Consider the following 55,701-nt stretch of genomic DNA (forward strand, 5'->3'; position numbering starts at 1 on the left):
TGCCGATCATGATACGGCGCTTGACTTCCTGGCCGAAGCCGGCGGCACGTGTCTTCTCATACATGTCGACGATGTCCTTACCGTCGACGCGTAGACCATAGCGAACACCGTCATAACGGGCGAGGTTCGAAGAAGCCTCAGCGGGTGCCACGATATAATAGGCCGGCAGCGCATATTTGGTGTGCGGCAGCGAGATGTTGACGATTTCGGCGCCGGCATCCTTCAACCAGGCAATGCCCTGCTGCCAGATGGCCTCGATCTCGTCCGGCATGCCGTCGACGCGATATTCGTTGGGAATACCGATCTTCATGCCCTTCAGCGACTGGCCGATGGCAGCTTCGTAATCCGGAACCGGCAGATCAACCGAGGTCGTATCCTTGGCATCGACGCTTGCCATCGATTTCAGCAGGATTGCTGCGTCGCGAACGTCGCGGGCAATCGGGCCGGCCTGATCGAGCGAGGAAGCGAAGGCAACCGTGCCCCAGCGCGAGCAGCGACCGTAAGTAGGTTTGATGCCGACGGTCCCGGTAAATGCTGCAGGCTGGCGGATCGAGCCGCCAGTATCGGTCGCGGTGGCGCCGGCGCAGAGATGGGCGGCAACGGCTGCAGCCGAACCGCCGGAAGAACCGCCAGGTACCAGCTGCTGGTTCGAGCCAGCGGCACGCCAGGGGTTGATGACAGCGCCATAATGCGAGGTCTCGTTAGAGGAGCCCATCGCAAACTCGTCCATGTTCAGCTTGCCGAGCATGACGGCGCCGTCGTCCCAGAGGTTCTGGGTCACGGTCGATTCGTAGCGCGGCTCGAAACCATCGAGAATATGGCTGCAGGCCTGGGTATGCACGCCGACTGTTGCGAACAGGTCCTTGATGCCCAGCGGAATGCCTTCGAGATCGCCTGCCTTGCCAGCCGCGATGCGCTCGTCGGAATTCTTCGCCATGACGCGCGCAAGGTCCGGCGTGACCTTGATGTAGGCGTTGAGCTGGCCATTGGCCGCGTCGATCGCCGAAATATAGGCTTCGGTCAATTCGGTTGCGGTGATTTCCTTGGCGCGCAGCTTTTGGCGGGCTTCGGCAATGGTCAGGCTGGTAAGTTCGCTCATCGTGTTTTCGCTTCAGATCTGGAAATGGCAACAGGGGTCGGAAAGAGGCGGTCAAAGCCTTATTCGACGACTTTCGGCACCAGGAAGAAATTGTGGTCGCTCACGGGGGCATTGGCAACGATATCGGCAGCCTTGTTGCCGTCATCGACGACATCGGCGCGCTTCTTCATTTCCATCGGCGTCACCGAGGTCATGGCCTCGACGCCTTCGACATTTACCTCGGAAAGCTGCTCGACAAAGCCGAGGATGCCATTCAATTCACCGACCATGCGATTTGCCTCTTCTTCCGAGACGGCAATGCGGGCAAGGCGCGCGACGCGCTTAACGGTGGCGAGATCGACGGACATGGCATACTCCGGATAGGAATTTTCCTATCGCTATAAAGACCATGTCCGTCCTGTGCAACGGGTTTGCCTTTTCGGCAGCGCAGAATTCCTCCCCTCAAATCGACCTGGATTCGAGGAGTTGCGCATCAGAGCAGCAGGCTTTCGCCGGGCTTCGGCGCCTTTACTTGCGTCTTCGATGCTTCCATGCCGGCTATGAACTTTTCCGGCGTCTGGTCGATAATCGGGAAAGTTCCGTAGTGGCAGGGAACAGCGGTCTTGAAGTTGAAGTAGCGCTGGCAGGCAAGAGCCGCCACCGCGCCGCCCATGGTGAAGCGGTCGCCGACCGGCACGATACCGATATCCGGCTGATGCAGTTCGTCGATCAGCGCCATGTCGGAGAAGATATCTGTATCGCCCATATGGAAAAGGCTCGGTTCATCGTCGAAATGCAGCATCAGGCCGTTCGCGTTGCCGAGCGAATGAGAGACTCCATCCTCCGTCATCTGAGCGGAGGAATGCAGCGCATTGGTGAAGGTCGCGGTAAAGCTGTCGAGCGAGACCGTGCCGCCGGTATTGCCCATTTCCAGCTTCCCGACACCCTTGGTGCCGAGCCAGGAAGCGAGATCGGCGTTGGCGAGAACGACGGCGCCGGTCTCTTTGGCGATCAGCACCGTATCACCGAGATGATCGCCATGGCCATGAGTAAGCAGGATATGGGTGATGCCGTTGGTCACATCCTTGATGTCCTGACCGGCAAAGGACGAATTATGGGTCAGGAAGGGATCGATCAGGATTTTGGCGGCTTTTGTCTCGATACGGAAAGCAGAATGGCCGAGCCAGGTGATCTTCATGAAAGTCTCCTTTATTACGTGATGCAAAAGACGATTTCGGGGTCGGACTGGTTTAAAGCAGTCCCGGTCGGAAACCGCTTCGCACTTTTTCTGGAATTGCTCTAAGGACATAGCCGATATGGCCGCAAAGAAAAGCGGCAGGAACTTCAATTTCTTTTGACGGGATGACACGGTAATGACGGTGCTGACGATCGAGGAACTGGCCGGAACGCTCGGCCCCGGACAGGCAATCGCCGGCCTCGATCTCGGCACGAAGACCATCGGGCTTGCCATGTCCGATCTCGGGCGCCGCTTCGCGACACCGCGTCCGGTCATCAGACGCGAGAAATTCGCAATCGATGCCGAGACCCTGCTGGCCTTCGCCGCGAAAGAGAAGGTCGCGGCCTTCGTGATCGGCCTGCCCATGAACATGGATGGATCAGCGGGGCCGCGAGTGCAGGCCACGCGCGCCTTCGTGCGTAACATGGAGCAGAAGACCGCTCTTCCCTTTGTCTATTGGGATGAGCGGCTATCGACGGTCGCGGCAGAACGGGCCCTGCTGGAAATGGATGTTTCGCGGGCAAAACGCGCCGAACGTATCGATTCGGCGGCTGCGAGCTTCATTCTTCAAGGAGCGCTCGACAGGCTTTCCTTGCTGGCGAGATCGGCGGACGACACCGAGGCGTGACGTGCCTTCCACCATGCCGAAATCCGATGGCGTTTGCGGAAGCCCATGATGGCGAAGACGACGAGGCTGTCGACGGCGATGGCGCGGGCAACCAGTGGCGGAATTTCCTCCGGCGGCAGGCCGAGCACCTTGCCGTAAACCTGGAAGGTCAGGTCGTGGACCTGCCGCGTCAGCATGAAGATGCCGAAGTTCAGATCGTAATAGGAAAGCCAATACCAGCCCGCCAGGAAGACGATCGGACCGGCCCAGAAGATCAGAAACCACTTCATGCGGCCTCTCCTTCGTGCTTGCGCAGGACCGGCATATCAAGAGAAACGAGCCAGACCGACGATGCCATGATGCAGAGAACGAGCGCGGGCACGGCAATATCCAGCGCCAGCACAGCGAAAAACATCATCGCCGCGACAAGCAACGCGGTTCTGGCGATTTTGGTTCCCATGGCTGAACTCGGGTCCACACTCGTTACATTTCTACTGAGGACCACACTGGCCGGTTACCCCTGACCACGCAATGTAAACCATTTGTTAAGGTTAACAGGCAGACGCCGGCTGTGGATTGTTCAGCCGTAAACGCCGCGCACCAACCGCTTCAACGCACCTGCCGCCTTCTCCCAGTCCTTGCCGTTCTTCAGGACCAGACCGGCGCATTGCCCGCCGGCTGCGGCGGCGAGCACGAGATGCTGTATAGAAGCGAAGATCAGCGCGTTGACGGCGGCGGTATCGACGCCCTTCGGCGGCGTCAGCGAACCACGCATGCGATCGAGCCACTGGCCCAGCGCCTTCGAACGCGCTTCTGAAAGACGCTTGACCTGTTCGGTATTTTCGGACACCTCCCAGGCGACGATGCGGCGCATCAGCGGATCGTCGCGGAGCGCTTGCAGGAAAAGCAGCGACAGGCGCTCCATGAGATCACCATAGGTCAAGAGGAACATGCCGCCGGTATCTTCGGGGATGCGGTCCTTGACCCAGTTGCCGAGATCGGTGCCTATCGCGTCTACGAGACCATCAAGACCACCGTAATAGCGGTAGATGAGCTGCTTGTCACAGCCGGCGCGGCGTGCAACGGCATTGATGCCGAAATTCTGGAAACCCTCTTCGGCCAGCAGGTTCTTGGCGGCCTTCAGGATGGCACGTTCCGTGGCGCTTCTGTCACGGATACGCTTTTCGGGCTCAGCGGCATTCGTCTGTTCGAGTGCGGCCACGGCAGTTTCATTCAGCATTCGGTCAACCCCGGTCTGTCACCAATCGGTGAGTACCAGTGGAATTTTCCGCCTACAATCCTATCTAATTGAGAAGACTGTGGATATTGATGGTACACTACTGTGCTGACGCTGGCCGGGGGCCTGGCGGCATTATTCATCCGGTATAGTGCGCCCGAGAAATCTTACCCATGCGGTTGATCGCGATGGACGAACCCGGCGTAGCTGCATTATGAAAAGAGACGACAATTTCTGCTAAGGCCTTGCTATGGTAAATTATATCGAAGCCGCAATCGCGCCACCGAAAAATACCGGCGCCATCAGGCTTTATGGAACTGAAGCATTCGAGGGGATGCGCAACGCGTGCCAATTGACCGCACGTTGCCTCGATGCGCTCGCCGATGTCGTCAAGCCCGGCCTCGCAACCAATGAAATCGACCGCTTCGTTTTCGAATTCGGCATGGATCATGGCGCCTATCCGGCAACGCTGAACTATCGCGGCTACACGAAGTCCACGTGTACTTCGATCAACCACGTCGTCTGTCACGGCATTCCCGATGACAAGCCGCTGCGCGAAGGTGATATCGTCAACATCGATGTGACCTTCGTCGTCGATGGCTGGCATGGGGATTCGAGCCGGATGTATCCGGTCGGGCAGATCAAGCGTGCTGCCGAACGTCTGCTGGAAGTGACCTATGAATCGCTGATGCGCGGGATCGCCGCAGTCCACCCTGGCGCACGCACCGGTGCGATCGGCGAAGCGATCCAGACCTATGCTGAAGCCGAGCGTTGCTCGGTCGTGCGCGATTTCTGCGGCCATGGTGTCGGCCGCCTCTTCCACGATTCGCCGAATATCCTGCATTACGGCCGCGCCAATGAAGGGCCGGAAATGCGCGAAGGCATGATCTTTACCATCGAGCCGATGATCAATCTCGGGCGGCCGCATGTGAAGGTGCTGGCAGACGGCTGGACCGCCGTGACGCGCGACCGCTCGCTTTCGGCGCAGTACGAACACACGGTCGGCGTCACTGCGAACGGTTGCGAGATCTTTACGCTTTCGCCTGCCGGTCTCGACCGGCCCGGCCTGCCGCCGCTCAACAGGTGACATCATCAATGGCGAAAGGCCCCGTTCCGCAGACCGGCGATGATGAATTGCCTTTGAACGTGGATGAGGATGTCGTCATCGACGAACGGGCATTTTTCGCAAAACCCGCCATCGGCAAGAAGAGCGCCCTGCCCGCGCAGCCTGCGAAGGAAGAGCATTATCACGGCCACCGCGAGAGGCTGCGCAGCCGCTTTCGCGAACACGGTGATGCGGCGCTTGCCGATTACGAAATCCTCGAACTCCTGCTTTTCCGACTGATCCCGCGCCGGGACACGAAACCGATCGCCAAGGCACTGATCGAGCGCTTCGGCTCGCTATCGGGTGTGTTCGGCGCACCGATAGCACTGCTGCAGGAAGTAAAGGGCGTCGGAGAGACCGTGGCGCTCGACCTGAAGCTGATCTCAACAATCGCCCACCGTACATTGAAGAGCGAGCTCAAGGGCAAGGAGGTGCTTTCTTCCTGGTCGTCGGTCATCCAATATTGTCATGCGGCCATGGCGCATGAAGCGCGCGAGCAGTTCCGTATTCTCTTCCTCGACAAGCGCAACGCACTGATTGCAGATGAGGTGCAGGGGCGCGGAACGGTAGACCATACACCTGTCTATCCGCGCGAGGTGGTGAAGCGGGCACTCGAGCTTTCGGCGACGGCGCTGATTCTGGTTCATAATCACCCGTCGGGTGATCCGACGCCGTCGCGCGCCGATATCGACATGACGAAGACGATCATCGACACGGCCGCGCCTCTGGGCATCGCCATTCACGATCACATTATCATCGGCAAGAACGGCCACGTCAGCTTCAGGGCGCTGCGGCTGCTCTCGTAAGACACGTTGCGAGGACCGCGTGCACTGTCACCGAGTTTGCCCCAGCTTCATCCGGAGAGGCTGAATTCAAGCTACCACTGCCAAACCCGGCGCAGCGCGCAAGCGGGCTATGTCGCGCGCCGGTGGTTCTCCAAAATGGCGGCGATATTCGCGACTGAACTGCGACGGGCTTTCGTAACCCACGTGGAAGGCGGCAGTCGTGACGTCGAAGTCCTGAACCAGCATAAGGCTGCGCGCGTCCTGCAGCCTGAGTTGCTTTTGGAATTGCAGCGGCGTCATCGCCGTCACGGCACGAAAATGTTCATGCAGGCTCGACGGACTCATGCCTGTTTCGGCGGCAAGCCGCTCGATGCTGAACCGTTTCCGGAAGTTCTGTTGGATCCAGGCGATGGCGCGGCCGACTTGGGCCACCCGGCCCTGGCCGGATGTGATGTGGCGCATTCTGGCGCCATCCGGGCCAGCGAGCAGATGATAGAGAATTTCTTGCTCGGCTAGCGGCCCGAGCACAGGCAGCGCTGCTGGATTGTCGAGCAGACGCAGCAGGCGTAGCACCGCGTCGAGCAGATCGGTGCCGGCGTCGGACACCGTCTTGCCTATGGGCGGGGATGGCGCCCCCCGCGGCGGCGGCACGCGCAACGCCAACTCCCCAGCATGACCGGATCGAAATCGAGATACAGGCACAGATATGGCTTGTCTGGAGTCGCCTCGATCACATGGCCTATCGCCGGCAGGTCGTGGGTCACGATCCCATAGCGCCCCGGTGAATAACTGAAGACGCGGTCGCCTAGCGTGACCTGCTTGTGCCCCTGCACGACGAGGCACAGTTGCGGCCTGTAAACATTCGGCATCGGCATCGTAACCGTGGAGGATCGAACAAGCGTCACGCGTTCGATGGGTGTGGCGTGGAAGCCATCCTTCGAGACGTGCCGGACAATTGCGGCCGCGATTTCTGTGAGCTTTTCCATGAATAGGACCATCGCACGCGCGTGGCAGGACGGCAATGCAAACCGCGGCTTCTGGAGGATTGGGCAGGAATTCTGGCGCATCAGGCTAACGGCTCGGCGTCGCCGCGCACCACAATGTCAGCGGCGCCTGGGTCACAGCAAACCGGGTAGCAGAACAAGTATGGAGCGAACATGACATCGGATAGTCTGAAGACCCCCACGGTTGCGCTAGGCACCTGGGCCTGGGGCGACAGCGGCGAGACTGGCGACGGCTACTTTGGCAGCAACCTCACGCAGGCTGGCCTGCAGGAGCTCGCGGACAAGGCACATGCGGCCGGGTTTACCTTGTGGGATACCGCCCTCGTGTACGGCATGGGCCGTTCAGAAACCGTACTCGGAGACCTACTGAAGCGCTATGCCCGCAGGGACTACCAGCTCTCCACGAAGTTCAACCCGCGGATCGCGGGAACCGGCGACGATCCGGTGGCGGACATGCTGGAACAGAGTCTGGCCAACCTCGGCACCGATTACATCGACCTTTACTGGATTCACAATCCAGCGGATGTGCCGCGGTGGACGCCGCACCTGATTCCGTTGCTGAAGAGCGGGAAGGTCAAACATGTCGGCGTCTCGAATCACAATCTGAGCGAAATCAAGCTCGCCGACCGGATCCTGGGCGAAGCCGGATTCCGGGTCGAAGCCATCCAGAACCACTATAGCCTTCTCTACCGCAGCTCTGAGCAGGCCGGAATCCTGGATTACTGCCGCAACCGCGGCATTCCGTTCTTCGCCTATATGGTGCTGGAACAAGGCGCGCTGACCGGCAAGTATAGCACCGAGAACCCGCTGCCGGAAGGCAGCAGCCGAGGGAAGATTTACAATGGAATGCTGGCTCAGTTGAAGGCCCTGACGGATAAACTCACTTCGATCGGCGAGAGCCAGGGTGCAGCAGCACCCGATGTCGCGACTGCATGGGCCATCGCCAAGGGCACGACGCCGATCATCGGCGTCACTAAGCCCCATCATGTCGATGGTATGGTCCGAGCCATCAGCATTACGCTCACCAGCGACGACATCGCGGAACTGGAAGCTCTTGCTGATGCCGCAAACGTGAATACGCGCGGCTTATGGGAGCAAGAGATGCAAGTCTAAGCCTCGACCGCCGCTCTCGGCAGGTGCGGATCTGGCCGCTTCCCGTGGGAAGCTGCCCGGCCGCTATTTCAGGTCATCGGTTTCCGCAACAGCAAGACAGCACGGTCTTTGCGTCTCTAAAGTAAGCAAGACGCTGCCGCAGTGGCGTATCCACCGATCCATGCTCATATTATCATCGGCAAAAACGGACAGGCGAGCCTCAGAAGGCTGCATCTGATATAAGAATCCGGCTAAGGCTTGAAAAAGCCATTTTTGGCGTTCTCCAAACTGGATCACAGTCAACCTCGTGGGGCAATTATGGGCTTTTCTCCGGGTCGTTTATACAGGCCAACTCTGCGAGGGCTGATGCGGCTGACGCTTCTGCTGCTGGCTGTGACCGGTGTCTATCTCGCCTATCTGCAGCTTTCCACCAATGTGCATGCAGTCGTCGAAGGCCAGGTTTATCGCTCGGCCCAGCCCTCTCCTGCCAAGCTTGGCGAATTGGTCAAGGAATATGGCATCAAGTCCGTATTGAACCTGCGCGGTGACAGCAGCGGCAAGGCCTGGTACGACGATGAAGTTGCGGCAGCCAAGGGGCTCAATGTCCAGCATATCGATTTCCGCATGTCGGCCACGAAAGAGCTCAGCGTCGAGGAAGGTCGCCAGCTCATGGCGATCATGGCGGCTGCGCCGAAGCCGCTGCTCATTCATTGCAAGGCTGGCGCGGACCGGACGGGCCTCGCTTCAGCCATTTATGTTGCCGGCGTTGCCAAGGGTGGCGAGATGGCAGCGGAATCGCAGATTTCGCTGACCTACGGTCATCTGTCGCTCTTCTTTATCGGCGCCTATGCAATGGACGAGACCTTCGAAAGACTTGAGCCACTATTCGGCTTTTCGAACTCGTAAACGTCATCGGAGTACAAACTGTAACATTGACCGGCTACCGATGAACGCGCGACATTTCGCGTCGCAAATGATTCCAATTCCAACTCGGGGCTAAAGGATGTTCCAGTACGATCTCGTGGTAGTGGGCAGCGGCCCGGCAGGGCGCCGTGGCGCAATCCAGGCTGCAAAACTCGGCAAGAAAGTGCTGGTCATCGAGGCGGGAAAACGCGTCGGCGGCGTGTCCGTCCACACCGGCACGATCCCTTCGAAAACGCTACGAGAGACTGCGCTCAATCTTTCCGGTTGGCGCGAGCGCGGCTTCTACGGCCGCAGCTACCGGGTGAAGCAGGAAATCAGCGCCGAAGACCTGCGCCGCCGTCTGCTGATCACGCTTGATCATGAAGTCGAAGTGCTTGAACATCAGTTCGCCCGCAACCGCGTCCAGCACGTCCGCGGCAAGGCAAGTTTCATCGACGCCAATACGCTGCAAGTGATCAAGGACGACGGTGAAACGATGACGGTGAGCGGCGCCAGCATTCTGCTTGCCGTCGGCACGAAGCCCTTCCGGCCGGATTACATACCTTTCGACAACAGGACCGTGCTCGACAGCGACGAATTGCTCGATATCGAGGACCTGCCGCGCACGATGGTCGTCATCGGCGCCGGCGTCATCGGGATCGAATATGCAACGATCTTTTCGGCTCTGGATACGGCCGTGACTGTGATCGATCCCAAGTCGACCATGCTCGACTTCATCGACAAGGAAATCGTCGAGGATTTCACCTATCAGCTGCGCGACCGCAACATGAAGCTGCTCCTCGGTACGAAAGCCGAAAAGGTGGAGCGGCTCGAGAACGGCAAGGTCCAGCTGACGCTCGATAATGGCCGTCATCTCGTGACCGACATGGTGCTTTTTGCCGCCGGCCGTATGGGCGCTACCGATACGCTGAACCTCCAGGCGGTCGGCATCGAAGCCGACAGCCGTGGACGCCTGAAGGTCAATCCTGAGACTTTCCAGACCTCGGTTCCGAACATCTATGCCGCCGGCGATGTTGTCGGCTTCCCGAGCCTTGCCTCGACCTCGATGGAGCAGGGCCGGATTGCCGCCCGCGTCGCCATCGGCGCGGTTGCGAAGGAGCCCCAGAAATATTTCCCTTACGGTATCTACGCCGTGCCGGAAATTTCCACCTGCGGTCTGACGGAAGAGGAAATGAAAGAGCGCGGCATCCCCTATGAATGCGGCATTGCCCGTTTCCGGGAGACATCGCGCGGCCACATCATGGGCCTCGACACGGGTCTGCTGAAGCTGATCTTCTCCCTGAAGACGCGCCGCCTTCTCGGCGTGCACATCGTCGGCGAAGGCGCCACCGAGCTCGTACATATCGGCCAGGCCGTGCTGAACCTGAAGGGCACCGTCGAATATTTCGTCGAGAATACCTTCAACTACCCGACGCTCGCCGAAGCCTACAAGATTGCCGGCCTCGACGCGTGGAACCGCATGGGCGACATAAAATCTGAACTCTGAGAGAGCAAGAGCTTACCCTCGCCCCTCGGCTTACACACATTAAATTCCTGATATATAATATTTATTAGAAAACAGTGGATCTTTTGGCCAACTGTTGTGTGTGCCTGTGCCAACTACCTATATCCTATGCCAAAAGATATTGGTAAGCTCCGGCTACCCGCACCCCGGCTTCGTTCTATTGCGTTTTCGTTATTGCCTTCCCAAGTATGGGTGCACGCCTTTCGACAGTCGATGTCTTTGACCGGTCTGCGGTACCGCGGGTACACAGCCCACAACGAAAGATAGATATTTTGCCCGATATTTCAGCGGCTGCTCGCAGGCGGTTCCAGCTCATCCTGATAAAGCCGTCGCACTATGACGACGACGGCTATGTGATCCGCTGGTGGCGGGCGATGATTCCCTCCAATTCGCTGGCAGCCATTTATGGGATTGCCGCCGACTGTGCCGAACGGCAAATTCTTGGCGCCGATACCGCGATCGACATCACAGTCATCGACGAGACCAATACACGCATCGATTTTGAGGCGCTGCTCTCCCGGTTCAAGCGCCATGGCGACTTCGGGATGGTTGCGCTCGTCGGCGTTCAATCCAACCAGTATCCCCGCGCGCTCGATATCGCCCGGCCGTTCCGCGATGCCGGACTGCCTGTCTCGATGGGTGGCTTTCATATCTCGGGATGCCTGTCGATGCTCGACGGCGATGCGATCGGCCTCGAGGAATGCCGCAAGATGGGGGTTTCGATGTTTGCCGGCGAGGCCGAAGGACGGCTGGAGCTCGTGCTGCGCGATGCGGCCGCCGGTGAATTGAAACCGCTTTATAATTTCATGAACGATCTTCCGGGGATCGGCGGCACGCCGGTGCCTTTCCTGCCGAAGGACAATATCCAGCGCACGCTCGGCCTCAGCACCAGTTTCGACGCGGGCCGTGGCTGTCCTTATCAATGCTCCTTCTGCACGATCATCAACGTACAGGGCCGCAAATCCCGTTTCCGCTCGGCCGACGACGTCGAGAAGCTGGTGCGCATGAACTGGGCGCAGGGCATCCATAAGTTCTTCATCACCGACGATAATTTCGCCCGCAACAAGGATTGGGAAGCGATCTTCGATCGGTTGATCGAGCTTCGGGAAAGGGACGGCATTCCGCTCGGTCTGATGATCCAGGTGGATACGCTTTGCCACAAGATCCCGAACTTCATCGAAAAATCGAAGCGTGCCGGCGTCACTCGTGTTTTCATTGGCCTCGAAAACGTCAATCCGGACAATCTGACCGCTGCCAAGAAAAATCAGAACAAGATCACCGAATACCGCAAGATGCTACTGGCCTGGAAGGCGCAGGGTATCATGACGCTCGCCGGCTACATTCTTGGCTTCCCGGCCGACACCCCGCAATCGATCCGCCGCGACATCAGGATCATTCAGGAAGAACTACCGCTCGATGTCATCGAATTCTTCGTTCTGACACCCCTTCCCGGCTCGGAAGACCATCAGGTTCTCTGGAAAAAGGGTGTCGAGATGGACCCCGATCTCAATATCTACGATGTCGAGCATGTCTGCACTGCCCATCCGAAGATGAGCAAGCAGGAGTGGGAAGACATCTATCAGGAGGCCTGGTCGCTCTATTACTCGCCTGACCATATGAAGACACTGCTGCGCCGCGGCGCGGCAACCGGCATCAGGCTGAGCAGCCTCGTCAAAGTCCTGGTCTCGTTTGCGACCACTGTGCCGCTTGAAAACGTTCATCCGCTACAGAGCGGCCTTCTGCGCCTGAAGCATCCTTCGGAGCGGCGCCCGGGCCTGAAGCGCGAGCACCCGCTGCTGTTCTGGCCGCGATTTACCTTCGACACGATCCGCAAGCACGTCTCGCTCGCCGGCACGATTATCAATCTCAGCGTTTCGGCCTTCCTGATTGCGCGCAAAACCGATGCCAAGACCTACGCAGACAAGGCCCTGACGCCGGTTGGTGACGATGATGAGGACGTTCTCGACCTCTTCACCAAGACCGCCGGCGGCACTGCTGCCGTCAGCCACATCAAGAAAGTTGCCGAACTGACTCACGCTCACAAAGCCATCTGACCGGTAGATCGCCTGCCTGGTTTCAAAGGGTCAACAAAAAAGCCCTGCCGCAAGCGGCAGGGCTTTTTGATCTCAATCCGGAAGAGCCGATTATTCGGCGCTGTCTTCGGAAGCCTTCTTCTTCGGAGCGGCCTTCTTCTTCGGTGCAGCTTCTTCGCCTTCAGCAGCGTCTGCAGAAGATTCAGCCTTGGCAGCCTTCTTCTTCGGAGCGGCCTTCTTGGTGGCAGCCTTTTCAGAAGCTTCGCCTTCTTCATCGGCGAGCAGTTCTTCCTTCGTCACCTTCTTGTCGGTGACGTCGATTTCGGTCAGCAGGTGGTCGATGACCTTTTCTTCGAAGATCGGAGCGCGGATCGAAGCGGCGGCACCCGGCTGGCTGCGGAAGAACTCGAGGATCTGCTTTTCCTGGCCCGGGTACTGGCGCAGCTGCTCATAAATCGCGCGCTGCATTTCGTCTTCGGAAACTTCGACGCCAGCCTTTTCGCCGATTTCGGAGAGAACGAGGCCGAGACGCACGCGGCGCTCGGCGAGCTTCTGGTACTCTTCGCGAGCCTGCTCTTCGGTCGTGTCCTCATCTTCGAAGGTCTTGCCGGACTGGGCGAGGTCGTTGCTGACCTGGCTCCAGATGCCGTTATATTCGGCTTCGACGAGCTTGGACGGGGTTTCGAACTTGTACATCTCGTCGAGCTGGTCGAGGATCTGGCGCTTCAGCTTCTGGCGCGTCAGCGAACCGTACTGGGATTCGATCTGGCCGCGGACGATTTCCTTCAAACGGTCGGCAGATTCGAGGCCGAGCTTCTTGGCGAGTTCGTCGTTGATCTCGACGTCAGCCGGAGCAGCAACTTCCTTGACGGTGACATCGAAGGTGGCTTCCTTGCCGGCGAGGTTTTTGGCCGGGTAGTCGGCCGGGAAAGTTACGGTGATGGTTTTCTCGTCGCCCGCCTTGACGCCGACGAGCTGGTCTTCGAAGCCCGGGATGAAGCGGCCGGAGCCTAGAACCAGTTCGGCGTCCTGATCGGTGCCGCCGTCGAAGGCAACGCCATCGACCTTGCCGACATAATCCATCTTAACGCGGTCGCCGTTGGCAGCCTTGCCCTTTTTTTCGGCGTAGTCGCGGGCGCTTTCAGCGACCTTCAGAACCTGCTCGTTAACTTCGTCGTCGGAGATATCGACGACTTCACGCGTGACCTTGATGCCCTTGTTGGACTTCAGTTCGATCGGCGGGAGAACTTCATAGGACAGGGTGAATTCGAAATCCTGCTGGGCAGCGAGGATCTTTTCCGCCTCGTCCTTGTCTTCCGTCATGTTGATTTCCGGCTGAGTAGCCGACTTTTCGCCACGGCTGGACAGGATCTGGGTCGGTTGGTCGCGAACGATCTCGTTGACGAGATCGGCCATGAGGGACTTGCCGTAGACCTTCTTGAGGTGAGCGGCCGGAACCTTGCCCGGACGGAAGCCGTTGATGCGAACCTTGTCCTTTACGTCGGCGAGGCGCTCGTTCAGCTTGCTTTCCATGTCCTTGGCCGGGATAACGACCTTGATTTCGCGCTTCAGCCCTTCAGCGAGCGTTTCGATAACCTGCATGTCTTCCTACCTTCATTTCCGTGGCGGCCGTGCCCAGACGCCGTTCGTTTCGGTGAGCACGACGCCGGCCAACTGCCGCGCGTGGCTTTTTCTCAATTCCTGTTCGTTCCGTTCGAGACGGAACCGCACTCGCTTTCCGGGTATCCGGGACAACTAAGTTCCAGTCCTCCCGCCCTGCAAGGCAGCTTGGTGCGGGTAGAGAGACTTGAACTCCCACGCCTTGCGGCACCAGAACCTAAATCTGGCGTGTCTACCAATTTCACCATACCCGCGTTCCCAAAACCGCATGCATATGCCTGCGCATGAGGCCTTCCGGAGCGCGGCGTCTCTATATCACCCGATTTAGAACAGGCAAAGGAAAAATGAACAGTAAATGACAGGGATTTGCGGGCTAAAGCGCGCCCTTCCCATCACCCGCCTCGCCTCTCAGTAGAGCGGCTCTTCATAGGCCGGCTTACCGTCCACCATCAGGCTGCGGATCTGTGCAGTACCTGACGATGAAACGCTGACGGTAATCGAAACGGTGCCATCATTGCGGGCCTCCTCCAGCGGCTTGCCCTCGCCCTCCGGTACGTAATAGCGCTCGATTCCGTATTCGACGCGTATGGTTTCCCCGTTGTTGGGACCGTAGCTGTAGAAAGGCAGGCTGCGCAGAACGACCGTCTCTGCTGCTGCCGGCAATTCCTTGAACGACGATTCGACGATACCCCAGAAGCCGTCCGGCTGGCGTTTGAGGCGAACCCACAGGGTCTGCTCGCCCGCGTCCGCCGGAATACCGCCTGTCACTGTCGAAACCGGCACAGAGGATATGTCGTAGTTCAGCACCACATAGTCGCCGCGCAGGAAATCACGCGGATCCACAGGCGCCGTCTTGAGCTGCACCTCGGTACCATTTGCCAAGATCGACGCGCGGCTCTGGATGCTGTAACCAAGGATAAGCGTCTGCAAGCCGGCGACGAGGATCGCAGCGACAATATAGAAGCGACCGCCTTGTGGTCTTGCGAAGGTAAAACTCATGCGCGTTCCTCCACGCGGCCCGATGCAAAGCGTTTTTCAAGGCGGATGACGACCCAGGCGACGGCCGCGACCACAAGGCCCGAGAACAGGAAGAGGCTAGACGTGCCCAAAATTGTGCCGACCGTCACCGAGGCCAGATACAGCATTTCGCCGGCGAAGGCGCCATACGCCAGGTAGCGAACCGCACCATTGTCCCGGCCATGCACGACGATCGCCACCACAGCGGCCGCCAGCGTCAGCAGGCCTATCACGACCATACGACTGCCCTCGTCCATTTCAGCATGCAGCAGGAACAATCCCATGATGGCGACAAGAAAACTATAGAATGCCGGCGCAGCACCCGCCGTTCGCACCAGTGTGGAAATCGCGTGGACGGGCAAGGCGGTCAGCAGGAAAGCCGCCATGCCGAGAACCGCGAAGCTGATCGCAACGGAGACCTCGTCAGTCACCACATAGAGCCAGGCGAGCCAGCCGACCACCAGCAGATAAGCGAGATGGCGCGCCCTGTCTGCGCCAGTATAGCGCACAAGCCCGATGACTACGGCGGCCATCACAAGCGGCGCATAGGGGCCAACTCCATACCAACGCGTATCGTAATTCTGGAGATAAACTGCAAAGGAGCCCCATGAGAGGAAGCCGGCGACAACCGTCACCGCAGCCGAGCGGAACAGAATCGCCGAAACGGTCGCCACGCCAAACCAGAGATACATGACCGTCTGTTCGTCGCCCGAGAGATGATACATCTGGCCGACAAGGGAAATGGCGCCGCCGAAGCTCAGCGCACCGATGATGAGCAGACCGTTGGCGGTGGCGAGCGCGCCGCGCATAAGAAGAAGTGCAGCACCAACATGGACCGACCAGATGAGCGTCAGCATCAGGCCGACGCGCACAAGGCGCGGTATATACTCCCAGTTTGAAGCGACGAGCAGCAATAGGGCGGCGCCAAGCAACACAGCCGCCAGCCCCATGAGCACGCGACCGAGGCTGAAACTTGCCGGACGCGCATCATATTCGGCTAGCAGGGTCCCTACCGTATCTTCCTGCAGAAGCCCCTTCTCCACCCAGAGCGAAAGATCCCGCTCCAACCTGCCGCGATACATGCTCTCCCCCGCAATGATCCGCCATCTTCGGCTTACGCATTTATAGCGCAGGATCGGCGCACGGAAACGCCGGTATTTAAAATATGCAGATTCCTCATTGGTCTAACTTGGATCAGCCGTTAACGAAACACTAACCGCGTCGGCGCTACTATATGATCAATGCAGGATAGGCATGCATGAATCGCATAGCCCTCATGATTATATTGCACTGCAAAACAATCAAAAGTCATACTATTTACCTGATGTCGAAGCACGGGGATGGCGCCCCGGCCCGGTTTTCCGGCTGCCTACGGACGATATGTCCGTGACGAGATTCGCAGACGCGCACTCCTCCTCCCAGCGCCCTGCGATAGACTGGCAACACTCCTCCTCCCAGTTGCCAGTCACCATCATGACGCCCGCCGGATCCTCCCCCGGTGGGCGTTTTGCTTAACAGGTGGTTAAACGATTAGCTCGTTGCGCTCCAGGGCTCTCAAGGCCATAAGAGGTTTGGCAATCGTTAAGCCGGGCCAAGGAGCCGGTAGGACAGATTTTGAACTCACTTTGCCATCCATCGCCGGGGCATTAGGGAAAAGGCGCGATCGGGAGAAAAGGCCGATCACGACGATTACGGCCGGCCAAATATCGATCCGCGAAACGCGGGAACCGGGAAAAATCATTCTGCCTATTCGTTGACCAGAAAATGGCCAAAGCGTGTAAATTCCAGCCTGAGCTCTGCGAATTGCGCATAGGTGGCTTGAAATCTTGGCTCTGTTAGTTCTTCGCGGCGCAACATATATTCTGGTCATCAAATAGAGGTCAGCGCCGAAGGGTTGGCTGCTGGCAGGACCAAGCCCTAGGAAAGGGGATTAACATGAACTTCACTCGCTCTTTCAACAACTGGCGCAAGTATCGTCAGACCGTTACTGAACTCGGCCGCATGACCAACCGCGAATTGCATGACCTCGGTATCGACCGCTCGGACATCCATCGCGTTGCTCGCGAAGCTGCCGCCCGCTAAGTACAGGTAATCGCTGCTCCTCCCAAGCAGATTACCTTCCCAAAACGCCTGCTGCCCTTGCAGCGGGCGTTTTCTTTTTCGCGTCCGCGAAAGTGCCGCAAAGGTTGCGGATGTATTAATTGATCTGCCTCGCTCAAAAATCGCGCTCTGCATAATTAGCGAGCACCAGATTGCACAATTGCATAGCAGACGCCTTTTATTTGCACTGCACAATACGGGGAACCTCGATTATATAGATATCAACCGCAGAGACAGCGATCCCGCTGCCTGCAGAGAGACATTCGAGGAAAAAACTATGAACCCGATCCGCATTGCAAAGAGCTGGATTAGCTACCGCCGCACGCTCAACGAACTTGGCAACCTGTCTAACCAGACGCTCGCCGATATCGGCGTCAGCCGTTACGACATCCGCAACATCGCGTCCCGTTCGTTCCGCTAATACAGCGAACGAATTGTTTTCTAAGACGGCGCCATCAGGCGCCGTTTTCGTTTTTGGGTGTGCCCGCATCTTCGTCGGAACCCTACCGCGTTCTGACAGTTCTCCTTCACGAAAGGAGACCAGCATGGCAATCAAACTCAATGCCGGTTTTACTGGCCGCCCCGAGAACAAGCCTGAGGGCATTCGAAAAGCGGCGTCGAACACCGCGTCTGCCGTCAGGCGCGAGGTGCAGGCCGTCGCAACGGGGGCCGCCGACCATCCCCATACTGCAAGCTCCGTCGTTGTCGGCATCGGCGTGCTTGCGTTCGGCATCGGCTATCTGCTCGGACGCCAATCCGTCGATACACGCCGTTTCTGGAGGTGACATCATGGCCAGAGCTATTTTGGAAGAAGCAACTGACGATGCCCGGGCAGAAGACAGTCCGGCAGCGGATGCGCGTCGGCGCGAGATTGCGGACGAAGCCTCTCGACGCCTGAACGCAAGGCGCAAGGGTGCACCGTCGGCAAAAGGTGAGATCGATCGTTTCAACGAACATACGGAAGAGACCGCCCCGGACGATCTTCCAAACCTTGCCGCGCGGCGTGAGGCGGCGCGAGAGCACGGTGATTCCTACATTGTCGACGCCGATCTGGAAGATGCGGATCAGCGCGAAACATCACCTGGAACGCGCGAACAAAGTTGATCACGTTGCGGCGCAGGCTGGCGCGGTCTTCGATTCCGCTGTTGGATCGTGCTCCCCGGCGTGATATCAGCCGCCAATGACCCAGAACTCCTCCTACTCTCCTGTTCACGTGATCGGCGGCGGGCTTGCCGGCTCGGAAGCCGCATGGCAGATCGCCAACGCCGGCGTGCCCGTCATCCTGCATGAAATGCGTGGCGTACGCGGCACGGATGCGCACAAGACCGACGGTCTTGCTGAACTCGTTTGCTCAAACTCCTTCCGCTCCGACGACGCGACCAGCAATGCGGTCGGTGTGATCCATGCGGAAATGCGCATGGCGGGCTCGCTGATCATGGCCTCCGCCGACAAGCACCAGGTCCCTGCTGGTGGCGCACTCGCCGTCGATCGCGATGGCTTTTCGGAGGCAGTGACAAAAGCGATCCACGACCATCCGCTGATCACGGTCGTCCGCGAAGAGATTTCGGGTCTGCCGCCGAAGGAATGGGACCAGGCCATTATTGCCACCGGCCCGCTGACTGCGCCGTCGCTGGCGAGCGCCATTCAGGCCGAAACCGGCGAGGATTCGCTCGCCTTCTTCGACGCCATTGCTCCGATCGTCTATCGCGACAGCATCGACATGGATATCTGTTGGTATCAGTCGCGCTACGACAAAGTCGGTCCCGGCGGCACGGGCAAGGACTATATCAACTGTCCGATGACCGAGGAGCAGTACAATCGCTTCGTCGACGCGCTGATAGCGGGCGACACAGTCGGCTTCAAGGAATGGGAGGGCACGCCCTATTTCGACGGCTGCCTGCCGATCGAGGTGATGGCCGAGCGCGGACGAGAGACGTTGCGCCATGGGCCGATGAAGCCGATGGGGCTTACCAATGCGCATAATCCCGCCGTGAAGGCCTATGCCGTCGTGCAGCTCCGCCAGGACAATGCGCTCGGCACGCTTTACAACATGGTCGGCTTCCAGACGAAGTTGAAATATGGCGCGCAAGCCGAAATCTTCCGCCTGATCCCGGGCCTGGAGAATGCCGAATTCGCCCGGCTCGGCGGCCTGCACCGCAACACCTATATCAACTCCCCGACTCTTCTCGATCCTTCGCTGATGCTGAAATCGCGCCCGGGCCTGCGTTTTGCCGGCCAGATCACCGGCTGCGAAGGTTACGTCGAAAGTGCAAGCGTGGGCCTGATGGCTGGCCGCTTTGCAGCCGCCGAACGCAAGGGCGAGACGGTTTCGCTCCCTCCTGCGACGACCGCGCTCGGCTCGCTGCTCGGCCACATTACGGGCGGCCATCTCGTGACTGACGAGGAGCCCGGCAAGCGCTCGTTCCAGCCAATGAATATCAATTTTGGGCTGTTTCCGGAATTGCAGCCGGGTTCGATCGTCAAGCCCGAAGGTGTCAAGCGCTTTCGCGGCAAGGACAAGACAATCATGAAGCGGCAGCTGATTGCCAAGCGGGCGCTTGCAGATTGCGCCGCCTGGCTGGGCCACGATATCAAGCTCGCAGAGAGCGCTTGAGACAAAGGATTTAGTAAAAACTGCTAGGCAGCTGGATGTGCTTAGTGACCGTTCGCCGCCGACGTGTTCGGCGCAGGCAGCTCCTTATCCGGCTCGGCAATATAGTTGCCGAGCAGCCAGAGCGAAACTTCTGAGGCCTCCTTGGCAGAGGCGAACTCGTAAGTGCCGTTGTGATGAGAGGCGTTTACAAATTCGATGCTAAGCCCCCTGCCGGTTTCAGAGGCCAAAACCCGCACCGTGCCCGGCTCGATCAGATGGCAGGCAAAATGCCGCGACATGTTGCGCATGAAGCCCGCCTTATTGTCGTGCAGACGCACGAAGACGGCCTGACCGTCCGCAGTCGCCTGAAGCTGGCGGATCGCTTCATTCGGGAATGCGCGGCCGAACTCGATAATGGCAAGGCCCGTGTCGTGCAGACCATCTTCCTTGTTCTGGGCCGCCATGCGCGTTGCCACGAAGGCTATGAAGATGACGATGGCGAAAAGAACGCACCAGACGATAATGCCCACGCGGTTTCTCCGTTCAAGATGGGGTTTTGCCTGACATAACGCGCGAGACTTGCGCGAGTTTGACCGCCGTCAGATTTTCTTGCGCATGCCGGCAAAGGCCATCCGCATCTGGCGGCGCCATTGCGGCTCCTGCAACGATGCCTCCAGAATGGCAGCGCCGCGTTTCTGCGCTTTGATCAGCACCGGCTCCGCAAGCGCCACTGGCAGGAAAGCGGGGAGCACCGACGCCGGCAGGACAGACGCCCTCGCCTTTGCAAGATGATCGCGGCCGAGCCCCGCAAAGGCTTCGATCGCTGCAGATATGCGCGGCTTGTCGGAGCCGGCGAGGAAAGTCTCCCGGTCGAGGCCTGTCGCCGAGAGAATTTCGAGTGGAATATAGACTTGGCCGCGGCGCTGATGGAGCGGCATCAGGAGCAGCATGCCAGAGATCGCCTGCGCCACTCCGGCGTGACCGGCGGCATCGGCGGATTTCATCGCCTCTTCCGGGGAAAGAATGAGACCAGCAAGCTGGATGAGTGCCGAGGCGGTTTCGCCCGCGTAGCCCTCCAGCGACGTGCGGCTTTCCATCGGATCGTCATAGAGATCGAAGATCCGGGCTTCGATCATGTGGACGAGCGTCTGCCGGGGAAGCCGATACATCTCGACGGCCGAAAGAAGGGCTGCGGCGAGTGGATTGGCGTCGGTCGAGCCGTGCGCATTGCCTTCCAGAAGATCGCGCCAGTACTGCATGCGGATTTCGCCTGGCAGCGGCTCGTGGACGAGATCACGGATGCGAGCGAGCTCGGCATTGAAGGCATAGAGCGCGGCGAGCGCACCGCGCTTGTCTTCAGGCGATAGGAGGCACGCAAGATAGCGGTCACGATCGGTATCGCGCAGCATCGCCAGGCTGATATCCTGGTTCGTCTTCGGATCGGCCATGATCAGACCGCAATGAGGGCGGCTGCGACGGCACGCTGTTCAGCAAGCATGATGTTGAAGGTGCGCACGGCGGCACCCGTGCTCATCGGATCGGAAGAGATACCCCGTGCCCTGAGGGCGGTGCGCAGTTCCTCTGGCAGGCGGCGAAGTTCCGTGCCGGTACCGACCAACAGCACTTCGATATCGGCGGCTTCGTCGAGCACACGGCGGAAATTCTCGACCGACAACGGCTTTTCCATGTCCATATCCCAGCCGTGAATGCCCGACGGCAAGCAGAGGATGGAGCCGCGATGCGACATATCCGCAAAGCGGAAGCCGCCATTGCCATAGGTGTCGATGGGTGCGCGCCCCGGGAAATGGGCGTCGCGGATTTCAATGCCTTTTGCCATGTGCCTATACCGCCGGCTTGCCGGATTTCATGCTGACATCGCCCTCATCCTCATCGTTCATGTTCCGACGAAGCCGGAAGATGATGAGGACGGGCGCTGCTATATAGATGGAGGAGAATGTTCCGAGCGCAACGCCGAAGAGCATGGTGAATGTGAACGAGCGGATGACAGCGCCGCCGAAGATATAGAGCGCAAGCAGCGCAAGCAGCGTCGTGGCGGCCGTCAGAATGGTGCGTGAGAGCGTCTGGTTAATCGCCGCATCGATCAGGATCGGCAACGGCATCTTCCTATAGCGCTTCAGGTTTTCGCGCATGCGATCATAGACGACGACGGTATCATTCAGCGAGTAGCCGACGACGGTCAGAAGGGCTGCGACACTCGTCAGATTGAATTCCATGCCTGTTATCACGAAGAGACCGAGCATGATGATGACATCGTGCAGCGTGGCGACAATCGCGCCGATCGCAAACTGCCATTCGAAGCGGATCCAGATATAGATCAGGATAGCAAACAGCGAGGCGAGGATACCAATCGTTGCCAGCATCGTCAGCTCGCCGGAAACAGCCGGCCCGACGACTTCGACGCGGCGGAAATCGTAATCCTCGGCGAGCTCGCCACGGATGAAGGTCGCGACCGATTGCTCGGCATTTTCTCCGCCTTCCTGCGAGCCGACACGGATCAGAGCACTGGTCGCATCGCCCGTGCGCTCGACGCGCACTTCGCCAAGGTTCAACTCGTTTAGGCGGGCACTCAGATCAGCAATGTCAGCGTTGCCCTGCTTCGCCTTGACCTCAATCAGCGAACCGCCGGTGAAGTCGATACCGAGTTGCAGTCCGACCGTCGCAAAGGCGAGCATAGCGGCGATGCAAAGCACAGCCGATGCTGTGAAGACATAGCGGCGAATGCCCATGAAACGAATATGGGCGTGTTCGAACAGGCTGGTGAGCGCGCTCTTCGGCAGGTGGCGCGGATGGCGCTGCGCCAGCCATGCGGCCACAAAGCCGCGCGTCAGCGTGAAGGCTGTCAGGATCGTCGTGAGAATGCCGACGGCCAGGGTCACGGCGAAACCACGGATAGATTCGCTGCCGACGAAAAACAAAATGACGGCGGCAATGAAGATCGTGACATTGGCATCGACGATGGTATGGAACGCGCGCGAGAAGCCTCTTTCAACGGCCTGGGCAAAGGTCGTATGCGGCGCCCTCTCCTCTTCGCGGATGCGTTCGTAGATCAGAACGTTGGAATCCACCGCCATGCCGACAATCAGCACAAGGCCGGCAATGCCCGGAAGAGTCAGTATTGCACCGGCAACACTCAGCACCGCGACGATCAACACCAGATTGAAGGCGAGCGACACGACAGCAATGATGCCGAGCATGCGGTAGAGCGCAATCATCAGCGCCGCGACCAGCACGACAGCGACAATGCCGGCAATCAGGCCGGAGACAACAGATTCCGAGCCGAAGACCGGGCTGACGGTACGCTCTTCCACTGAGGTCAATGTTGCCGGCAGCGCGCCGGCGCGAAGCATCACGGCCAGGTCCTGAACGCCCTCCTCGGAGAAATTGGCCGATATCTCACCGCCTCCGTCTGTAATCGGCGCCTCGATGACCGGATTTGCCATGACCTGATCATCGAAGACGATGGCGAGGTGTTTTCCGACATTGGCGGACGTTGCCTGCGCCAGACGCTTCGTCGCCTCGGCATTCAGACGATAGACGATTGCGCTGTCCTGGGTCTGCGGGTCGGTCTTCGTATCGACTTCGACAAAATCGGCGCCTGTCGCTATCACCGTGCGATCGACGAGATAGGGGACCGGCGGATCGTCCAGCGAATAGAGCACCTGCGATGTCGCAGGCCAGCGACCGGCAAGCGCCTGCTGGCCGCTCATGCTTTCATCGATCAGATGGAAGGAAAGTGAAGCCGGTTCATTCAGCAGGTTTTTCAGCCGTTCGGCATCGACCGAGCCCAACACCTGCACCGCAACACGATCGTTCCCATCAGGAAGAACGGTGAAATTCTCCTTGCCGAAACCGGCAATGCGGCGGCCGACAATATCGAGCGAGCGGGTCTGCGCTGCGGCGGTATCGGCATCGATCGCCTTATCAGAGATCTGCAGCGTCAACTGGCCGTCATTGCTCTGCTGCAGCAAGATATTTGCCGATGCCAGCGGTTTCAGGAGATCGGCTGCAGTCTGAAGCTGGGCCGTATCGGTGACCTTGACCGTTACTGTCTGCGCGGTTCCGGTGAGACCCGTATAGCGGATGTCGGCGCCACGGAGCTTGTCGCGAACGCTGGCAACCGTTGCCTCCAGTCGGTTCCTGATAATGTCCGAGCGTTCGAGGCGCAGTACGACACGAGAACCGCCCTGCAGATCGAGACCGAGAGTAACGCGGTCGTGCCGGAGCCAGGCCGGCAAAGAGGAAGGCTGCGCCGGGCTCAGAAGATTCGGCGCAGCAACGACGATAGCGGCAATCGCGATCAGCCAGATCAGAAGTGTTTTCAAGCGCGAAAAATGGTGCATTCTCTCGACTATCTTCCGATCCGGCGGGGATTGCTATCGCATATTACGCAGCGTCAGCCTTCACAGGCTCGCCCTTCACGCGGACTTCGGAAATGCCGGTACGAACGATGCGCACGCGCACGCCTTCAGCGATTTCGACTTCCACTTCCTTTTCGTCGACGACCTTCGTGACCTTGCCGACGAGGCCACCGCCGGTGACGATCTGGTCGCCGCGGCGGATCGCCTTCAAGGTTTCCTCACGCCTCTTGGCCTGCGCACGCTGCGGGCGGATGAGCAGGAAATACCAGACCACCATGAGCGGCACGAAAAGGATGATCATTTCAAAGCCTGAGCCGCCGAAAGCGCTCGTGGCGTCAGTTGCGCTCTGGGCAAATGCCGGGGTGATAAACATGCTAAGCTCCTCAGGCTGTGGGCGGCGGAACCCCGCCTCTCTTTTCAAGTCGCCGGAATATAGTTGCAGCCCTGATGAATGCAACAAAAACAGCCGGAAACCGTACCAATTCCGCTGCCTCATAACCTTTCCGCTGTGGAAAGGCCATGCTACCCGGCATCAAAAAAACGAAAGCGGATTATCGCTGCAATTTATGAAGGAGGCACCCGATGGCCGAGGAAATCAATAGTCTTCTGTTTGAGGAGCTGAGGAGGCTTGCGGATGCAGTCGAACGGCTGGCCGGACCCGCACCTGCGGCCAACGATTGGAACGCCGCTGACTGCTTCGTCTGGTCCCCTGCCCGCCAGCATCTGCAGCCCGTCAAGCGCCCCAATCGCGTGGCGCTGAAGCTCATTCGCGGCGTCGATCATGTGCGCGACATTCTGCATGAAAATACGGTGCGTTTTGCCGAGGGCTACGCGGCCAACAACGTCCTGCTCTGGGGCGCGCGCGGCATGGGCAAGTCCTCTCTCGTCAAGGCCGTGCACGAAGACGTACGCCGTGAGAGCGGCGTGTCGCTGAAGCTCGTCGAAGTGCATCGCGAGGATATTGCCAGCCTGCCGACGCTTCTCGACCTGCTCAAGGACACGCCCCACCGGGTCATCGTCTTCTGTGACGACCTCTCCTTCGACCACGATGATACTGCCTATAAATCACTCAAGGCGGCGCTCGACGGCGGTGTCGAAGGCCGTCCGGACAATGTGCTGTTCTATGCCACCTCCAACCGGCGCCACCTGCTGCCGCGTCACATGATGGAGAACGAGCAGTCGACGGCGATCAATCCGTCCGAAGCCGTCGAGGAAAAGGTCTCGCTCTCCGATCGCTTCGGGCTATGGCTCGGCTTCCACAAGTGCAGCCAAGAGGATTATCTGACGATGGTCGACGGTTATGCCGAGCATTTCAAGCTCGACCTCGAGCGCGAAAAGATGCATGCCGAGGCGCTGGAATGGGCGACGACCCGAGGCGCCCGCTCCGGCCGTGTCGCCTGGCAATATATCCAGGATCTGGCCGGTCGTCTGCGCATTCATCTCGATCGCGCCTGAACATCCCTCTGAGCGGCAAACCGTGCGCGATTTGCGTCGAAACGACAAAAGCCCGGCTGATGACCGGGCTTTTGCACTTTCCTGAGACGCTCTACCTGCTCAGGAAATGTCAGCTATTCAAGAAAAATCCCTACTCGAGGAATGTCATGGGGTTGACCGGAGACGCATCCTTGCGGACCTCGAAGTGGACCTGTGGCTGCTTGACGTTGCCGCTCATGCCCGACACGGCGACGGTCTGGCCGCGTTGGATCTTCTGGCCGCGGGCGACGCTCAGCGTGTCGGCATTGCCGTAGACGGTGACGGTGCCGTCGTCGTGGCGGACGAGAACCGTATTGCCGAGTTCCTTCAGGCCGTTGCCGGCATAGATGACGACGCCGTTTTCGGCGGCCTTGATCGGCGTGCCCTGCGGAACCGAGATGTCGATACCGTCGTTGCGGCTGCCGTTGACGTTGGCACCGTAGGCGGCGATCACCTGGCCGCGAACCGGCCAGCGATACTTGCCGATACCGGTGGCTTCCGGAGCGGCTGCGCTGACATCGGACTTCTTCTCGACGTCATCGACCGTCTGTGTGGCGGCGGGAGCCTTATAGGGCGCCGGCTGTACGGAAGCCGTCTGGACCGGAGCGGCAGCCGGTTGGTCAGGCTTCGCCTGCTCGACCTTCTGTGCCGGGATAGAGGCGGTCTTGATCGTGTCTGCAGACCCCTGGCCGTTCGGGATCTTCAGTTCCTGGCCGATGCGGATCGAGCTTGCCGACAGATTGTTGGCCGTCTTGATATCGTCGATGTTGGCGCCCGTCGCCTTGGCGATCTTGGCAAGCGAGTCACCCTGCTTGACGGTATAGGTGCCGACAGCGCCATTCGGGTTCTTGCCGCCTGCCGGAGGAGCTTTCCCTGTCGGGTCAGCACTTGCGACAGTCTTGTCGCGGGCAGAGTTGGCGCCGGGAATAACAGCAACCTTCTGCTCCTGGCCCTTCGTCGGCTGCGGCAAGTTGCCGGGCTTGGAAAGATCGGCGGACTGGGACGAGGCCTTGGCGGGATTGTTACCGCCATTGAAGGTCGGAATGAGGATCGCCTGGCCGGGCTGGGCGGCGGAAGCCGTCTTCAGATTGTTGACGCGCAGGATTTCTTTTTCCGGGACGCCATAACGGCGGGAGAGGACAGCGATGTTTTCACCCGGACGCAGCGTGACCGAGGGTGCATTGGTTGCCGACCAGCCGGAAACCTTCGGCGTCGTGCCTGTTGTCAATGTATCGGGAGTAATTCTCGGCGCATTCGCGCCTGCCGGAGCAATACGGTCGGGCTTCGGCGCGGCGGGGAAGGGCTGGGCGAGAGCGACCTCCCGTTCCCGCTGCCGCGGAGAAACAGGTCCAGCGCTCGGCGGCGCAAGTTCGGTGCGCTGAACGGAAATCGGCGCGGATGCCATGCGTGCACTGGAGCCTGGGGTAGCGATCGGATTGTAGCTCGGGCGCCCCTGATAAGGCTGATTTATCGCATTATTCTGAGCATAGGCGGGCTGCATGGCCGAGCCGCCAAGATCGGCGCGCGGCACAGGATCGCCCTGCGGCCCGTTGAAGCTCCTGTGCGGGATCGAATTCGTCGTGATCTGATCCTGCCCGGAGGAGGAAAACAGACTGCCGAAACGTGTGACATCGGAGCTGCAGCCCGTTGCTGCACTCGCCAGCAAGGCGACGACCAGAAAATTACCGGCCGACTTCCCGAACTTCGGCGAAAGACTGAAACGCATGACTCGACCCACTTAGAACGCAACCATTTGTGAATCTATTAAAGCGCGTTAGTGTTACCATGCGGTTAAGGCGCTGGAATCAGTGCTATATTTTTGAGAACTTGATAACCATAAGTTTGCGGGCGAAAACTTATAACCTGCCGGGCTTTGCGGACGGCAGGTCTAAGGCATGTCGCGATCCTTCGGATTCGCTTGCGCTTTCTTTGTTTGACCGCAAAATCGCTGCACCTTTGGGCGGCGTGCTTAAAGCTGCGACGCGAGGCGGGGAACGATCGGCAGATAGGGAGCATCGAAGAGCTCTTCCCGCTCAAAGCGGCTGCCGGTCTTCGTCAGTCGCACCATGCGGCATTCATTCTCGGAGATCATCAGCGGCGCAATCATGGAGCCGCCGGATACAAGCTGATCGGCATAAAAGCGCGGCATGGAATTGAAGGCAGCCGTGACCAGGATGCGGTCGAAAGTGCCCTCGCCTTGCATACCGTTGCTGCCGTCGGCCTGACGGATGATGACGCTACGCAGGCTGAGGGCTTCCATGCGACGCTGAGCCGAGAGCGTCAGTGTCTTGTAGCGATCGACCGTCAGCACGCGTTCCGCAATACGACCGATGATAGCCGCGGTGAAGCCGCTCCCAGTGCCGATTTCGAGGACGCGCTGGCCGGGGCGAACCTTCAGATGGTGCAGAAGACGGACAGCGAAATCGACACCTTCGAGAAAGGAACCGCACTCGATGGGAATCGTGCGGCTGGAATAGGCGTTTTCGACGAATTGCGGCGGCACGAAGAGCGAGCGCGGCGTCTGCTCGACAGCCGTCAGCAAATCAATGTCGGAAATACCTTCCGCGCGCAATCTCAAGACGAGCGCTGCGAAGCCTTCCTTCTCGGCCAGTTTTGCCGTCAACCCTTTCCTCCGTGTCCGAGGGCCCGCGCCACGCGGTCCATCACGGAATAATCGGTCAGATCCAGTTTCAAAGGTGTTACCGAAATCTTCTTATGCTTGAGAGCGTGAATATCGCTTCCTTCGGTAAAGGCACCGGCGCGTTCACCGAATTTCAGCCAGTAATAGGGAAATCCGCGGCCATCGGTGCGTGCATCAACCTGCAGGTTGAAGGCAAGCTTGCCCTGCGCGGTCACTTCAACGCCCTCGACTTCGTCAGGACGACAGTTCGGGAAGTTGAGGTTCAGGAAGGTGCCCTCCGGCTGATCGACCGTCAGCAGCTTTTCGAGCAGCGCCGGGGCATGCGCCTCGCACACATCCCAGGGCAGGATGCGGGTGCCGTTATCATAGATGTAGGCCTGGCTCAGCGCAAAGGAGCGCACGCCCTGCATCGTGCCCTCGATGGCACCGGCAATCGTGCCGGAATAGGTCACATCGTCGGCGACATTGGAGCCGGAATTGACCCCCGACAATACGAGATCCGGCTTGATATCGAGCACCTGCTTGATGCCCATGATGACGCAATCGGTCGGTGTGCCGCGCAACGCATAATGCTTGTCCGAAATCTTTCGGAGCCTGAGCGGCTCCGAAAGGCTGAGCGAATGAGCAAGGCCGCTCTGGTCGGTTTCGGGAGCGACGATCCATACATCGTCCGACAGCGCCCCTGCGATCCGTTCCAGCACACCCAAGCCTTCGGCATGGATACCATCGTCATTCGTCAGCAGGATGCGCATTGCTTCAGGCCGCCCGTTCGATCTTCGTCAGGCCGCCCATGTAGGGCAGCAAAACGTCCGGAATCGTGACCGAGCCATCCTCGTTCAGATAATTTTCGAGAACTGCGATCAGGCAGCGGCCGACCGCCGTGCCGGAGCCGTTCAGCGTATGAACGAACTTCGTCGCCTTGTCGTCCTTGCCACGATAGCGGGCATTCATGCGCCGTGCCTGGAAATCGCCGCAGACAGAGCAAGACGAGATCTCCCGGAAGGTGTTCTGTCCGGGCAGCCAGACTTCGAGGTCGTAGGTCTTACGCGAGCCGAAGCCCATATCGCCGGTGCAGAGCGTCATGGTGCGGAAATGCAGGCCGAGGCGCTTCAGCACTTCTTCAGCGCAGGCAGTCATGCGCTCGTGCTCGGCAATCGAGCTCTCGGCATCGGTGATCGAAACGAGTTCGCACTTCCAGAATTGGTGCTGGCGCAGCATACCGCGGGTATCGCGGCCGGCCGAACCCGCCTCCGAACGGAAGGAGGGAGTGAGCGCGGTAAACCGCAATGGCAGTTTTTCCTGGTCGAGGATTTCCTCGCGCACCAGGTTGGTGAGCGTCACTTCCGCCGTCGGGATCAGCCAGCGGCCATCGGTGGTGCGGAATAGGTCTTCTGCGAATTTCGGCAGCTGAGCCGTGCCATAGACGGCTTCGTCACGGACCATCAGCGGCGAGGATACTTCGGTATAGCCGTGTTCGGTCGTGTGCAAATCGATCATGAACTGACCGAGCGCACGTTCAAGCTTGGCTAATTGGCTGGTCAGGACCGTGAAGCGCGAACCGGAAAGCTTGGCGGCACGTTCGAAATCCATATAGCCAAGGGCTTCGCCGATCTCGAAATGCTCCTTCGGCGTATGGTTCCAGCGCGGCTTTTCGCCGACGATGCGGGTGACGACATTGTCGTGCTCATCCTTGCCAACAGGCACGTCGTCAAGCGGGATATTCGGAATGCGCGAGAGCTGGTCATTGAGTTCGGCCGAAAGCGCACGCTCTTCCTCTTCGGCAGCCGGCAGCGTTTCCTTGATCTCGGCGACCTCGGCCTTCAGCTTGTCGGCAAGCTCGGTATTCTTCTGCGCCATGGCAGCACCGATCTCCTTGGAGGCGGCGTTGCGGCGGGAAAGCAGGTCCTGGGCCTTCTGCACGGCGGAGCGGCGCTTCTCGTCAAGGGCGATGAGAGATTGCGACAGAGGTTGCGCGCCGCGCTTGGCAAGAGCGGCATCGAGAGCCTCGGGATTCTCACGGATCCATTTGATATCGAGCATCGTCGTTCCAGATCGTTTCAACAGACATGAACCGGTCGGAGAAAACCCCGACCGGATGGGAAACGGCAGAACTCAAGAAAGGATCGCGAACCGCTCAGACGCTGTCCGTCTTGGCGACATCAGAGGATTCGCTGGCCTCTTCAAGCGCCTGCTGTGAACGCTGACGCTCCACGAGTCGTGCCGCGTAGATGGAAATCTCGTAGAGAAGGATCGTCGGCAGCGCAAGACCGATCTGGGACATCGGGTCGGGCGGCGTCAGGACAGCCGCCACCACGAAAGCGAGCACGATCGCGAATTTGCGCTTTTCGGCGAGCCACTGCGACGTCAGAAGGCCGACACGAGCCAGAAGCGTGGTGATGACCGGCAACTGGAAGACGAGGCCGAAGGAGAAGACCAGCGTCATGATGAGGCTCAGGTATTCCGAAACCTTCGGCAGAAGCGAGATCGCCACTTCATCGTGGCCCGGCGCCTGCTGCATCGACAGGAAGAACCACATGACCATCGGTGTGAAGAAGAAATAAACCAGCGCGCCACCCATGAGGAACAGGATCGGCGAAGCGATCAGGAACGGCAGGAAGGCCTGACGTTCGTTCTTGTAGAGGCCGGGAGCCACAAATTTGTAGATCTGCGCGGCGATGATCGGGAAAGCGATCACGAGGCCGCCGAACATGGCGACCTTGACCTGCGTGAAGAAGAACTCCTGCGGCGCGGTATAGATAAGCTGCGCCTTCTCGACATCGAGATGAGCCCAGCTGACGGCTAGCTTGTAGGGATAGACGAGGTAGTTGAAGATGTGCTTGGCGAAAATGAAGCACACGATGAAGGCGATGAAGAATGCAGCAATCGACCAGATGAGCCGCGTGCGCAGCTCCATCAGGTGTTCGATCAACGGCTGCGGCTTGTCTTCGATATCACCGCTCATGCCTCATCCTTCTTCTTTTTGGCGGCCGGCTTTTTGACTTCCGTCGGCTTCTTGGTTGCCGCGACACGCTTCGGCTTCTCGACGGGTGCTGCGGCCGACGCAGCCGCATCGGCCTTGTCTGCCGCCTTCACGCGCGGCTTGCGTACCGCCTTCGGCTTTTCAACCACGGCGACCGGTGCCGCGGCCGCAGCAGCGACCGGCTGCGGTGCTGGGACGACCGGCGGCGTTTCGGGCAGGCTCAGGGACGGCGCCGGCGCAGAGACGTCTGAGAGTGGCATTTCCGTCTTGTTCTCAGCACCCTGCTCTGCCGGCGTGTCGACCCTCGTCGCGTTCTGCAGGTCGGCCTTGATCTCGTTGCCCATCTGGCGCAGCGGGTTCATCGCCTCGCGCAGGCTATTGACCGGATTGAGTTTCTGGGCGTCGCTAATCGTGCGGCGCACATCGTCAAGCTCGGCTTCGCGCAGCGCTTCGTCGAACTGGGCACGAAATTCACCCGCGACCTTGCGGGCACGGGCCGTCATCTTGCCAAAAGCGCGCAGCATCGGCGGCAGATCCTTCGGACCGACGACCACGATCAGTACGACCGCGATAACCAAGAGTTCGGTCCAGCCAATATCGAACATGCAAGGCTCCTGAACGGGCGGCGCGGGGGCTGCGCCCTTTCCCGTACGTGGTTATTTCGTTTCGTCGGCCTTGTGATCGACGGTCTTTGCGGTTTCCGGCGCGTCTTCGTCGTTCATGCCCTTCTTGAAGCTCTTGATGCCCTTGGCAACGTCGCCCATCAATTCCGGAATCTTGCCGCGACCAAACAACAACAGCACGATGACCAGAACGATCAACCAGTGCCACATGCTAAAAGAACCCATTACGCATACTCCCTGTTGCGGTGTTCCCTCGATGTAAGAATTTCCGATCCGGTTTCCAACATCAATCCTTCTGGATTGAGCTTAATGTCACGGTATCGGCCTTTGTGACAAGCCATTCGTCTATCGAAAAGTCGTGATCGACATTGTTTTGCGCGGGCGTGGCAAAAGCAAGACCAACCTTCGCTATTCCTCTGAGGCGCCGCCGGGCGCAAGCAGCCCGAGTTCCTCGAGATCCATCTGTGTGATCGGATCCTCGTCCTCAGTCAGTTCATCGTTCATGAGCGGCGAAGGAATGTTGAAATTGGCGGGGATGCGGCCGGACAGCAGGCCGGCGCCTTTCAGCTCTTCCAGGCCCGGCAAGTCGCGCAATTCCTCCAGGCCGAAATGGTCGAGAAAATCTCGCGTGGTGCCAAGCGTGACCGGACGGCCGGGCGTGCGGCGGCGGCCACGAAAACGCACCCAGCCCGCCTCCATCAGCACATCAAGCGTACCGCGGGAGGTCTGAACGCCTCTGATATCCTCGATCTCGGCGCGCGTCACCGGCTGGTGATAGGCGATTATGGCAAGCACTTCCAGCGCAGCACGCGAGAGCTTCTTCACCTCGTTCTCGTCACGACGAATGACGAAGGAGAGATCGGCGGCGGTACGGAAAGCCCATGCATTGTCAACCTGTACGAGATTGACGCCACGGGGAGCATACTGCTCCTTCAGGCGCAGCATGATCTCATGCGCGTTGAATCCTTTTGGCAAGCGCTCGGTGATGAAACCTTCGGATACCGGCTGGGCGGAAGCGAAAACCAGCGCCTCGGCTATGCGTTCAGCCTCTATTTCTGCCTGCAGATCGCGGGCAGAGCCCTCGCCTTCCATCTCATCATCTTCCGCGTCGATCAATCCGACTGCTCCTGTTCAACCACCCGCAGGGTGGCATGTTTCGCCCCTCGGCGCATATAGATCGGCTCGAAGGCGCCGTCCTGACGTATTTCGAGCTTGCCTTCGCGCACGAGTTCCAGTGAGGCGGCGAAGGCGCTGGCGACGGCGGTGACGCGCTCGGCGGGACTTGCGAGATAGCGCAGCAGATATTGTTCAAGCGCCGTCCAGTCGACGATATCGCCTATCATCTGGGTCAGCAGTTCGCGAGCATCGGTGAGCGACCAGACATTGCGCCGCTCGATCGTTACCTGGGTGATCGCATGGCGCTGACGCAAGGCCGCATAGGCGCTCAACAGATCGTAGAGATTGGCGTCATAGGCGGATTGCTGGCGGTCCGGAATATGCTCGGGTGCGCCACGGGCGAAGATATCGCGGCCGAGCCGGTTGCGATTGACGAGACCGTCGGCCACCTGACGCATCGCCTCCAGCCGCTTCAGACGGAAGGCAAGCGTTGCGGCCATTTCCTCGCCCGAGGGGCCGTCATCCTTGACCTGCTGCGGGATCAGCAGCCGCGATTTCAGGTAGGCAAGCCAAGCTGCCATGACGAGATAGTCGGCGGCAAGCTCGATGCGGATACGCCTCGCGCTTTCGATGAACTGCAGATATTGTTCGGCAAGGGCCAGAACCGAAATGCGCGATAGATCGACCTTCTGGTTGCGGGCCAGATAAAGCAGCAGGTCGAGCGGACCTTCGAACCCAGCGACGTCGATCACCAGCGCCGGCTCATGGCTGGCGCGCTCTGAACCGTTCTCCTGCCACAGTTTGTCCATCGGCGTTGACGCCGCCTGAGACCGCTCCGTGCCCTTGATCGTGTTCACCTTACCCTGCCTCTCCGGCCTCTGCTCAAGCTGACGCAAACATGGCGTCGAATTCTGCCCTTATCGTCGCCTCGTCGGTTGCATCCGGTGTGGGGAACCCTTCCTCGACCGCCTGCGCACGCTCGCGGGCAAGACCTGCCAGCTGCGGCACATTTGCCACGACCTGACGCATCTCGTCCATATCACCATTGCAGTGCAGCACGATATCGCACCCGCCCGCAATGATATTCGCCGCACGTTCGCCGATCGTGCCCGAAAGCGCATTCATCGAAGTATCGTCAGAGAGCAACAATCCCTTGAAGCCGATTTCGCCGCGGATTACCTGATCAATCACCTTGCGAGAGGTTGTTGCCGGGTTGTCCGGGTCGATCGCCGTGAAGACGACATGGCAGGTCATTGCCATCAACTCATCTTTCATCGCGATGAAGGGCGGGAAGTCATGGGCTTCCAGTTCTTCACGAGAGACCGTGACGACGGGCAGTTCAAGATGCGAATCCGCAAAGCCGCGTCCGTGGCCCGGCATGTGCTTCATGACCGGCAGCAGGCCGCCGGCTTTCAGCCCTTCGGCGGCCGACCTGCCCATCTCCGTAACGGTCGCCGGATCGCCGCCGTAGGCCCTGTTACCGATGACATTGCTGCTGCCCTCAACCGGCACATCGAGCACCGGCAGACAATCGATATTGATGCCGAACCTCTGGAGATCGAAGGCATGCAGGCGCGACATCAGCCATGCGGCGCGCAAGCCAAGAGCCCGGTCGCGGCGATAGAGATCGCCAAGCGCCTGCCCAGGCGGATAGTGCTGCAGGATCGGCGGACGGATGCGTTGGACGCGCCCCCCCTCCTGATCGATCAGCACGGGAGCGTGCCAGCCGACGCAGTCGCGCAATTCGGCAACGAGATCGCTGATCTGTCGTGCTTCGGAAATGTTTCGTCCGAAGAGGATGAAGCCCCACGGCCGCTCGGCCCGGTAAAAGGCCTTTTCTTCTTCGGTCAGCTTGAGGCCGCTGCAGCCAAGGATCATTGCTTTTGATTCGGTCATACCCGAATCATAAGGGCCATTCGGCGAAATGCGAGCGAGGTCAAGCGCGGCCCCACAAAAAAAGAACGGCGAGACAACCCCGCCGTCCTGATGAAGAAAGCCAAAGTGCTTATTTGGAGATCAGGCAGCTACCACCGGCGGAGCGATATTGCTCGCAAAGAGCTGCAGCTTCGTCCTTCGAGCCGGCCGGGATGCGGACGCGATAGAAGGTGCCCTTGCCGGCGATATCCGCCTTACGGATTTCGTACGCGCGGCCACTGAGTACGCCGGCGAACTTCTTCGACAGGCTGGCATAGGATTTCTTCGCCTCATCCTCTGACGGCAGCGATGCGATCTGGATGCCATACCCGCCGGCTGCTACGGCGGGAGCCGGCTGTGCAGCGGCGGCTGGCGGCGTTGCGGAAGCAACCTGTGTCGGCTTCTGCTGAGCCGTCGGGCGAACGTTGCCATTCTCGGTCACTGTGCCGACGACATTGACCGGCTGATCAACCGGGCGGGCCGTCGGAACGGGCGCGGTATCGGTCGTCGCAGCCGAGGCTGCGTCGGTGACCGGCGTCGTTTTCACCGGGCGAACCGGGGGATCGACCTGGTTCGCATTGGCGGCGTTCACTTCGGCTACCTTTGCCGCCGTCTGAGCCGGCTGGCCTACAGGCGGCGTCCCGACAGGCGGAAGCGCTGCGGAAGCGGTCTGATTGCCGGTGCTTGCCGGGAAGCTCGCGGCAGATGGCGTCGTAGCTGGCTGGGCGGGATTGGCCGCCGATGCCACTTCATTAGCCGGGGCGGATTTTTCGGCGGGCGCCGGCTCTTCGCGGGCGACCAGCGTGCCGTCCGGCTTGACGATCATCGTACGGACCTTGCGGGGCGAAACGGACGGCGCCGCATCGTCACCGGAAGCGGAGGCATCTGCAGTCGCACTGTGATCGGGCAGCAGGCGCGGATCCTGCGTTTCGCCGACGGCAGTCGGCATGATCGGGTCAGCACTGCCTTCATCGTCATCGGGCGAGACTTCGGGCGTCAGCGTACGCTGGACGACATCAACCGGCGCCTCATCGGAGGAGACGAGTGCCTTCTGCTTCGGCTCTTCGGCAGCACCTGCGACCCGGTCGTAGACGGCCTTATCCTGGTTCGGCACGGTCTTGCCGCCCGGATTCTCGGGAACGACCTTCACCGGATCCTTGTCGGCGGCGATGACGCGCGGCTCGCCGGAGCTGACGATGCTCAAGCCGGGACCGTTGGAGACCCAACTATAGACACCGTAGGCGCCGCCGGCAAAAACGACCAGCAAGGCGGCTGCGGCCAAGAGACGGCGCATAGAGCGCGCACGGTTGAAATCCGCCGTCTGGCTTGCGGACTCGATATGGACTTCGGAAACATTTTCACGGCGCTCGACCGGCTCACGCACGCTGCGGCGAAAGTCTTCTTCCAGGGCACGTTCGAAATCATCAAGGCCGTCGGCAAAGACAGAGTTTGCCGGCTTGGCGACAGCGGCAGCAGCCGGAGTGGCCGGGGGCGCCCAAGCCGGAGTGGGTGGCGTCTTCTCCTGCCGTTTGGCGGGCTCGAAGAAGCTCGCAATCTCCGCATCGAGATCGAAATCGAAGTCGGCGGTCTTAGCGACCGGTTCCGGGTGCTCCACTGGCGGCAGCGTCGGAACATGCATGTCCTCGACCGTTTCGGGACGATCTTCCGGATCGGAGATCATCGACGGATCGAAGGGCAGATCGTCGGTGGACTCACCTGCCGGTGCCGGCTTGGCATAGCTGACTGGAGCAGGCTGCGGCTCCGGAACGAAAACCGGCGCCGGCTGAGGACGCGGCGCAGGCTGGGCTGCGACCACAGGCGCAACTCGAACGGGTTCGGCCGCGGCCTCCGGCTGCGGAGCCGGCGGCTCGGAGAAGTCGAGATCGGCGAGCTCCAGTTCGATACCGGCAAGATCCAGCTCGAAATCATGACCGGCGAAGGAATCTTCAGTTTCCTGTTCCGGCTGGCGGGCGACGACAGGCGCAGGTGCGATGGGCGGCGAGATCGGTTCCATCGGAGCCCGAACCACCGGCTTCGGCGCTTCGGGCTGGCGAAGAACCGGCGTCGCGCGGCTCATCGGCACAGGCGCAATGACTGTCGGCTGCACCGGAGCGCGAGCAGCGGGCGCCTCAAAGACAGGCGCTTCAAATACGGGGGCCTCGAACACTGGCGATTCGAAGACGGGAGCAGCAGGAACCGGCGCGGACTGCTGTGCCGGCGGCGCGACGACAGGCTCAGGTACAGTGGCGACAGGCTCAGACCCGACGGGTGACGAAGCGCGCTGCGGTACCGGATAACGAGAAACATCTGCCAACAGATCATCAAGATCGAAGGCGTCGGCATCGAAGGCAGGCTCCGGCGGTGCTTCGGTGAGCGCGGCATCCGGATGAACATCACCTTCGGCTGCAGCCGCGATCAGATCGAAACCGGAGTTAGCCGGCTCGGCCGGCTCTTCGAAGGCTCCAACCTCTTCGAACGATGCGACGGGCTGCTCCGGGAGGGGGACCATCTCATGGCGATCGATCTCGGCCGGAAAGCCGAAGGATGCCGCAGCCGGCTCGAAATCCGCAGCTTCGGCGGCGGCGATCGGCAGAGGCTCTTCTGCGACATCGGGCGCAACCACTTCGGGCTCGACCGTGAATGCCGGCTCGGCTACGAAAGCTTCAACCGGAGCCGGCTCAACAACCGGCGCCTCAACGACCGGCTCCTCGCGGCGCGGCGCGTGGAAATTGGCAAGCGGCAATCGAATGCTGGCAGCCGACCACTGCGGGGCCTTCGCCGGCGGCTGAACGACCGGCTCGGGAGGAAGAGCACCGCCGATGGAAAGCTCCAGCTCCTCGATCAGATCGCGGGCGCCGCCATAGGCTGTGAAAGTAACCGGAGGCTCCACTGGAACAGCGGCAGGCTTGGACGGGGCGGGCGTCCAATCGGTTGCGACAGGCACGTCCCAAGCGGGCGCAACCGGCTCGGGCGCCTCCACCTCAGGGGCGGCAGCAGCTGCTTCCGGAAGCTCCGGCTCGACGATGGGCGTCTCGAAATCGGTCGCGACGGACCGATCGAGTTCCTCGCCGATCGAGGGTACCTCATCCTGGACGGGCTCAACATAGTCGTAGGTATCAACTTCCTGGGCAACTGGATCTGCCGGGTGATCGAGGGCTGCCAGGGGACGCGGCGTATCATAACGCTCAAATTCGCGGAGAAGCTCGTCCTCGAGATCAAGAGCCGGCTCCTGCCGTTCGGGTTCGCTTACCGTATTGGCCGCGACGCGGGGTTCAAAGCCAACGATTCGAGCGAGTTCTGCCAACGGATCATCGTCGGCAAACATTTCGTCTTTTCCACGCGTGTCATACGCAAGTCGTTTATCAGCCATGCCCATCCCACTCAAAAACGCAAACACCCAAGTGCCAGCGCATTGTGGGGAAATGGTGACGTTATCGCATTTCGTCCGGTGCGGCAGTGCCTGTAATGGCAAGTCCCGACTTCAAAACCGACGCGACGGCGTACACCAGCCCAAGTCTGGCAATACTCGATTCTCGGTTCTTATCGTTAACAAATCGTAATTCTGTCTGATCTTTACCTTTGTTCCAGTGTGCATGGAAGGCGCTGGCAAGATCATACAGGTAAAAAGCGATACGATGCGGCTCCTGAGACTGGGCTGCACTTTCAACAATACGCGGGAATTCCGCAGCCTTGGCGATTAGCTGCAATTCGGCCGAATCCGTAATGCCTGCAACGGATTGTGCCAGAATCTCCGGTGTCGACACGAGATCGGGGAACGCCTCCCTCGCCTGCCGGAAGACAGACATGCAGCGGGCGTGGGCGTACTGCACGTAAAAGACCGGATTATCTTTGGACTGCTCCGTTACTTTGGCGAAATCGAAGTCAAGCGGCTCGGAATTCTTGCGATAGAGCATCATGAAGCGGACCGAATCACGTCCGACTTCTTCGACGACATCGCGCAATGTGACAAAATCGCCCGAACGCTTCGACATCTTCACCGGCTCGCCATCACGGTAAAGCTTGACGAGCTGGCAAAGCAGCACCGTCAGCTTCGCCTTACCGTCAGAAACAGCGCGCGCGACCGCCTCGAGGCGCTTGACGTAGCCGCCATGGTCGGCGCCAAGCACGTAGATCATCTCATCGAAGCGGCGGTCGAACTTGTTCTTGAAGTAGGCGACGTCGGCGGCGAAATAGGTGTAAGAGCCATCCGACTTGATGAGCGCGCGATCGATATCGTCACCGACCTCGGTCGAACGGAAGAGCGTCTGTTCGCGGTCTTCCCAGTCCTCGGGCAACTGGCCCTTCGGCGGCGGCAGCGTGCCCTTGTAGACATAGCCCTTGAAGGTCAGGTCATTGATGGCGGTGCGGATCGCGGCCGCGCCGTTGGCATGCAACGTGCGCTCGGAGAAAAAGACGTCATGATGAACATTGAGGGCGTCGAGATCCTCGCGGATCATCGCCATCATCATCTCGATGGCCCGATCTTTGACGATCGGCATCCACTGCTCTTCCGACATATTGTGAAGGCGCACCCCATATTCCGAGGCAAGCGATTCGCCGACTGGGACCAGATAGTCGCCGGGATAGAGGCCGGACGGGATCTCGCCGATCTTCTCGCCCAGGGCTTCGCGGTAGCGCAGGAAGACCGAGCGCGCGAGCACGTCAATCTGTGAGCCGGCGTCGTTGATGTAGTACTCCTTGACGACATCGTAGCCGGCAAAGGCAAGAAGGTTCGCCAGCGCGTCGCCGACGACGGCGCCACGGCAATGGCCGACGTGCATCGGGCCGGTCGGATTGGCCGAAACATATTCGACATTCACCTTCCGCCCCTGCCCCAGACCCGAACGGCCATAGTTGGTGCCGGACTGGATCATCGAGCCCAGCAGGCGTTGCCAGTAGCCGACGGAAAGCCTGATATTGATGAAGCCCGGACCGGCGACCGAAACCTCGGCGACGTCAACGTCTTCCTGCAGCTTGGCGATGATGATTTCAGCCAGTGCACGCGGATTGGTACCGAGTGGCTTGGCAAGCACCATGGCGGCGTTGGTCGCGACATCACCATGGCTCGCATCACGCGGCGGCTCGACAGCAATGCGGCCGAAATCGAGCTCGGATCGCTTTTCCTTGACCAGATCGAGCTGTTCAAGGGCGTTTTTAATCCTGGCTTCAAAATCGGTAAAAAGGTTCATCGCACTCTTCCATGCACAGGCTGTGCCAATAGGGTTGCCGGCGGCTGCCGGGCGCCCGCTGCCTATCGCAAATCCGGAGTGTGGTCAAACAATCGCCTGTGGGCACTAATGGCATAGGTGTCTGTCATGCCGGCCAGATAATCGCCCACATGCCGCGCTTTCGGTGCGTCCGACAGACCGGCGATATGATCTACCCAGTAATGGCTTTGCATTTCCTTCGGATTGGCCATGTAGGCACCGAAGAGATCCTTGACGATCTGGGCTGCACCGGCGCGGATACGCATGATGTCGGGATTTCGATAGATACGCTTGAAGAGCATCGCCTTGATCTGCCTGTCGGTTTCGGCCATCTCGTCCGAAAACGTCGCGATCACGTGATCCGCTTTGCGGATATCGTCGGCGCTCTGCGGTTTCAGTGCTGCGAGGCGCTTTTGCGCCACGCCGATGACGTCCTCGACCATGCGTGTAATCTGGCGGCGCATGATTTCATGCGTGAAGCGGCTGGGCTCCAGATGCGGATAGCGCTCTCTCACTTCGGCCATCAGCCCGGAGAGGAACGGAATTTCCTCCAGCATTTCGAAATTCAGATAACCCGAGCGCAGGCCGTCATCGATATCATGCGTATTGTAAGCGATGTCGTCGGCGATCGCTGCCACTTGGGCCTCCAGGCTTGCATAGCTCGCAAGCTCCAGATCGTGCAACTCGCAATAGTCTAGGATCGGCTGCGGTACCGGCCCGCGCGTGCCGACGCCATCGGCTGTCAACAGCGGACCATTGTGCTTGACGAGACCTTCGAGGCTTTCCCAGGTCAGGTTAATGCCGTCGAATTCGGCATAACGCCGCTCGAGTTTGGTGACGATGCGCAAGGATTGAGCGTTGTGGTCGAAGCCGCCATAGGGCAGCAACTCTTCGTGCAGCGCATCCTCGCCGGTATGGCCGAAGGGTGTATGGCCGAAATCGTGGACAAGCGCCACACCTTCGGCGAGGTCCTCGTCGATCTTCAAGGCGCGGGCAAGTGCACGCGCGATCTGTGCCACCTCGATCGTGTGTGTCAGGCGGGTACGGTAATGGTCGCCGTCCTGGGCGATGAAGACCTGCGTCTTGTGCTTCAGCCGGCGAAAAGCCGTTGTATGGACGATGCGGTCGCGGTCTCGCTGGAAGTCGGAGCGTGTCGGGCTGCCGCTCTCGGGATAGAGGCGTCCACGCGAATTCCAGGGGTCCGCCGAATAGACCGCTCGTTCCCCATAGCCGAAACCCAATGCCTGCCTGTCGAAGGTCATTCTTCACCGTCACTAACGCTTCGCGGCCTTGCCCATTGACGCCGCCTTCCGCTCTTCATACCTATAGCTCATAGAAACGGCAAAGAGGCGCTTTTTCGGCCACTTCGCTAGATCCTGTTCTTTACCGAAGGAACATGATAAGTCTCTTTGATATCATGCGTTTGAACATCAAACGTCTAAAATGGATTCTCTCCGGATCTTGACCCCGGCAGGAGGAAAAATGACTGAAGCGAATGTAACTGTTTCCGATGCCGCGGCAAAGCGGATTGCCGCCATTGTCGGCAGCGATCCCGGGAAGAGCGCCTTGCGCGTCTCCGTCGAAGGCGGCGGCTGTTCCGGCTTTTCCTATAAGTTCGATCTTGCGGATGCTGCCGCAGACGACGATCTCGTCATTGAGAAAAACAGTGCCAAGGTGCTGATCGACAGTCTCTCGCTGGTCTATATGGCCGGCTCCGAGATCGATTTCGTCGACAACTTGCTCGGCCAGTCCTTCCAGATCAAGAACCCGAATGCAGTGGCAAGCTGCGGCTGCGGCACCAGCTTCGCGATCTGATCCGACGTCCCTTCTTTCCACATAATAACCGGTCGAAGATTTTCTTCCGACCGGTTTCCTGTCTTGTCCGCAAGCGCTGGACCGCGATACAAGAGCGGTCAAGACAGTGAGCAGGATGGAAACCATGAAGATCGCGACCTGGAACATCAACGGCGTCAAGGCGCGGATCGACAACCTCACGCAATGGCTGAGGGATTCCAATCCTGACATCGTCTGCCTGCAGGAAATCAAGACGGTTGACGACGGCTTCCCGCGACTCGAAATCGAGGCGCTGGGCTACCATGTGGAAACGCATGGGCAGAAGGGCTTCAACGGGGTCGCCATTCTTTCCAAAAGCTCGCCATCCGAAGTCAATCGTGGACTGCCGGGCGATCCGCTCGATGAGCAGGCGCGATTCCTCGAAGCCGTGTTCTCGCTGCCCGACAATAAGGTGGCCCGCGTCTGCTGCCTCTATCTGCCAAACGGCAACCCACCGGAAACGGAAAAATATCCCTACAAACTCGCCTGGATGGAGCGTCTGCGCAAATTCGCGGTTGAACGCCTCGAATTCGAGGAAATTTTTATTCTCGCCGGCGACTACAACGTCATTCCCGAGCCGCATGATTGCTTCGACCCGAAGGTCTGGGCAAGCGACGCGCTGTTCCTGCCGCAAACACGTGCATCCTTCCGCCGGCTGGAAAATCTCGGGCTCGTGGACGCGGTGCGTTCTACAACCGATGCAACGGCACTCTATTCCTTCTGGGACTATCAGGCTGGCGCCTGGCAGAAGAACAATGGTATCCGCATCGACCATCTGATGCTGTCGCCGGAAGCCGCCGACCGCATGACGTCAGCGGCAATCGAAAAGCATGTGCGCGCCTGGGAAAAACCATCCGACCACGTGCCTGTCGTGGCTCACTTCGATTTCGCTGCCTGAGATCAAAGAGTTTCGATTTTACGAGATTTCGGACGCAAAAGCGCTGTGCACTTTTGCTGGAGTTGCCCGCAAGCTCAGTCGTCCGAACCGGTCGCGATGGAGTGCGACAAGGATATGGCCGTGCGGCGATCCGCTTCGCTGGCGACCGAGAAGGCATCTTCCTGCAGCGACTGCATCCAACTGCAATCCTTCGGCTTGCAACGGTCGAGAGCCGCCGTCATCAGCGCAAGACCGCGAGCAGACTGGCCTTCATCGAAAAGGATGTTGCCGAACACCGCCATGGCACCGGGGTGGCCACTCTTGCGGGCCTGGTTGAGCCATTTCTTGGCCTGATTGATGTTGGCGCTGCCGCCCTCGCCTGCGAGCATCATCTGCGCAAGCTGGAACTGCGCCTCGGGCACGCCGAACGTGGAAGCAACCTGGAAATAGAGCTGGCGGGCCTGATTGAGATCGATCTTCACCGGGCTGCCGGCAATGCCGTGCTTGTAATAATTGGCAAGCGACAGTAGCGCATTGATGAAGAAGCCGGTGTCTTCCGAACCAGGCTCCACGCCCTGCTGTGCGATCTCGCTGTAGATCTTGAAGGCTTCGAAATCATCCTGCGCCACGCCGTCACCGTCGGCATACATGTTGGCGAGCGCCCAGCGCGAACCGGTATGGCCCTTTTCAGCGGCGTATTTGTAAGCCTCGACCGCTTCTTCCTTCTGACCGTTCTTGTATGCCTTGAAACCGAATTTGAAGAGATCGAAGGGTCCTGATTCCTTCGTAACGCCTGTCTTGATATCGAATGCCAGGACCGGACAGGCTAAAGCCAGGGAAACGGCCATCGACATGCTGACCAGCATGAATTTGAACAATCTGAACTCGGACGTTACCATCTCTACCGGTTTCTTTCGTTCATCCCAGACGCCTGGCGGCGGCTTTTTTTGCCGTTCTGCCCGCGTGGATGCATTCCTTCCAGGCGAGCGATCCCGCGGCGGGCTCCATGGCCCCTTTACCCGCTTCGCTTCCAGCCCCATGCCCCTTATTCAAAACCAGCACATCTTTGCGAACCATCCGGCTTCCGACACGGTCCGCATGCAATGCCTGCGGTACTCCCTCTGCGACCCGGGTCTCCGCCCGTTCGCCTTTATCGTCTTCGTAAACAGCAAATGTGACCAAACCGGTATCGCTACCATCCGCAGTGGACAATGCGTCATGCCGAGGGAACGAAAATGACCGAAAGTCGTGAATCTGCAACACTACCGAGGATACGGATTCCTGGCCGGAAAGGCCTTCGGCGGAAAGCAAAACGGTCGCTGCCGCTGGCTTTTCACCCCTGCTGTCGCAATGTCTGGCGTTACCGGAAAAAATTCGAACCATGCTACTGCTTACGCACACTCTACGCTTGTCATCTCCTCGCCCGCTAATATCGCTGCGCCCTCTTTGTGGCGGGAAATGGACAAATTCGCCCGGGAGACACCATATGCGAACCGTCGTAAGAAAGTGTTGCTGAATCGTCACAAAACGAGATCGAGAAGATGGAATGATTAATGACGCCGGACAAAGAAGAGCCCGGCCTTGCCGGGTTCCTCAATTCTTCAAGTTGGAGAATTAAAACTTGACCTTTATGCTAGTCGACAACGCAGCAACCAGATCGTTGCCGAAGGAATAATGAACATCGTCGCCGTAGGTGATGCCATCGGAAACAACTGTTCCGGACGATCCGCTCGTCAAAATGCCTAGTGCGCCGGCCACGCGCCATTCGATATTATCCGTCGGAGTGTAGGCAGCGCCGAGACCGATCGTCCAGCTATCGGTCTGAGACCCGTATCCTTGGCTTGTGCCGCGATCCCAAGTCAGGCTCAGGGCACCGGCCCACTGATCGTTGAACTTGTGACCAACGCCCCCCGTGAGCGTCCAGCCATCACGGTAGTGAAGATCCAGCGAAGCCAGACCACCTGCGGGGCATGGAAGGAGGGCATTGGTCGGGCAGAATTGCACGGACTGCAGCACGCTCCAGTTCGTCCATTTTACCGAACCGAATGCCAGCCAGTCCGGAGCGATACCTGATTGCAGCTTGAACTCGAGGGAATCGGGAGCCTCGGCAGCACCCGATACATCGGTAATGACTCCACCATAAAGCGGGACGAGCGCGGCAGGAACCTGACGGAGATCGACGGTACCGGTCAAATTGTCGTAATCGACACGGCTATTATAGACGAGGCTCGCGCGAAAGGCATATTCCGGGATCTCATAGGCGACACCTGCTCGCCAGCCCCAGCTTTCATCACTCAGTTCCAGGCGGCCGGTTCCGTTGCCGGGAAGACCGAAGAGAGCCGGGTTGACGACATAGCGTTCCTTGAAGCCTTCCACTTCCTGATAGAACGCACCGCCGATGATGCGCAACTGACCCTGACCGACATCAAACCTGTAGGAGCAGGTTGCACCGTAGTTGTCAGTGGTAATTTTTGTTTCGATGTTGTTCTGTGCACCAACCCAGCCTGCGCCAGGATCGGAATGACCGCCGAATGGCTGTGAATAGTCGACAAGGCAGTCCACCGGCCCATAACCGCCTTTGATCCCGACATAAGGAATGGCGTAGTCGGCTGTGTCATCTGCAGAGGTCGAGCCGCCGCCGAGGCCGTTATTACCCAATCCGTTTGAGGGATCAACGTCCTGCGCGTTCTTCAACTTGCGTTGCGGCATCACATAGATGACGCCCGACTGAAACGAAAATGGCGACGTATCAAACAACTGATCGATATTATAGCCGCCGCGCTCCAGACCACCTGCAAAGGACGGTGAAGCGAGTGCCGAAACAATGATGAGCGATGTTACGCCCTTGAAAAACATACGCGATGCCATCGTGTCTCCCCCACTCCAGCAATTGATCTAACCACACTGTGCTAGTGAACTTAATAAATCGCAACGAAACGGCCCGGCGCGCCACGAAGTTGAGTTATGGCTAATTTACGTAAATGATTGACGGGCACGTCAAAAAATCACATAGATAAAATTCTATTCTTCTACCCGTCATTTTTCAGGGGCCGATTAGATTCTCATTCCATCAAGGGTAGAAGCTGTATCAAACTGACAACAGTGGCAGTTTTCGCGTCTGACCTCCTCCAAACGGGTGATATCCACAGGCCGCGCTGCCACAACGGCTCATTTTTCACGAATCATCATACTTTTGGAACGCAAAAGGCGCGCCCCATGGGAGCGCGCCTCGAGATGGTTTACCCGTTAACCGCGATTATCCCGCCTCGCTAACTCGCGCTAAAGCAGTCTTCAGACTTTGGATCTGGCCCATCAGTTCAGAGTGGCGTTCGCGCTCGGCTTCCACCACTTCCGGATTGGCATTGGCGACGAACCTCTCATTCGACAGCTTGCCATCAATGCGCGCGATTTCGCCATCGGCCTTGGCGATCGCCTTTTCAAGACGGCTCTTTTCCGCCGCAAGGTCGATCAGATTACCGAGTGGCAGGCAGGCGGTCGCCTCCGCGACGATGATCTGGGCAGCACCCTTCGGTGCAGTTTCCGCCAGCGAAATGGCCTCGACACGCGCTAGGCGCTTGATGGCTGCGTCGTGACGGAACAACCGTTCCCGGGTCAGGCTGTTGGCACCAACGACTACGAGCGGCGCGGTGGCCGACGGCGGTACGTTCATTTCCGAGCGGACAGAGCGGATGCCGGAAACGAGGTCGATCAGCCAATTGATCTCATCAGCCGAGGCATCGTCGGCGTAAGAGGGCGACGGCCATTCGGCATGGCAGAGAAGACCGTCCCGTTCTGCCCCCTCACCCGCCGTATGCGCCCAGAGTTCCTCGGTCATGAAGGGCATGAAGGGATGCAACAGCTTGTAGATCTCTTCCAGAACGTAGGCGCTGCAGGCCTGAGCTTCGGCCTTGGCGCCGTCATCCTCACCGCTGAAGACCGGCTTCAGAAGCTCCAGATACCAATCGCAAAACTGGTTCCAGACGAAACGATAGAGCGCACTGGCGGCATCGTTAAAGCGGTAGGCTTCCAGAGCTTCCGTAACGTCACGTTCCGTTCGAGCAAGCTCCGTCAGAATCCAGCGATTGATGGTGAGCTCTGCGGCTTCCGGCACGAAATGCGGATCGCTCTTGGCACCGTTCATTTCAGCAAAGCGTGTGGCGTTCCAGAGCTTAGTGCCAAAGTTGCGGTAACCGGCGATGCGCGCCGGGTCGAGCTTCACGTCACGGCCCTGTGCGGCCATGATCGCCAGCGTGAAGCGTAACGCATCCGCACCATATTCGTCGATCAGTTCGAGCGGGTCGATGACGTTGCCCTTCGACTTCGACATCTTCTGCCCGTTCTTGTCGCGCACCAGGGCATGGACGTAGACGGTGTGGAAGGGCTCGACCGGGTTGTCTTCTTCATCCTTCATGAAATGCAGCGACATCATCATCATGCGGGCGACCCAGAAGAAGATGATATCGAAGCCGGTGACGAGCACGCTGGTCGGATAGTAGCGCTCGAGCTCCGGCGTCTTGTCTGGCCAGCCGAGCGTCGAGAATGGCCAGAGGGCCGAAGAGAACCAGGTGTCGAGTACGTCTTCGTCGCGCGTCAGGATTTCTCCAGGCTGGAAATTCTCCAGCTTGTCCTGAACGAAGGCCTTCATCGGGCCTTCATGCGAGAGATAATGCTGAATGGCGGCCTGCAGCGCCTCTTCCTCGGTCTTTTCGACAAAGACCTGACCGTCAGGACCATACCAGGCCGGGATCTGATGGCCCCACCAGAGCTGGCGCGAGACGCACCAAGGCTGGATGTTTTCCATCCACTCGTAATAGGTCTTTTCCCAGTTCTTCGGCACGAAATTGGTGCGGCCTTCGCGAACGGAGGCGATCGCCGGCTCGGCCAGCGTCTTGGCATCGACGTACCATTGCTCGGTCAAGCGCGGCTCGATCGGCACGCCGCCACGGTCGCCATGCGGAACCATGTGCTTGTGCGGCTCGATCTTGTCGAGCAGGCCGGCTTCCTCGAAGATTTCGACGATGATCTTGCGGGCATAGAAACGATCTTGACCTTCGAGGCGATCCCAGGCGCCGTGCAGGGCGGCCGGATGATCGAGTCCTTCGAGGAAATCTTCGTTGTCCTTGATGGTGATTGTACCGTCGATGTTCATGATGTTGATCGCGCGCAGGCCGGCCCGCTTACCGACTTCAAAGTCGTTGAAGTCATGCGCAGGCGTAACCTTGACAGCACCGGTACCGGCATTGGGGTCGGCGTAGTTATCAGCGACGATCGGAATGCGGCGGCCGACGATCGGCAGCATAACATGCTTGCCAACTATCGACTTGTAGCGCTCGTCGTCAGGATTGACCGCAACGCCGGTGTCGCCAAGCATCGTCTCTGGACGCGTGGTTGCGACAACCAGATAATCGCGGGTTTCCCATTCGGTCGGCTTGCCCTCTTCATCGAAAGCGATGGGATACTGATAGGTGACTCCCGGCTCCAGTGGATAGCGCAAGTGCCAGAGATTGCCCTTGATCTCATGCTGTTCGACCTCAAGATCAGAGATCGCCGTCAGGAGCTTGGGATCCCAGTTGACGAGGCGCTTGTCCTTGTAGATCAGCCCTTCCTTGTAGAGCGTGACGAAGACTTCGAGTACTGCCTGCGACAAGCCCTCATCCATGGTGAAGCGCTCACGCGACCAGTCGCAGGAAGCGCCGAGACGCTTCAGCTGATTGAAGATCAGGCCGCCCGATTCGCCCTTCCACTCCCAGACCTTTTCGATGAAGGCGTCGCGGCCCATGTCTCGGCGGCCGGGAAGCTGCTGCTCCATCAGCTTGCGCTCGACGACCATCTGCGTGGCAATGCCGGCATGATCCATGCCCGGCTGCCAGAGCACGTCCTTGCCCCGCATGCGCTCGAACCGCACCATGACGTCCTGCAGCGTATTGTTGAGCGCGTGGCCCATGTGCAGCGAACCGGTGACATTCGGCGGCGGAATGACGATGGTGAAGCTTTCGGCGCCCGGCTTTGCATTGGCGCCGGCGCGGAAGGCATCGGCCTCATCCCATTTCGCGGCGATTTTCGGTTCGACGGCGGCGGAATCGTAGGTCTTTTCGAGCATTTTCTGACCAATTCGAGGTTCGAGGATGGGCGTTTTGTAAATAGGATGGCTACGGCCAAGTCAATAAAAAAGCCGCCCCGGAGACCGGAGCGGCTCTTGTCTGGAAAAAGCGGTTCCGATCAGCGGCGCGGGCCGCGCGCCACCCGTTCGATTTCCTCCCGCACGAGGCGTTCGACGAGCGTCGGCAGATTGTCGTCCAGCCACTCGCGCAGCATAGGACGCAGCATGTCTTCGGCGATCTCATCGAGCGAGCGCCGCTCGGCGGCACCATCGATGGCCGCAGCAAGCTCTTCAAAAGAGCGGGCGACCTGCAGGCCTGTGTTTTGTGACAGAAGCGACGGCTGAACCTCTTCTGCGACGCGCGCAGGCGCAAGTTCGGCAGGCTCGAAAGATACCGGCTCGACGCGCTTCTCGACAACGGGAAGCGCAGGCGCCTCCTCGATGATTTCAGGCTGCGGAACCTCGGGCAGGCGTGGCTCCGCAAAGACCGGGGCAGACTCCGGTGCATATTCGTATTGGGCGACGGGAGCAATCGGGGCAACGCGGGGAGCGTGAGCCGGCTCGACCGGGCGCGGGGCGGCAGCTGCGCGCGGCGCTTCGTAGGCCGACTGACGCTCGAATTGCGGCTGCGGCTCACGGAACTGCTGGGGTATCTCATGGAGAGCCTGACCGGCCTGGACTGTGCTACGCTCGGAAGCAGCGCGGACTCGGGCTGCGACATCGGCAAGCGACATGGCACGGGCTGGCATTTCCGGCTCAGGCGCCGTTCCGGCAGAATTTGCAGCGACAAATCGCGGATCGGGACGCAGTGCGGGCGGCTCCGGAAACTCGACACCAGCATAGGCGTCGTCAACCGTTAGATGGATTTCAGAGTCATTTTCTTCTTCCGCACCGTAAACGGGAGGAAGCGAAGCGGAGATCGCCTTTCCAGCGCCTGGCTCATTGCTTTCGATGATCTGGCGAATGGAGGCCAGTATCTCTTCCATGGACGGTTCACGCGCTACACCTGGCTGAGCCATATCTATCCCCGTTATCCCTTAAACAACGACCGGACGGCGTGGAGCATGCATCCGAATCACCCTGACCTTAGAATACCCCAAGGGGGAAAAAAATCAGCGCGAATCAAACAAATGCAGCCATGCACAGTTTTGTTACCCAAGTGTAAGCGAAGTCTGTGAAGGCTTTTTTGACTGCCGAAAACAAAAACGGGCGCCCACGGCGCCCGCTCAATAAGACCGCCGTGGAAACGTCTTAAAATACGAATTCGCGAGCTTTGGCGAAACCGGGCAGCGGCTTGACCGAAGCATTGAAGAACACGTTTTCTGAAACAGCACCGCGCTCGCTGACGAAGACCTTGGCGCGGGCCGCATTGCCATAGCCCTGTACAGCGACCAGGCGACCGCCATCCTGCAACTGGCTGAGCAGCGCCGCGGGGACCTCTTCGACCGAACCGTTGATGAAGATCAGATCATACGGAGCGCCGGCGGTATTGCCCTTTTCAAGCGCGCCGGTCACAACCTGCACATTGGGATAACCAGCGAGATTTGCTTTGGCCTGAGCAGCGAGGGATTCGTCCGATTCAAGCGCCACGACGGAGCCCGCGATCTGCGACAGCAGCGCGGAGGCATAACCCGTGCCCGCACCGACTTCAAGAACGGCATCTTCCTTGGTGATGGCGGCAAGCTGCAGCAGCTTGGCGAGCGGAGACGCCTCCATGAGGAACCGGCCGGGATTTCCGGCAGAAGCCGGTGCGATTTCGATATCATTGTCGATATAGGCCAGCACCTTCGCCTTTTCCGGGACGAATGCCTCGCGCGGGACGGTAAGGAAGGCCGTCAGCACGGAATGCGAGGTAACGTCCGTGGTGCGGATCTGGTTGTCGACCATCTTTGCGCGTGCTGCTTCGAAATCCATCATATCCTCTCGCCGATGAAAGCGGTTCTGTCTCTCGTCTCTTAATCGCCGGCACGGATGCTTTCAAGGCTTGCCGGAGCGCCGCCTGAAGAATCCCGCAGACCCCTCCCCGCATGCAACAGGTGAAAAGCGGAAGCTGCAACTTCTGCGTGGAACAAACAGGGACTCCATGATATTATTGTGATTGGAGGAAATGAGGAGGAGCAGGCCATGTCTGCCGTTCTGGAATATTTCACGCTGTTCGACTTTTTCATCGTCGCAGCGCTTGTCGGCATATTCTGCTGCGGGCTGCTGGACGGCAGGAAGACCTGAACGGACCGCACAGTCCGCATAAATCCCGGCTTGCCGCGTCGGATCAGGCGGGACAATCGATTGCGTCATTAACTTTATATCAACCATATTGTTGCGCCAGCCCTGGCTTTCGCTAGGTTGGCAGCATGCAAACATTCGCCATTCACTCGCCAGACATTGAAGCGCTTCACTACAATCCGGAAGCGCGGTTGCTGCTTGTGAAATTCAAAAGCGGCGACATCCGCAATTTCACGCGTATCTCAGTCCAGTCGCTGCAGCGACTGCTCGGGCCTGAAGTGCGGATAGAAAATGAAATGGCCAGTGACGATACGGGCTATCTGGCGGGGCTGCGTAGCGGCGGATTGCGGGCGCTGTATTCTCTGATCGGTATCAACCCAGCCCAATTCGATTTCACCCAGCTCCCCGGCATCTGGTAAATAGAATTGCGAGGCCGCTGCGGCGTCTTATTGAGAAGCGCGGCAGAATTCTCTGTCGTTGGGAAATTTTGGAGGCCTCGCCCGGAATTGAACCGGGGTACAAGGATTTGCAGTCCTCTGCGTCACCACTCCGCCACGAGGCCTCACAGGCTATCAACCTAGCCGTGGCGAGCGTTTAGAATGATCGCAACGAAATCGCAAGAGGGCTTTCCAAAAACATTTTCTGTAATTTCAAACTCTGGCCACATCGGGCTCGTACAAATGAGGGTCAATTGAGCGCCGAAGGTGGCGACGCAGCCGCCCTCGTATCTGATGGCAAAAGGCCCGTTCCGCCGAGTATTCGAGCCGGTCGAAACAAAAATTAGGCTAAAATTCGCTCGAGCGGGCTTCCCGGCGCTCCAGATTGTGCAATAGGCGAAATGCAGCCTATCACCTATACTATTCTTCAAGCGTCGCTTGCGGTGATGGCGACGATTTCTCTTGAAATATATTAGATAATTCGGAAATTCTTCTGAAGCGTTATCAAAAAATTCTTACCTTGACTTTCAGCATCGTCATCCCATCCTCCTCCTGGGAGAGATAGGAGCGGAAATGAACTGGGTGCCTTTGAATTCCAAACAGATTCGGGCTGCATCCTACGACCCGGAAGCCCAAGTCCTCCATATCAAATTTGCCGGTGGCCGATCGGTGCGGCATGACGGGGTGCTGCCTCATGTCTACGGCAATCTCGTCGAAACAGACGATCCGGAATTTTACTATAAGTATTATCTGGAGCCGTCGCGCGTCCAATCCCGCTGGCGGAGGAAAGCCCCCTCCAGTTCTCATAGGGTGAAGCTCTTGATATTTATCATCGGCGCACTCGTGATCACGGCAACGGCACTTGAGGAAAATGGCGAATTGCCAATCAACCTGTCTGAGATCACGGCGTCTGGAACAGGCGCTCCTGCCTCTATCGAAGGCCCTGTTGTCTCTCCACAGTGACGAACCAAAATGCCGGACGACCGGTCGCTGTTATTCTGCCGGCACGCCCCATCGCCGGCTTGGCGATTGTGGCGTTCTCTGAAGACGTCAGGCAGGGTCCTTTCGGCGATGCCACCAGACGGCAGCACGTCGGCGCCATCTGCGTGCGATCGGCAGGTCGTGCGACAATAGGAGGAAGCCCAGCGGCAGCATCCAGAAGCCAAGAACGGGCAAAAAGCCAAGAATGCCACCGAAAATGAGCAGCGTTCCGGTTGTCATGCGTGCAATGCGCGAGCGCGGCATAGGTATCCGCAACGAGCCGAGAACCAGCTTGCCCTGCTGGTGATCGATCCCGAAATGCGTTTTTCCGGCCTTTTTCGGCCTATTTTCCCTGCTAGTCATCCACAAGAGATGGGCGCAAGCGCCGCAAATACAAGCTCATTTCATTTTTTTGAAAAAACTGCTTGGCAAATCGGGAAAGCATTTGTATTACCCCGCTCACGCCGCGGCCAAGCGGTGATCCCTGGTAGCTCAGCGGTAGAGCATTCGACTGTTAATCGACAGGTCGCCGGTTCGAATCCGGCCCGGGGAGCCAGTTTCTCAGATAAGCGCCTGTTTTCGTTGAGTAATCCGAAGCAGGCGCTTTCTTCCCCACTTCCCATCCCGCTTTTGAAACGCATTTTTCGTGGCTTGGCTCCTCTAGATAAGTCATTAGGTCGCTATCTACTGGCATCGACCCTGCACCTGAGGCCGCTGGCATCCGATTTTTCGACGGCAATTACTCGGGGCAGGCCGCCCTGGCGTCCGGCTACGTGAGCAGCAGTACCGATACCTGCCCTCGGCCAAGGCGGAACCAACAAGTCCGAATCTGGTTTAACCCAAAGGCTTGTCGCCAGCGGAGGCTACGATGTGGGCTGTCTTGATCGGTGCCGCTCTTATAATTGGCGGACTACTCTTTTTCTTTTCATCGACGCTTCATCGACGATCGAGTGAGCCGCATCAAATGTCCCGAGGCGGCAGCACGCTAGAGCCGCGGCACCAAGGCATCCGGTTCCTAGGAATATCCCAAAACTGGCAAGCCCTCGCGATCATAGTAGTCGGCGCACTTCTCTTGGCTTTTGGTGCCTATTCATGACGCTCTTGATCGCTTGACCGGTCTCTTATTGCGGGCAAATGCCGCTTCAATTTATTTGTTAGAGCGTTGACTTATCCTCCCAAACTATTCGGTACAAGGCGACCAGGTGATATGCGGCGACCTCAAGTGCTCTAGCACTGACGCCTGGCACTTCCTTCAGTGACGTTGAAGCACTTGTCCGCAGGGGCTGAAGCCACCAAGATGCTGGCAGTACCACTTTGGGCTACGACACTTGCACTCGCTTGGTTTTTTTTGTCAAAATCCGGACTGCATGCCAGCGCCTGGCAACCACAGCTTTCGCTGGAGAATATTCATTATAGAACTTCAGGCTGATGCAGCGTGGCGGCAGCAATCGGCCGCCGATACTGATTAATTCAAATTTTTCAGGCCTATCTTCAAGGCGAGGATGCGACATGGATTTCGACGCATCGCAAGGGGACAGAAAATATCGGACCAGTGAGCGAGTGGGCGGGCTTGTCGACTGCTCGGGGCTGCAGGTCGAGCTCCGGCGTTTCGATCCGGGCTGGCAGATCGACCTTACACTCGAATGCACGGAAATAGCCGTGCTCCTCTCCGGGCAGTCGAAGATCAGGTGGACTGGTGACGGCCGCGGTCGGGAGGCTATCGCCCGCCCGGGCATCGCATGGGTCTGTCCAGCGGGAGTCAATGAGAGCGATGTGGAAATCGTTGGCACCATGCCTGAGTCCCTTCACATCTTCCTGCCGCCGTCACTCGTCGGTGAGACAGCGCTTTCGAATTTCGACATCGATCCGGCGAGAGTGCGCCTCGCCTACGCAGGCGGAGTTCCTGATCCGGTGGTTTTACAGCTCGGTGAGCTCTTTCGCGGTGTGCTGAACCGAAAACTCGAAGCGACAGACCGGATGTTTCTCGACGGGATCCAGCTGGCTCTGGCGGCGCATTTGCTCGGCACCTATTCGTCAGTCCGCTGGCGTCCGCCTACGCGGACGCCAACCATCGATCCGAAAAGGCTGAGGCGCGTCCTCGATTTCATAGAGGCGCGCATCGCGGCCGAAATCTCGCTCGATGATCTTGCAGCGGAGGCCTGCCTCAGTCCCTTTCACTTTTCCCGCGTGTTTCGCGCGGCCACCGGCTTTGCCCCACATCGCTACGTCACCGAGCGACGAGTCGAGGCGGCTAAGCAGAAGCTGCGGCTCACGCAGTCTTCGCTTGTACAAATCGCTATCGACACAGGCTTCGGCTCGCAGGCCAACTTCACCCGCGTCTTCCGCAAGATGACCGGCCTGACACCTGGCCAGTACCGCACGCTATTCACCTCCTAGCGATATCCGTCCTCCTGACGCGTTCGCCGATCCACTCTGCGCGTCCATCCGAGCGCAAGATCTGCGCATAGTGCAGCAAGAGATGGAAATACGGCAACGCCCCTTACGGCCTACACCTGTCTCGCCGAACGGGGGAGCCCCCGGACGAACGGAGGAGACAGGGATATGATTACCGCTGAAGAAGCCCGGAGCGTGATCGCGGCAGGCGAGGCGCGGGCAAAAGAAATCGGCGTTGCGGCCAATATCGCCGTGCTCGATGCCGGCGCTCACATGAAGGCTTTCGTGCGCATGGATGGCGCCCTGCTCGGCTCCATCGACATCGCCGTCAGCAAGGCCCGGACGGCTGCGCTGTTTTCCATGCGTACCGAAACAATCGGCGAATTCTGCAAACCCGGCGGCACTTCGTTCGGCCTGGAGCAGACCAATGGCGGCCTCGTCGTCTTTGCCGGCGGCATTCCTCTCACCGATGGACGCAAAATCGTGATCGGGGCTGTCGGCGTGTCCGGAGGAGCCGTCGCTCAGGATCTCGAAATTGCCCAAGCTGCCGCGGCCGCCCTCGCGGTCTGAACGACCTTTTTCAACCC

Annotated in this window: 55 protein-coding genes, 3 tRNA genes and 1 pseudogene (1 of these 59 running past the window's edge); 21 read left to right on the top strand and 38 right to left on the bottom strand. The window is 59.2% G+C overall.

Going from position 1 to position 55,701, the window contains the following annotated elements:
* The 3 genes from gatA to FHX08_RS08765 form a co-directional block, all read right to left on the bottom strand.
* Positions 1–1,099 carry the 5' portion of an Asp-tRNA(Asn)/Glu-tRNA(Gln) amidotransferase subunit GatA gene (gene gatA, locus FHX08_RS08755; RefSeq protein WP_132651344.1) on the bottom strand. The gene continues 383 nt to the left of window position 1, outside the view, so 1,099 of the gene's 1,482 nt are visible here — the first part of the coding sequence; its start codon is at positions 1,097–1,099; its stop codon lies beyond the left edge, outside the window.
* Between the two features lie 59 nt (positions 1,100–1,158).
* On the bottom strand, positions 1,159–1,446 hold the full coding sequence (gene gatC, locus FHX08_RS08760) for an Asp-tRNA(Asn)/Glu-tRNA(Gln) amidotransferase subunit GatC (protein WP_132651343.1): 288 nt from the start codon (positions 1,444–1,446) through the stop codon (positions 1,159–1,161).
* A gap of 125 nt (positions 1,447–1,571) precedes the next feature.
* The gene (locus FHX08_RS08765) at positions 1,572–2,276 is read right to left on the bottom strand and encodes a metal-dependent hydrolase (protein ID WP_132651342.1); all 705 of its coding nucleotides are present in this window, start codon (positions 2,274–2,276) and stop codon (positions 1,572–1,574) included.
* A 175-nt stretch (positions 2,277–2,451) separates the two neighbouring features.
* Between FHX08_RS08765 and ruvX the strand changes: the two genes are divergently transcribed.
* Positions 2,452–2,943 (top strand): Holliday junction resolvase RuvX, encoded by a 492-nt coding sequence (gene ruvX / locus FHX08_RS08770; protein WP_132651341.1) that lies wholly within the window; start codon positions 2,452–2,454, stop codon positions 2,941–2,943.
* On the opposite strand, the gene FHX08_RS08775 is transcribed toward ruvX, so the two are convergent.
* From FHX08_RS08775 to FHX08_RS08785, 3 genes are all read right to left on the bottom strand, one after another.
* A complete protein-coding gene (locus tag FHX08_RS08775) occupies positions 2,883–3,212 on the bottom strand; it encodes a DUF6105 family protein (RefSeq protein ID WP_132651340.1) in 330 nt (109 codons plus the stop codon). The genes ruvX and FHX08_RS08775 overlap by 61 nt on opposite strands.
* The gene (locus FHX08_RS08780; protein ID WP_165911824.1) at positions 3,209–3,382 is read right to left on the bottom strand and encodes a hypothetical protein; all 174 of its coding nucleotides are present in this window, start codon (positions 3,380–3,382) and stop codon (positions 3,209–3,211) included. The genes FHX08_RS08775 and FHX08_RS08780 overlap by 4 nt, the downstream gene beginning before the upstream one ends.
* A gap of 120 nt (positions 3,383–3,502) precedes the next feature.
* Positions 3,503–4,162: a TetR/AcrR family transcriptional regulator gene (locus tag FHX08_RS08785; protein WP_132651339.1), complete on the bottom strand. Its 660-nt coding sequence runs from the start codon at positions 4,160–4,162 to the stop codon at positions 3,503–3,505.
* A 247-nt stretch (positions 4,163–4,409) separates the two neighbouring features.
* On the opposite strand from FHX08_RS08785, the gene map reads away from it, so the two are divergent.
* Complete coding sequence (gene map / locus FHX08_RS08790; protein ID WP_184327083.1) at positions 4,410–5,246, top strand: type I methionyl aminopeptidase; 837 nt, start codon at positions 4,410–4,412, stop codon at positions 5,244–5,246.
* Between the two features lie 8 nt (positions 5,247–5,254).
* Positions 5,255–6,070: a RadC family protein gene (radC, locus tag FHX08_RS08795; protein ID WP_184327084.1), complete on the top strand. Its 816-nt coding sequence runs from the start codon at positions 5,255–5,257 to the stop codon at positions 6,068–6,070.
* A gap of 66 nt (positions 6,071–6,136) precedes the next feature.
* Here the strand turns inward: radC and FHX08_RS31855 are convergent, their stop codons facing one another.
* Both FHX08_RS31855 and FHX08_RS31390 read right to left on the bottom strand, forming a co-directional pair.
* On the bottom strand, positions 6,137–6,511 hold the full coding sequence (locus tag FHX08_RS31855) for a helix-turn-helix domain-containing protein (protein WP_409527404.1): 375 nt from the start codon (positions 6,509–6,511) through the stop codon (positions 6,137–6,139).
* A gap of 60 nt (positions 6,512–6,571) precedes the next feature.
* Positions 6,572–7,116, bottom strand: a pseudogene (locus FHX08_RS31390) (AraC family transcriptional regulator); the annotation flags it as partial.
* 90 nt (positions 7,117–7,206) lie between these two features.
* Here FHX08_RS31390 and FHX08_RS08805 point away from each other — a divergent pair.
* The 4 genes from FHX08_RS08805 to FHX08_RS08820 all read left to right on the top strand — a co-directional run bounded on the left by FHX08_RS08805 (position 7,207) and on the right by FHX08_RS08820 (position 12,627).
* Positions 7,207–8,166: an aldo/keto reductase gene (locus tag FHX08_RS08805; protein ID WP_132651336.1), complete on the top strand. Its 960-nt coding sequence runs from the start codon at positions 7,207–7,209 to the stop codon at positions 8,164–8,166.
* A gap of 345 nt (positions 8,167–8,511) precedes the next feature.
* Positions 8,512–9,051 carry a dual specificity protein phosphatase family protein gene (locus tag FHX08_RS08810; RefSeq protein WP_245508204.1) on the top strand — a complete coding sequence of 180 codons (540 nt, stop codon included), beginning with the start codon at positions 8,512–8,514 and terminating at the stop codon, positions 9,049–9,051.
* Between the two features lie 97 nt (positions 9,052–9,148).
* Positions 9,149–10,555, top strand: coding sequence for a Si-specific NAD(P)(+) transhydrogenase (sthA, locus tag FHX08_RS08815; RefSeq protein WP_132651334.1), 1,407 nt, complete (start codon positions 9,149–9,151; stop codon positions 10,553–10,555).
* Positions 10,556–10,947: 392 nt separating this feature from the next.
* Positions 10,948–12,627, top strand: coding sequence for a B12-binding domain-containing radical SAM protein (locus tag FHX08_RS08820; protein WP_409527405.1), 1,680 nt, complete (start codon positions 10,948–10,950; stop codon positions 12,625–12,627).
* 90 nt (positions 12,628–12,717) lie between these two features.
* Here the strand turns inward: FHX08_RS08820 and tig are convergent, their stop codons facing one another.
* From tig to FHX08_RS08840, 4 genes are all read right to left on the bottom strand, one after another.
* The gene (gene tig / locus FHX08_RS08825; RefSeq protein ID WP_132651332.1) at positions 12,718–14,208 is read right to left on the bottom strand and encodes a trigger factor; all 1,491 of its coding nucleotides are present in this window, start codon (positions 14,206–14,208) and stop codon (positions 12,718–12,720) included.
* A 187-nt stretch (positions 14,209–14,395) separates the two neighbouring features.
* A tRNA-Leu gene (locus FHX08_RS08830) sits at positions 14,396–14,480 on the bottom strand.
* A gap of 154 nt (positions 14,481–14,634) precedes the next feature.
* A complete protein-coding gene (locus FHX08_RS08835; protein WP_184327085.1) occupies positions 14,635–15,225 on the bottom strand; it encodes a GDYXXLXY domain-containing protein in 591 nt (196 codons plus the stop codon).
* On the bottom strand, positions 15,222–16,325 hold the full coding sequence (locus FHX08_RS08840; RefSeq protein ID WP_132651330.1) for a DUF2157 domain-containing protein: 1,104 nt from the start codon (positions 16,323–16,325) through the stop codon (positions 15,222–15,224). The genes FHX08_RS08835 and FHX08_RS08840 overlap by 4 nt, the downstream gene beginning before the upstream one ends.
* A gap of 853 nt (positions 16,326–17,178) precedes the next feature.
* Between FHX08_RS08840 and FHX08_RS08845 the strand changes: the two genes are divergently transcribed.
* The 5 genes from FHX08_RS08845 to trmFO all read left to right on the top strand — a co-directional run bounded on the left by FHX08_RS08845 (position 17,179) and on the right by trmFO (position 19,957).
* Positions 17,179–17,325, top strand: a complete 147-nt coding sequence (locus FHX08_RS08845; RefSeq protein ID WP_132651329.1) for a DUF1127 domain-containing protein — start codon at positions 17,179–17,181, stop codon at positions 17,323–17,325.
* 295 nt (positions 17,326–17,620) lie between these two features.
* On the top strand, positions 17,621–17,764 hold the full coding sequence (locus FHX08_RS08850; protein WP_112568191.1) for a DUF1127 domain-containing protein: 144 nt from the start codon (positions 17,621–17,623) through the stop codon (positions 17,762–17,764).
* 124 nt (positions 17,765–17,888) lie between these two features.
* Entirely contained in the window at positions 17,889–18,128 is a 240-nt protein-coding gene (locus FHX08_RS08855; RefSeq protein ID WP_132651328.1) for a hypothetical protein, read from the top strand.
* A gap of 4 nt (positions 18,129–18,132) precedes the next feature.
* Positions 18,133–18,447: a hypothetical protein gene (locus FHX08_RS08860; RefSeq protein ID WP_132651327.1), complete on the top strand. Its 315-nt coding sequence runs from the start codon at positions 18,133–18,135 to the stop codon at positions 18,445–18,447.
* Between the two features lie 76 nt (positions 18,448–18,523).
* A complete protein-coding gene (gene trmFO, locus FHX08_RS08865) occupies positions 18,524–19,957 on the top strand; it encodes a methylenetetrahydrofolate--tRNA-(uracil(54)-C(5))-methyltransferase (FADH(2)-oxidizing) TrmFO (RefSeq protein WP_132651326.1) in 1,434 nt (477 codons plus the stop codon).
* 41 nt (positions 19,958–19,998) lie between these two features.
* Here trmFO and FHX08_RS08870 read toward each other — a convergent pair whose 3' ends face one another.
* From FHX08_RS08870 to yajC, 5 genes are all read right to left on the bottom strand, one after another.
* Positions 19,999–20,466, bottom strand: coding sequence for a hypothetical protein (locus tag FHX08_RS08870; RefSeq protein ID WP_132651325.1), 468 nt, complete (start codon positions 20,464–20,466; stop codon positions 19,999–20,001).
* A gap of 69 nt (positions 20,467–20,535) precedes the next feature.
* Entirely contained in the window at positions 20,536–21,390 is an 855-nt protein-coding gene (locus FHX08_RS08875; RefSeq protein WP_409527406.1) for a phytoene/squalene synthase family protein, read from the bottom strand.
* On the bottom strand, positions 21,387–21,773 hold the full coding sequence (locus FHX08_RS08880; RefSeq protein ID WP_132651323.1) for an Mth938-like domain-containing protein: 387 nt from the start codon (positions 21,771–21,773) through the stop codon (positions 21,387–21,389). The genes FHX08_RS08875 and FHX08_RS08880 overlap by 4 nt, the downstream gene beginning before the upstream one ends.
* Positions 21,774–21,777: 4 nt before the next feature.
* Positions 21,778–24,297 carry a protein translocase subunit SecDF gene (gene secDF, locus FHX08_RS08885; RefSeq protein ID WP_132651322.1) on the bottom strand — a complete coding sequence of 840 codons (2,520 nt, stop codon included), beginning with the start codon at positions 24,295–24,297 and terminating at the stop codon, positions 21,778–21,780.
* A 43-nt stretch (positions 24,298–24,340) separates the two neighbouring features.
* Positions 24,341–24,688, bottom strand: coding sequence for a preprotein translocase subunit YajC (gene yajC / locus FHX08_RS08890; protein ID WP_132651321.1), 348 nt, complete (start codon positions 24,686–24,688; stop codon positions 24,341–24,343).
* Between the two features lie 209 nt (positions 24,689–24,897).
* On the opposite strand from yajC, the gene FHX08_RS08895 reads away from it, so the two are divergent.
* Complete coding sequence (locus FHX08_RS08895) at positions 24,898–25,770, top strand: ATP-binding protein (protein WP_132651320.1); 873 nt, start codon at positions 24,898–24,900, stop codon at positions 25,768–25,770.
* Positions 25,771–25,900: 130 nt separating this feature from the next.
* Here the strand turns inward: FHX08_RS08895 and FHX08_RS08900 are convergent, their stop codons facing one another.
* The 13 genes from FHX08_RS08900 to FHX08_RS08960 all read right to left on the bottom strand — a co-directional run bounded on the left by FHX08_RS08900 (position 25,901) and on the right by FHX08_RS08960 (position 41,531).
* Complete coding sequence (locus FHX08_RS08900) at positions 25,901–27,514, bottom strand: peptidoglycan DD-metalloendopeptidase family protein (RefSeq protein ID WP_132651319.1); 1,614 nt, start codon at positions 27,512–27,514, stop codon at positions 25,901–25,903.
* A 243-nt stretch (positions 27,515–27,757) separates the two neighbouring features.
* Positions 27,758–28,411 (bottom strand): protein-L-isoaspartate(D-aspartate) O-methyltransferase, encoded by a 654-nt coding sequence (locus FHX08_RS08905; protein ID WP_132651318.1) that lies wholly within the window; start codon positions 28,409–28,411, stop codon positions 27,758–27,760.
* On the bottom strand, positions 28,408–29,181 hold the full coding sequence (gene surE / locus FHX08_RS08910) for a 5'/3'-nucleotidase SurE (protein WP_132651317.1): 774 nt from the start codon (positions 29,179–29,181) through the stop codon (positions 28,408–28,410). The genes FHX08_RS08905 and surE overlap by 4 nt, the downstream gene beginning before the upstream one ends.
* A gap of 4 nt (positions 29,182–29,185) precedes the next feature.
* Positions 29,186–30,469 carry a serine--tRNA ligase gene (gene serS, locus FHX08_RS08915; protein WP_132651316.1) on the bottom strand — a complete coding sequence of 428 codons (1,284 nt, stop codon included), beginning with the start codon at positions 30,467–30,469 and terminating at the stop codon, positions 29,186–29,188.
* Positions 30,470–30,563: 94 nt separating this feature from the next.
* Positions 30,564–31,391: a twin-arginine translocase subunit TatC gene (tatC, locus tag FHX08_RS08920; RefSeq protein WP_132651315.1), complete on the bottom strand. Its 828-nt coding sequence runs from the start codon at positions 31,389–31,391 to the stop codon at positions 30,564–30,566.
* Positions 31,388–32,014 (bottom strand): Sec-independent protein translocase protein TatB, encoded by a 627-nt coding sequence (gene tatB, locus FHX08_RS08925; RefSeq protein ID WP_132651314.1) that lies wholly within the window; start codon positions 32,012–32,014, stop codon positions 31,388–31,390. The genes tatC and tatB overlap by 4 nt, the downstream gene beginning before the upstream one ends.
* A 51-nt stretch (positions 32,015–32,065) precedes the next feature.
* Positions 32,066–32,257, bottom strand: a complete 192-nt coding sequence (locus FHX08_RS08930; protein ID WP_132651313.1) for a twin-arginine translocase TatA/TatE family subunit — start codon at positions 32,255–32,257, stop codon at positions 32,066–32,068.
* A 183-nt stretch (positions 32,258–32,440) separates the two neighbouring features.
* Entirely contained in the window at positions 32,441–33,124 is a 684-nt protein-coding gene (gene scpB, locus FHX08_RS08935; RefSeq protein WP_132651981.1) for an SMC-Scp complex subunit ScpB, read from the bottom strand.
* A 20-nt stretch (positions 33,125–33,144) separates the two neighbouring features.
* Positions 33,145–34,005, bottom strand: coding sequence for a segregation and condensation protein A (locus tag FHX08_RS08940; protein WP_132651312.1), 861 nt, complete (start codon positions 34,003–34,005; stop codon positions 33,145–33,147).
* Between the two features lie 25 nt (positions 34,006–34,030).
* Positions 34,031–35,044, bottom strand: a complete 1,014-nt coding sequence (gene nagZ / locus FHX08_RS08945; RefSeq protein ID WP_132651311.1) for a beta-N-acetylhexosaminidase — start codon at positions 35,042–35,044, stop codon at positions 34,031–34,033.
* Between the two features lie 109 nt (positions 35,045–35,153).
* A complete protein-coding gene (locus tag FHX08_RS08950) occupies positions 35,154–38,432 on the bottom strand; it encodes an SPOR domain-containing protein (protein WP_184327086.1) in 3,279 nt (1,092 codons plus the stop codon).
* Positions 38,433–38,493: 61 nt separating this feature from the next.
* Entirely contained in the window at positions 38,494–40,251 is a 1,758-nt protein-coding gene (argS, locus tag FHX08_RS08955) for an arginine--tRNA ligase (protein WP_132651309.1), read from the bottom strand.
* 62 nt (positions 40,252–40,313) lie between these two features.
* Positions 40,314–41,531 carry a deoxyguanosinetriphosphate triphosphohydrolase gene (locus tag FHX08_RS08960; protein ID WP_132651308.1) on the bottom strand — a complete coding sequence of 406 codons (1,218 nt, stop codon included), beginning with the start codon at positions 41,529–41,531 and terminating at the stop codon, positions 40,314–40,316.
* Positions 41,532–41,751: 220 nt separating this feature from the next.
* Between FHX08_RS08960 and erpA the strand changes: the two genes are divergently transcribed.
* Complete coding sequence (erpA, locus tag FHX08_RS08965) at positions 41,752–42,084, top strand: iron-sulfur cluster insertion protein ErpA (protein ID WP_132651307.1); 333 nt, start codon at positions 41,752–41,754, stop codon at positions 42,082–42,084.
* Positions 42,085–42,208: 124 nt separating this feature from the next.
* Complete coding sequence (gene xth / locus FHX08_RS08970) at positions 42,209–43,000, top strand: exodeoxyribonuclease III (protein ID WP_132651306.1); 792 nt, start codon at positions 42,209–42,211, stop codon at positions 42,998–43,000.
* 74 nt (positions 43,001–43,074) lie between these two features.
* On the opposite strand, the gene exoR is transcribed toward xth, so the two are convergent.
* The 6 genes from exoR to FHX08_RS09000 all read right to left on the bottom strand — a co-directional run bounded on the left by exoR (position 43,075) and on the right by FHX08_RS09000 (position 50,996).
* Positions 43,075–43,878: an exopolysaccharide production regulator ExoR gene (gene exoR, locus FHX08_RS08975; protein ID WP_132651305.1), complete on the bottom strand. Its 804-nt coding sequence runs from the start codon at positions 43,876–43,878 to the stop codon at positions 43,075–43,077.
* Positions 43,879–43,897: 19 nt separating this feature from the next.
* Positions 43,898–44,362 carry a hypothetical protein gene (locus FHX08_RS31395; protein ID WP_245508203.1) on the bottom strand — a complete coding sequence of 155 codons (465 nt, stop codon included), beginning with the start codon at positions 44,360–44,362 and terminating at the stop codon, positions 43,898–43,900.
* Between the two features lie 231 nt (positions 44,363–44,593).
* Positions 44,594–45,847 carry an OmpP1/FadL family transporter gene (locus tag FHX08_RS08985; protein WP_132651304.1) on the bottom strand — a complete coding sequence of 418 codons (1,254 nt, stop codon included), beginning with the start codon at positions 45,845–45,847 and terminating at the stop codon, positions 44,594–44,596.
* Positions 45,848–46,235: 388 nt separating this feature from the next.
* Positions 46,236–49,079: a valine--tRNA ligase gene (locus FHX08_RS08990; RefSeq protein WP_132651303.1), complete on the bottom strand. Its 2,844-nt coding sequence runs from the start codon at positions 49,077–49,079 to the stop codon at positions 46,236–46,238.
* Positions 49,080–49,198: 119 nt separating this feature from the next.
* Positions 49,199–50,098 carry a PopZ family protein gene (locus FHX08_RS08995; protein WP_184327087.1) on the bottom strand — a complete coding sequence of 300 codons (900 nt, stop codon included), beginning with the start codon at positions 50,096–50,098 and terminating at the stop codon, positions 49,199–49,201.
* A gap of 232 nt (positions 50,099–50,330) precedes the next feature.
* Positions 50,331–50,996, bottom strand: coding sequence for a protein-L-isoaspartate O-methyltransferase family protein (locus FHX08_RS09000; protein ID WP_184327088.1), 666 nt, complete (start codon positions 50,994–50,996; stop codon positions 50,331–50,333).
* Positions 50,997–51,430: 434 nt separating this feature from the next.
* On the opposite strand from FHX08_RS09000, the gene FHX08_RS09005 reads away from it, so the two are divergent.
* On the top strand, positions 51,431–51,721 hold the full coding sequence (locus FHX08_RS09005) for a hypothetical protein (protein ID WP_132651301.1): 291 nt from the start codon (positions 51,431–51,433) through the stop codon (positions 51,719–51,721).
* Between the two features lie 69 nt (positions 51,722–51,790).
* Here FHX08_RS09005 and FHX08_RS09010 read toward each other — a convergent pair.
* Positions 51,791–51,864 (bottom strand) — tRNA-Cys (locus FHX08_RS09010).
* A 448-nt stretch (positions 51,865–52,312) separates the two neighbouring features.
* On the opposite strand from FHX08_RS09010, the gene FHX08_RS09015 reads away from it, so the two are divergent.
* On the top strand, positions 52,313–52,702 hold the full coding sequence (locus FHX08_RS09015) for a KTSC domain-containing protein (protein ID WP_132651300.1): 390 nt from the start codon (positions 52,313–52,315) through the stop codon (positions 52,700–52,702).
* 87 nt (positions 52,703–52,789) lie between these two features.
* Here the strand turns inward: FHX08_RS09015 and FHX08_RS31400 are convergent, their stop codons facing one another.
* Positions 52,790–53,083: a hypothetical protein gene (locus FHX08_RS31400; protein ID WP_132651299.1), complete on the bottom strand. Its 294-nt coding sequence runs from the start codon at positions 53,081–53,083 to the stop codon at positions 52,790–52,792.
* Between the two features lie 118 nt (positions 53,084–53,201).
* On the opposite strand from FHX08_RS31400, the gene FHX08_RS09020 reads away from it, so the two are divergent.
* From FHX08_RS09020 to FHX08_RS09030, 4 genes are all read left to right on the top strand, one after another.
* Positions 53,202–53,276, top strand: a tRNA-Asn gene (locus FHX08_RS09020).
* Positions 53,277–53,588: 312 nt separating this feature from the next.
* Complete coding sequence (locus tag FHX08_RS31405; protein WP_132651298.1) at positions 53,589–53,816, top strand: hypothetical protein; 228 nt, start codon at positions 53,589–53,591, stop codon at positions 53,814–53,816.
* Positions 53,817–54,229: 413 nt separating this feature from the next.
* Positions 54,230–55,117 (top strand): helix-turn-helix domain-containing protein, encoded by an 888-nt coding sequence (locus FHX08_RS09025; RefSeq protein ID WP_132651297.1) that lies wholly within the window; start codon positions 54,230–54,232, stop codon positions 55,115–55,117.
* 165 nt (positions 55,118–55,282) lie between these two features.
* The gene (locus FHX08_RS09030; protein ID WP_132651296.1) at positions 55,283–55,684 is read left to right on the top strand and encodes a heme-binding protein; all 402 of its coding nucleotides are present in this window, start codon (positions 55,283–55,285) and stop codon (positions 55,682–55,684) included.
* The last annotated feature ends 17 nt before the right edge of the window (positions 55,685–55,701 follow it).

The organism is Rhizobium sp. BK529 (assembly GCF_014194105.1).
In the GTDB taxonomy this organism is placed as follows: Bacteria; Pseudomonadota; Alphaproteobacteria; order Rhizobiales; family Rhizobiaceae; genus Rhizobium.

Coding starts and splice junctions, on each gene's coding strand:
- FHX08_RS08860 (WP_132651327.1), top strand. CDS start 18,133: ATGGCCAGAGCTATTTTGGAAGAAGCAACTGACGATGCCCGGGCAGAA.
- yajC (WP_132651321.1), bottom strand. CDS start 24,688: ATGTTTATCACCCCGGCATTTGCCCAGAGCGCAACTGACGCCACGAGC.
- sthA (WP_132651334.1), top strand. CDS start 9,149: ATGTTCCAGTACGATCTCGTGGTAGTGGGCAGCGGCCCGGCAGGGCGC.
- FHX08_RS08840 (WP_132651330.1), bottom strand. CDS start 16,325: ATGTATCGCGGCAGGTTGGAGCGGGATCTTTCGCTCTGGGTGGAGAAG.
- FHX08_RS08765 (WP_132651342.1), bottom strand. CDS start 2,276: ATGAAGATCACCTGGCTCGGCCATTCTGCTTTCCGTATCGAGACAAAA.
- FHX08_RS08845 (WP_132651329.1), top strand. CDS start 17,179: ATGAACTTCACTCGCTCTTTCAACAACTGGCGCAAGTATCGTCAGACC.
- FHX08_RS08805 (WP_132651336.1), top strand. CDS start 7,207: ATGACATCGGATAGTCTGAAGACCCCCACGGTTGCGCTAGGCACCTGG.
- erpA (WP_132651307.1), top strand. CDS start 41,752: ATGACTGAAGCGAATGTAACTGTTTCCGATGCCGCGGCAAAGCGGATT.
- FHX08_RS08785 (WP_132651339.1), bottom strand. CDS start 4,162: ATGCTGAATGAAACTGCCGTGGCCGCACTCGAACAGACGAATGCCGCT.
- FHX08_RS09015 (WP_132651300.1), top strand. CDS start 52,313: ATGAACTGGGTGCCTTTGAATTCCAAACAGATTCGGGCTGCATCCTAC.
- radC (WP_184327084.1), top strand. CDS start 5,255: ATGGCGAAAGGCCCCGTTCCGCAGACCGGCGATGATGAATTGCCTTTG.
- FHX08_RS08835 (WP_184327085.1), bottom strand. CDS start 15,225: ATGAGTTTTACCTTCGCAAGACCACAAGGCGGTCGCTTCTATATTGTC.
- map (WP_184327083.1), top strand. CDS start 4,410: ATGGTAAATTATATCGAAGCCGCAATCGCGCCACCGAAAAATACCGGC.
- FHX08_RS31855 (WP_409527404.1), bottom strand. CDS start 6,511: ATGCGCCACATCACATCCGGCCAGGGCCGGGTGGCCCAAGTCGGCCGC.
- FHX08_RS09030 (WP_132651296.1), top strand. CDS start 55,283: ATGATTACCGCTGAAGAAGCCCGGAGCGTGATCGCGGCAGGCGAGGCG.
- FHX08_RS08810 (WP_245508204.1), top strand. CDS start 8,512: ATGCGGCTGACGCTTCTGCTGCTGGCTGTGACCGGTGTCTATCTCGCC.
- FHX08_RS08820 (WP_409527405.1), top strand. CDS start 10,948: ATGATTCCCTCCAATTCGCTGGCAGCCATTTATGGGATTGCCGCCGAC.
- FHX08_RS09005 (WP_132651301.1), top strand. CDS start 51,431: ATGCAAACATTCGCCATTCACTCGCCAGACATTGAAGCGCTTCACTAC.
- FHX08_RS08990 (WP_132651303.1), bottom strand. CDS start 49,079: ATGCTCGAAAAGACCTACGATTCCGCCGCCGTCGAACCGAAAATCGCC.
- scpB (WP_132651981.1), bottom strand. CDS start 33,124: ATGGAAGGCGAGGGCTCTGCCCGCGATCTGCAGGCAGAAATAGAGGCT.
- tatB (WP_132651314.1), bottom strand. CDS start 32,014: ATGTTCGATATTGGCTGGACCGAACTCTTGGTTATCGCGGTCGTACTG.
- exoR (WP_132651305.1), bottom strand. CDS start 43,878: ATGGTAACGTCCGAGTTCAGATTGTTCAAATTCATGCTGGTCAGCATG.
- xth (WP_132651306.1), top strand. CDS start 42,209: ATGAAGATCGCGACCTGGAACATCAACGGCGTCAAGGCGCGGATCGAC.
- FHX08_RS08850 (WP_112568191.1), top strand. CDS start 17,621: ATGAACCCGATCCGCATTGCAAAGAGCTGGATTAGCTACCGCCGCACG.
- FHX08_RS31400 (WP_132651299.1), bottom strand. CDS start 53,083: ATGACTAGCAGGGAAAATAGGCCGAAAAAGGCCGGAAAAACGCATTTC.
- FHX08_RS08880 (WP_132651323.1), bottom strand. CDS start 21,773: ATGGCAAAAGGCATTGAAATCCGCGACGCCCATTTCCCGGGGCGCGCA.
- FHX08_RS08895 (WP_132651320.1), top strand. CDS start 24,898: ATGGCCGAGGAAATCAATAGTCTTCTGTTTGAGGAGCTGAGGAGGCTT.
- serS (WP_132651316.1), bottom strand. CDS start 30,469: ATGCTCGATATCAAATGGATCCGTGAGAATCCCGAGGCTCTCGATGCC.
- trmFO (WP_132651326.1), top strand. CDS start 18,524: ATGACCCAGAACTCCTCCTACTCTCCTGTTCACGTGATCGGCGGCGGG.
- secDF (WP_132651322.1), bottom strand. CDS start 24,297: ATGCACCATTTTTCGCGCTTGAAAACACTTCTGATCTGGCTGATCGCG.
- FHX08_RS08900 (WP_132651319.1), bottom strand. CDS start 27,514: ATGCGTTTCAGTCTTTCGCCGAAGTTCGGGAAGTCGGCCGGTAATTTT.
- FHX08_RS08995 (WP_184327087.1), bottom strand. CDS start 50,098: ATGGCTCAGCCAGGTGTAGCGCGTGAACCGTCCATGGAAGAGATACTG.
- FHX08_RS08950 (WP_184327086.1), bottom strand. CDS start 38,432: ATGGCTGATAAACGACTTGCGTATGACACGCGTGGAAAAGACGAAATG.
- FHX08_RS09000 (WP_184327088.1), bottom strand. CDS start 50,996: ATGATGGATTTCGAAGCAGCACGCGCAAAGATGGTCGACAACCAGATC.
- FHX08_RS08985 (WP_132651304.1), bottom strand. CDS start 45,847: ATGGCATCGCGTATGTTTTTCAAGGGCGTAACATCGCTCATCATTGTT.
- FHX08_RS08775 (WP_132651340.1), bottom strand. CDS start 3,212: ATGAAGTGGTTTCTGATCTTCTGGGCCGGTCCGATCGTCTTCCTGGCG.
- FHX08_RS08780 (WP_165911824.1), bottom strand. CDS start 3,382: ATGGGAACCAAAATCGCCAGAACCGCGTTGCTTGTCGCGGCGATGATG.
- tatC (WP_132651315.1), bottom strand. CDS start 31,391: ATGAGCGGTGATATCGAAGACAAGCCGCAGCCGTTGATCGAACACCTG.
- gatC (WP_132651343.1), bottom strand. CDS start 1,446: ATGTCCGTCGATCTCGCCACCGTTAAGCGCGTCGCGCGCCTTGCCCGC.
- FHX08_RS09025 (WP_132651297.1), top strand. CDS start 54,230: ATGGATTTCGACGCATCGCAAGGGGACAGAAAATATCGGACCAGTGAG.
- tig (WP_132651332.1), bottom strand. CDS start 14,208: ATGCAGGTTATCGAAACGCTCGCTGAAGGGCTGAAGCGCGAAATCAAG.
- FHX08_RS31405 (WP_132651298.1), top strand. CDS start 53,589: ATGTGGGCTGTCTTGATCGGTGCCGCTCTTATAATTGGCGGACTACTC.
- FHX08_RS08960 (WP_132651308.1), bottom strand. CDS start 41,531: ATGACCTTCGACAGGCAGGCATTGGGTTTCGGCTATGGGGAACGAGCG.
- FHX08_RS08855 (WP_132651328.1), top strand. CDS start 17,889: ATGGCAATCAAACTCAATGCCGGTTTTACTGGCCGCCCCGAGAACAAG.
- FHX08_RS31395 (WP_245508203.1), bottom strand. CDS start 44,362: ATGGTTCGAATTTTTTCCGGTAACGCCAGACATTGCGACAGCAGGGGT.
- FHX08_RS08930 (WP_132651313.1), bottom strand. CDS start 32,257: ATGGGTTCTTTTAGCATGTGGCACTGGTTGATCGTTCTGGTCATCGTG.
- ruvX (WP_132651341.1), top strand. CDS start 2,452: ATGACGGTGCTGACGATCGAGGAACTGGCCGGAACGCTCGGCCCCGGA.
- surE (WP_132651317.1), bottom strand. CDS start 29,181: ATGCGCATCCTGCTGACGAATGACGATGGTATCCATGCCGAAGGCTTG.
- argS (WP_132651309.1), bottom strand. CDS start 40,251: ATGAACCTTTTTACCGATTTTGAAGCCAGGATTAAAAACGCCCTTGAA.
- nagZ (WP_132651311.1), bottom strand. CDS start 35,044: ATGACCGAATCAAAAGCAATGATCCTTGGCTGCAGCGGCCTCAAGCTG.